Origin of the sequence: Sphingobacterium sp. FBM7-1, assembly GCF_020687765.1 — a bacterium.
Taxonomy (GTDB): Bacteria; Bacteroidota; Bacteroidia; order Sphingobacteriales; family Sphingobacteriaceae; genus Sphingobacterium.
In genome coordinates this window covers 115,344-173,014 of record NZ_JAJEWJ010000008.1, presented here as the reverse complement: position 1 = coordinate 173,014, position 57,671 = coordinate 115,344, and the positions used below count along the sequence as shown (strand labels likewise).

43 protein-coding genes and 3 tRNA genes (2 of these 46 cut by a window edge) are annotated in these 57,671 nt (G+C 44.3%); 13 read left to right on the top strand and 33 right to left on the bottom strand.

All coding sequences use genetic code 11. The features are described from left to right. The 8 genes from LKO28_RS13445 to LKO28_RS13410 all read right to left on the bottom strand — a co-directional run. A protein-coding gene (locus tag LKO28_RS13445) for a glycoside hydrolase family 2 TIM barrel-domain containing protein (protein WP_227695478.1) crosses the window boundary here: on the bottom strand, nt 1–2,452 show its 5' portion. 29 nt of this gene lie to the left of the window's left edge; 2,452 of the gene's 2,481 nt are visible here — the first part of the coding sequence; it begins with the start codon at nt 2,450–2,452; its stop codon lies off the left edge, out of view. 28 nt (nt 2,453–2,480) lie between these two features. Beyond that, nucleotides 2,481–4,073, bottom strand: a complete 1,593-nt coding sequence (locus LKO28_RS13440; protein WP_227695477.1) for a glycoside hydrolase family 43 protein — start codon at nt 4,071–4,073, stop codon at nt 2,481–2,483. Nucleotides 4,074–4,126: 53 nt separating this feature from the next. Next, the gene (locus LKO28_RS13435; RefSeq protein ID WP_227695476.1) at nt 4,127–5,845 is read right to left on the bottom strand and encodes a cellulase family glycosylhydrolase; all 1,719 of its coding nucleotides are present in this window, start codon (nt 5,843–5,845) and stop codon (nt 4,127–4,129) included. A gap of 4 nt (nt 5,846–5,849) precedes the next feature. Further along, nucleotides 5,850–7,757 (bottom strand): hypothetical protein, encoded by a 1,908-nt coding sequence (locus tag LKO28_RS13430; RefSeq protein ID WP_227695475.1) that lies wholly within the window; start codon nt 7,755–7,757, stop codon nt 5,850–5,852. A 19-nt stretch (nt 7,758–7,776) separates the two neighbouring features. Next, a complete protein-coding gene (locus LKO28_RS13425) occupies nt 7,777–9,405 on the bottom strand; it encodes a RagB/SusD family nutrient uptake outer membrane protein (RefSeq protein ID WP_227695474.1) in 1,629 nt (542 codons plus the stop codon). Between the two features lie 18 nt (nt 9,406–9,423). Then, a complete protein-coding gene (locus LKO28_RS13420) occupies nt 9,424–12,564 on the bottom strand; it encodes a SusC/RagA family TonB-linked outer membrane protein (RefSeq protein ID WP_227695472.1) in 3,141 nt (1,046 codons plus the stop codon). A gap of 34 nt (nt 12,565–12,598) precedes the next feature. After that, nucleotides 12,599–15,463: a TIM-barrel domain-containing protein gene (locus LKO28_RS13415; protein ID WP_227695471.1), complete on the bottom strand. Its 2,865-nt coding sequence runs from the start codon at nt 15,461–15,463 to the stop codon at nt 12,599–12,601. A gap of 166 nt (nt 15,464–15,629) precedes the next feature. Then, nucleotides 15,630–19,676, bottom strand: coding sequence for a hybrid sensor histidine kinase/response regulator transcription factor (locus LKO28_RS13410; RefSeq protein ID WP_227695470.1), 4,047 nt, complete (start codon nt 19,674–19,676; stop codon nt 15,630–15,632). Nucleotides 19,677–19,973: 297 nt separating this feature from the next. Between LKO28_RS13410 and LKO28_RS13405 the strand changes: the two genes are divergently transcribed. Further along, nucleotides 19,974–20,957, top strand: coding sequence for an aldo/keto reductase (locus LKO28_RS13405; RefSeq protein WP_227695469.1), 984 nt, complete (start codon nt 19,974–19,976; stop codon nt 20,955–20,957). Between the two features lie 83 nt (nt 20,958–21,040). Here the strand turns inward: LKO28_RS13405 and fabD are convergent, their stop codons facing one another. Genes fabD through LKO28_RS13385 form a run of 4 tightly spaced genes read right to left on the bottom strand, consistent with a single transcriptional unit; the run spans nt 21,041 to nt 26,800 of the window. Then, complete coding sequence (gene fabD, locus LKO28_RS13400; protein ID WP_227695468.1) at nt 21,041–21,931, bottom strand: ACP S-malonyltransferase; 891 nt, start codon at nt 21,929–21,931, stop codon at nt 21,041–21,043. Nucleotides 21,932–21,970: 39 nt separating this feature from the next. Then, the gene (locus LKO28_RS13395; RefSeq protein WP_227695467.1) at nt 21,971–23,200 is read right to left on the bottom strand and encodes a M16 family metallopeptidase; all 1,230 of its coding nucleotides are present in this window, start codon (nt 23,198–23,200) and stop codon (nt 21,971–21,973) included. Between the two features lie 44 nt (nt 23,201–23,244). Continuing rightward, entirely contained in the window at nt 23,245–26,064 is a 2,820-nt protein-coding gene (locus tag LKO28_RS13390; RefSeq protein WP_227695466.1) for an outer membrane beta-barrel protein, read from the bottom strand. A 13-nt stretch (nt 26,065–26,077) separates the two neighbouring features. Continuing rightward, nucleotides 26,078–26,800, bottom strand: coding sequence for a hypothetical protein (locus LKO28_RS13385; RefSeq protein WP_227695464.1), 723 nt, complete (start codon nt 26,798–26,800; stop codon nt 26,078–26,080). A 135-nt stretch (nt 26,801–26,935) separates the two neighbouring features. Between LKO28_RS13385 and LKO28_RS13380 the strand changes: the two genes are divergently transcribed. Next, a complete protein-coding gene (locus LKO28_RS13380) occupies nt 26,936–27,532 on the top strand; it encodes a ribonuclease HII (protein WP_227695462.1) in 597 nt (198 codons plus the stop codon). Between the two features lie 7 nt (nt 27,533–27,539). Here the strand turns inward: LKO28_RS13380 and LKO28_RS13375 are convergent, their stop codons facing one another. Further along, a complete protein-coding gene (locus LKO28_RS13375; protein ID WP_227695460.1) occupies nt 27,540–29,675 on the bottom strand; it encodes a carboxy terminal-processing peptidase in 2,136 nt (711 codons plus the stop codon). Nucleotides 29,676–30,021: 346 nt separating this feature from the next. On the opposite strand from LKO28_RS13375, the gene LKO28_RS13370 reads away from it, so the two are divergent. After that, a complete protein-coding gene (locus tag LKO28_RS13370; protein ID WP_227695459.1) occupies nt 30,022–31,113 on the top strand; it encodes a tetratricopeptide repeat protein in 1,092 nt (363 codons plus the stop codon). Nucleotides 31,114–31,206: 93 nt separating this feature from the next. Here LKO28_RS13370 and LKO28_RS13365 read toward each other — a convergent pair. The 11 genes from LKO28_RS13365 to LKO28_RS13315 all read right to left on the bottom strand — a co-directional run bounded on the left by LKO28_RS13365 (nt 31,207) and on the right by LKO28_RS13315 (nt 41,969). Then, nucleotides 31,207–31,281, bottom strand: a tRNA-Val gene (locus LKO28_RS13365). A 15-nt stretch (nt 31,282–31,296) separates the two neighbouring features. Continuing rightward, nucleotides 31,297–31,371 (bottom strand) — tRNA-Val (locus LKO28_RS13360). Nucleotides 31,372–31,463: 92 nt separating this feature from the next. After that, nucleotides 31,464–32,174, bottom strand: a complete 711-nt coding sequence (locus LKO28_RS13355; RefSeq protein ID WP_227695458.1) for a hypothetical protein — start codon at nt 32,172–32,174, stop codon at nt 31,464–31,466. Between the two features lie 98 nt (nt 32,175–32,272). Beyond that, nucleotides 32,273–32,896 carry a hypothetical protein gene (locus LKO28_RS13350; RefSeq protein ID WP_227695457.1) on the bottom strand — a complete coding sequence of 208 codons (624 nt, stop codon included), beginning with the start codon at nt 32,894–32,896 and terminating at the stop codon, nt 32,273–32,275. Nucleotides 32,897–33,431: 535 nt separating this feature from the next. Beyond that, nucleotides 33,432–34,418, bottom strand: a complete 987-nt coding sequence (locus LKO28_RS13345; RefSeq protein ID WP_227695456.1) for a helix-turn-helix transcriptional regulator — start codon at nt 34,416–34,418, stop codon at nt 33,432–33,434. Nucleotides 34,419–34,477: 59 nt separating this feature from the next. Then, nucleotides 34,478–36,478: a putative porin gene (locus tag LKO28_RS13340; protein ID WP_227695455.1), complete on the bottom strand. Its 2,001-nt coding sequence runs from the start codon at nt 36,476–36,478 to the stop codon at nt 34,478–34,480. A gap of 113 nt (nt 36,479–36,591) precedes the next feature. Beyond that, a tRNA-Val gene (locus LKO28_RS13335) sits at nt 36,592–36,666 on the bottom strand. Between the two features lie 54 nt (nt 36,667–36,720). Continuing rightward, nucleotides 36,721–38,190: a sodium:solute symporter gene (locus tag LKO28_RS13330; RefSeq protein WP_227695454.1), complete on the bottom strand. Its 1,470-nt coding sequence runs from the start codon at nt 38,188–38,190 to the stop codon at nt 36,721–36,723. An 8-nt stretch (nt 38,191–38,198) separates the two neighbouring features. Further along, complete coding sequence (murQ, locus tag LKO28_RS13325) at nt 38,199–39,020, bottom strand: N-acetylmuramic acid 6-phosphate etherase (RefSeq protein WP_227695452.1); 822 nt, start codon at nt 39,018–39,020, stop codon at nt 38,199–38,201. Between the two features lie 26 nt (nt 39,021–39,046). Further along, nucleotides 39,047–40,279, bottom strand: a complete 1,233-nt coding sequence (locus LKO28_RS13320) for an exo-beta-N-acetylmuramidase NamZ domain-containing protein (RefSeq protein WP_227695450.1) — start codon at nt 40,277–40,279, stop codon at nt 39,047–39,049. 19 nt (nt 40,280–40,298) lie between these two features. Beyond that, nucleotides 40,299–41,969 (bottom strand): glycoside hydrolase family 10 protein, encoded by a 1,671-nt coding sequence (locus LKO28_RS13315; protein ID WP_227695449.1) that lies wholly within the window; start codon nt 41,967–41,969, stop codon nt 40,299–40,301. A gap of 292 nt (nt 41,970–42,261) precedes the next feature. Here LKO28_RS13315 and LKO28_RS13310 point away from each other — a divergent pair, with 292 nt between their 5' ends. From LKO28_RS13310 to LKO28_RS13290, 5 genes are all read left to right on the top strand, one after another. Continuing rightward, nucleotides 42,262–42,648, top strand: a complete 387-nt coding sequence (locus tag LKO28_RS13310) for a RidA family protein (RefSeq protein WP_227695447.1) — start codon at nt 42,262–42,264, stop codon at nt 42,646–42,648. 93 nt (nt 42,649–42,741) lie between these two features. Further along, a complete protein-coding gene (recG, locus tag LKO28_RS13305) occupies nt 42,742–44,847 on the top strand; it encodes an ATP-dependent DNA helicase RecG (RefSeq protein ID WP_227695445.1) in 2,106 nt (701 codons plus the stop codon). Between the two features lie 67 nt (nt 44,848–44,914). Next, the gene (gene hflX, locus LKO28_RS13300; RefSeq protein WP_227695443.1) at nt 44,915–46,105 is read left to right on the top strand and encodes a GTPase HflX; all 1,191 of its coding nucleotides are present in this window, start codon (nt 44,915–44,917) and stop codon (nt 46,103–46,105) included. A gap of 2 nt (nt 46,106–46,107) precedes the next feature. After that, a complete protein-coding gene (gene lipB, locus LKO28_RS13295; RefSeq protein ID WP_227695442.1) occupies nt 46,108–46,803 on the top strand; it encodes a lipoyl(octanoyl) transferase LipB in 696 nt (231 codons plus the stop codon). Nucleotides 46,804–46,833: 30 nt separating this feature from the next. Continuing rightward, nucleotides 46,834–47,253 (top strand): 6-pyruvoyl trahydropterin synthase family protein, encoded by a 420-nt coding sequence (locus LKO28_RS13290; protein ID WP_227695440.1) that lies wholly within the window; start codon nt 46,834–46,836, stop codon nt 47,251–47,253. Between the two features lie 41 nt (nt 47,254–47,294). On the opposite strand, the gene trmB is transcribed toward LKO28_RS13290, so the two are convergent. Next, complete coding sequence (trmB, locus tag LKO28_RS13285) at nt 47,295–47,942, bottom strand: tRNA (guanosine(46)-N7)-methyltransferase TrmB (protein WP_227695438.1); 648 nt, start codon at nt 47,940–47,942, stop codon at nt 47,295–47,297. Nucleotides 47,943–47,946: 4 nt separating this feature from the next. Next, the gene (locus tag LKO28_RS13280) at nt 47,947–48,102 is read right to left on the bottom strand and encodes a hypothetical protein (protein WP_227695436.1); all 156 of its coding nucleotides are present in this window, start codon (nt 48,100–48,102) and stop codon (nt 47,947–47,949) included. A 16-nt stretch (nt 48,103–48,118) separates the two neighbouring features. Between LKO28_RS13280 and LKO28_RS13275 the strand changes: the two genes are divergently transcribed. Next, entirely contained in the window at nt 48,119–49,045 is a 927-nt protein-coding gene (locus LKO28_RS13275; protein WP_227695434.1) for a GDP-L-fucose synthase family protein, read from the top strand. A 3-nt stretch (nt 49,046–49,048) separates the two neighbouring features. On the opposite strand, the gene LKO28_RS13270 is transcribed toward LKO28_RS13275, so the two are convergent. From LKO28_RS13270 to LKO28_RS13260, 3 genes are read right to left on the bottom strand one after another with little or no spacing between them, the layout of a single operon-like run. Beyond that, the gene (locus tag LKO28_RS13270) at nt 49,049–49,576 is read right to left on the bottom strand and encodes a hypothetical protein (RefSeq protein WP_227695432.1); all 528 of its coding nucleotides are present in this window, start codon (nt 49,574–49,576) and stop codon (nt 49,049–49,051) included. After that, nucleotides 49,551–49,970 (bottom strand): hypothetical protein, encoded by a 420-nt coding sequence (locus tag LKO28_RS13265; RefSeq protein ID WP_227695431.1) that lies wholly within the window; start codon nt 49,968–49,970, stop codon nt 49,551–49,553. The genes LKO28_RS13270 and LKO28_RS13265 overlap by 26 nt, the downstream gene beginning before the upstream one ends. Before the next feature lie 27 nt (nt 49,971–49,997). Next, nucleotides 49,998–50,267, bottom strand: a complete 270-nt coding sequence (locus LKO28_RS13260; protein WP_227695429.1) for a YtxH domain-containing protein — start codon at nt 50,265–50,267, stop codon at nt 49,998–50,000. Nucleotides 50,268–50,496: 229 nt separating this feature from the next. Between LKO28_RS13260 and LKO28_RS13255 the strand changes: the two genes are divergently transcribed. Beyond that, complete coding sequence (locus LKO28_RS13255; protein ID WP_227695428.1) at nt 50,497–52,035, top strand: YifB family Mg chelatase-like AAA ATPase; 1,539 nt, start codon at nt 50,497–50,499, stop codon at nt 52,033–52,035. Nucleotides 52,036–52,042: 7 nt separating this feature from the next. Here the strand turns inward: LKO28_RS13255 and LKO28_RS13250 are convergent, their stop codons facing one another. The 4 genes from LKO28_RS13250 to rsfS are packed head-to-tail and all read right to left on the bottom strand — an operon-like array spanning nt 52,043 to nt 55,866. Beyond that, the gene (locus tag LKO28_RS13250) at nt 52,043–52,669 is read right to left on the bottom strand and encodes a rhomboid family intramembrane serine protease (RefSeq protein ID WP_227695426.1); all 627 of its coding nucleotides are present in this window, start codon (nt 52,667–52,669) and stop codon (nt 52,043–52,045) included. A 14-nt stretch (nt 52,670–52,683) separates the two neighbouring features. Continuing rightward, entirely contained in the window at nt 52,684–53,331 is a 648-nt protein-coding gene (locus tag LKO28_RS13245) for a lactate utilization protein C (RefSeq protein ID WP_227695424.1), read from the bottom strand. A gap of 56 nt (nt 53,332–53,387) precedes the next feature. Further along, nucleotides 53,388–55,448 carry an ATP-dependent zinc metalloprotease FtsH gene (gene ftsH / locus LKO28_RS13240; protein ID WP_227695423.1) on the bottom strand — a complete coding sequence of 687 codons (2,061 nt, stop codon included), beginning with the start codon at nt 55,446–55,448 and terminating at the stop codon, nt 53,388–53,390. Nucleotides 55,449–55,491: 43 nt separating this feature from the next. After that, nucleotides 55,492–55,866: a ribosome silencing factor gene (gene rsfS, locus LKO28_RS13235; protein WP_227695422.1), complete on the bottom strand. Its 375-nt coding sequence runs from the start codon at nt 55,864–55,866 to the stop codon at nt 55,492–55,494. A 28-nt stretch (nt 55,867–55,894) separates the two neighbouring features. Here rsfS and LKO28_RS13230 point away from each other — a divergent pair, with 28 nt between their 5' ends. The 3 genes from LKO28_RS13230 to LKO28_RS13220 all read left to right on the top strand — a co-directional run. Further along, nucleotides 55,895–56,689 (top strand): biotin--[acetyl-CoA-carboxylase] ligase, encoded by a 795-nt coding sequence (locus tag LKO28_RS13230; RefSeq protein ID WP_227695421.1) that lies wholly within the window; start codon nt 55,895–55,897, stop codon nt 56,687–56,689. A gap of 128 nt (nt 56,690–56,817) precedes the next feature. Continuing rightward, the gene (locus LKO28_RS13225) at nt 56,818–57,267 is read left to right on the top strand and encodes a protein-disulfide reductase DsbD domain-containing protein (protein WP_227695420.1); all 450 of its coding nucleotides are present in this window, start codon (nt 56,818–56,820) and stop codon (nt 57,265–57,267) included. A gap of 77 nt (nt 57,268–57,344) precedes the next feature. After that, on the top strand, nt 57,345–57,671 hold the start of the coding sequence (locus tag LKO28_RS13220; protein ID WP_227695419.1) for a protein-disulfide reductase DsbD family protein. The gene runs 1,398 nt beyond the window's last position; the window shows 327 of its 1,725 coding nt (coding positions 1–327); it begins with the start codon at nt 57,345–57,347; its stop codon lies off the right edge, out of view.

Here is a 57,671-nt window from a genome sequence, read left to right as displayed (position 1 = left end):
TCTTCAGTCCATCGGAGTGAGCCGAGACAGTTACCTCTCCATTAGCTATATACCCTTTAACTACAATGAGTAACTTTCCATTGTATGCTTTTCGTGTCAAGGATTGAAAAGATGTTAAATCTGTCGGATTACCATTATCCGTAGCTACAACAGTTCCTCCACCTTGTATTTCCACATTGATCCACGCATTGAAATCAGGCAGCTCATTTCCGTCCGTATCCACCGCTACAACTTCAAGAAAGGCCAACTCTTCGCGTGCTGTGTTTAAGGTATCTTGTTTACTTTTTATGACAAGACTTACAGCTTCTCCCGTTGTCTGACGAGTCTTACGTCTCACTTCTAGCCCATCTTGATAAGCAAGAACTGTAAGGCTTCCGGCCTCATAGGGTACCGCCCAACTGACGTGGAGCTTATCTTTTTCTTTTGCTTTCCGGCCTTTCGACACATCGTTTACAAACAGCTCCACTTCATCCGCTTGGTTATAATAAACAACCACATCTATCGTATCGCCATCTTGCCAGTTCCAGTGAGGCAATATGTGCAGTACCGGGGTTTCGCTCCATGCACTCTGATAAAGATAATAAACGTCTTTCGGAAACCCGGCCAGATCAACTATACCAAAGTAAGAGCTTCGTGCCGGCCAAGTATAGGGTGTAGGTTCTCCCAGATAGTCAAACCCTGTCCACACATACATACCCGAAACGTGCGGGTAAGTCTCGAGCAACCGTAAACTCTCCTCATGTGAGGATCCCCATGGCGTATGCACATGATCGTATGAGGAGATGCTTTTATCTACGTTTCCCCCATCAAACGGAATGTCCCAATGTAACGGCCACATTCGTACAGAATCCACCGGCACGGCATCGTACTGTCCGCGACTAGCCAATGCGGAAGTTCCTTCCGTGACGATAAATTTACCGGTCGGATGGTCTTCAGGAAAGCTCGCCCATTTTTGATGGTTATAATTATAGCCAACAATATCAACAGCCGGACTCATTAACACGGGATTGTCTTTGGACATTTCATTATTCGCGATGGTGGTAGGTCGAGTGCCATCCAAGCTGTCCACAATAGCCGCCAATCGCGCAGGTATCGCTGCACCCAATTCCGGATCATGCCATTGCTCTTGCGCTTCGTTGCCCAGACACCAAATAAACAACGATGGATGATTCCGATCACGCTTAATATGATCCGCAAAGTCACGCTTATACCATTCGTCCCAATACAGGTGATAATCAAACGTATTTTTAGGGTGTTTCCATACATCAAACGTTTCGTTCATTACGATAAATCCCATTTCGTCACATAGATCAAGAAATTCAGATGCCACTGGATTATGCGAAGTCCGGATACCATTTACACCCATATCCTTCATCATTTGCAATTGTCTCCTCGCAGCAGATCGATTGAACGCCATCCCCAATGCGCCAAGATCGCTGTGCAGGCAAACGCCTCTGATCTTCAACGGCTGCCCGTTTAAAAAGAATCCCTGTGCAGCATCAAAATGAAAAGATCGTATGCCAAATACAGTAGTATACCGGTCTAATTCCTGCTTTCCCTCCCATATGATAGTCACTGCGCGATAAAGATGAGGGGTATCCGGAGACCAGAGCAGGGGGTGCGTTATCGTTAAGTTTTGCTCCACGAATTGGTTTCCCTCCCCGTCAATACGTAACCTTCCTATCTGCCCTTGTGAGACTACCTTACCTTGAGGATCGTACACTTGTGTTTCTACCGTGATCCCATTTTGTCGGTGCGCGGAATGATTAACAATCTCCAATTGTGTCTTAATCTGCGCCTGCCGCTCGTTAATGACAGGCGTTATGATAAAGGTACCGTTATAAGCGATCGCTACATCAGATGTGAAGAACAGCTTGACATCTCTATAGATCCCCGAGCCTGCATAAAATCTCGAATTAGGCTGTTTGCTGTTATTTACCTTGACGGTAATGATATTCGGATCTCCTTTCTTATTTATATGGTCCGTCAAGTCATAAACGATGGGTACATAACCATTCGGTCTATGTCCTAGATAAGTATTATTGATCCAAACTTCACTATTTTCGTATATCGCCCCAAACTCGATATAAACACGTTTCGAACTTTCTTCTTCGGAAAGCGTAAACGATTTCTTATACCAGCCCACACCCCCTGATAAATATCCTGTGCCGCTACTTCCAGCACTTAAACTATCGAAAGGTAACTCAATACTCCAGTCATGCGGTAAGTCCAATTGGCGCCAGTCCTGATAATCAACACGACTGTCCCGGTAATCAGAGACGGAATCCAGACGAAAAAACCAACCCATATTGAAATCAACAATCTTTCGGCTCTGGCCTAGCGCTGTCCCTATCCCCATTATTCCCGTCATCACCAACACAAATGCACAAGTCGTAATTTCCTTAGGCCATAGTCTTGTACGTACGATTCTAAACCCTTTATATGTATACATTTAATCTTTTTATAAACCGCGGGCATAATTATATGCCTACGGTGTAATCAAACCAATCAAAAAATGCTTTAGCACGAGTCGGCTTACCATTGGACGAGCTGTACAACCCAATCATGATACCCGTAAATCCACCAGCTACCTCCGTACTGAGGTATCGAGTGTCTAGAGAACCTAACGATTCCCAGTTTGTATCTCCTGGAATTTGATAGTGAAAGGAATACGAAAGCGGTGTCCCCTCTATCCGTAAAACTATTTTATTATCATGAACCATTTTTTCAGCCGCAATGTATCGCAACGAACCCACCGATACACGTAGTTGAACAACATAATGCTTCTTTTCCCTTTTCAACAACAACTCGTAATGGTGTGTGTTATTCTGGATTAAAGTCACACCAGCTTCCTCATCATCAGTTTGCGATACCAGTTCCAACGATGTCGAAGCACTAAACTCATGTTCGGTCTGTCTACGACAGATCATAGATACTTGTGCGGCTTCATCTAATGTATTGGACGAGGCAGTTATCCGAAAAAATCCAGGACGTTCATGAAGTGAGTAATTTTCACGAATAGGATTTCGCAAAAATTGCCATTCAAATCCGAGCATGTCAGAGTCAAAATCCGTGCGGGTCGTAGGTTCGGCAAACGGCTGAAGCGGCAAAGTGGGCACTTTCATATCCAGATACACAATACCATTACCATTGACCTGCGGCCATCCCCCTTCCGGCCAATCCACTGGGGCCAAAAAAGTCTCTCTCCCCAAAATATGATAATACGTATACATCTGTGTCACACGGAATCCCAAAAACACAGTCCACCAAGATCCATCAGTAGCTTGTACAAAATCGGCATGTCCTATCCCTTGAATAGGGTTTCCCTGTCCCATACGATTGGCATGTGTCAAAATGGGATTCAGCGGACAATTTTCATACGGACCGAAGAGATTTTTGCTCCGTCCGATAGTTGCGCTATGCATATATTCAGTCCCTCCCTCTCCAATTAACAAGTAATAGTAGCCATCCTTTTTATAAACATGTGGAGCTTCTGGGAATCGTCCGCCCGTGCCTCCCCACACCAGTCTCTCAGGAGAGAGCTTTTGGCCTGTTTTGAGATCGATCTCGGTAATCCGTATTCCTTCATCGCCCTGTGTGACAAAATACGTTTTACCATCATCGTCCCAAAAAATATCGGGATCTATACTTTTAATATCGACCCAAATGGGATCACTCCATGGTCCAGTAGGATTCTCTGCCGTACAATAGAAATTGCCCCGATCGGACACATTGGTACATATCACATAGAAGAGACCATCATAATAGCGCAGCGAGGGAGCATATAACCCTCCCGATGCTGTCGCCGTCTGTAAAGAAAGTTGGGAATCCCGTGTAAGGCAATGCCCAACATGCCGCCAATTGACCAAGTCTTTGCTGTGATATATAGGCAATCCTGGAAAATATTCGAAGGAAGAAGTTACCAGGTAGTAATCCTCGCCGACCCGGCATATACTGGGATCTGGGTTAAATCCTCTGATAATTGGATTTTGGAAACCACTTTGCGCCGATATATGCGTGATTATCAACGAAAAGATTACCATTAATATATTTGGGATAATGCTTTTTGTCATAATAGAAATCCTAATTTAAAATAATCGTACGATCTAGTGTTGCCGCGCGAGAGTTAGTTAATACCCTCCATAATCGCATCCAATGCGTCCTGATGCACGACCTGTCCGTTACTCCTATTAAATAATCCTGAACCACCATCTCCGGTATGGCCATTGTCCCAATAGAAAGGTATCAATTCGTTTGTTCTGGCCGATCTGGTCACGTACTTCAGATAATTGGCTCGTGCTTTTTTATGATTGGCTAAAGCAGTTTGATTAGACAGGTTCGCCCTATATGTCGGGCTATACTCTCCAAGGATAACAGGTATGCCTTGATCTACAAAATGAGCTTTCACCATTGCAAACTGCGCATCTACCCAATCCTCTTGCCCCCAATTGGCCACATTGGGAGAACCCGCAAACTCCGACCCCCAAAGGTATTTGTCACTACTACGATCCAACGCAAATTCATAGGGATCATAAAAATGCACTTCTGCCATCAAACGGTTTGTTCTGACATCGGTCGGCATATCCAGATAGTCAATGGCAAAGTTGATATTTGTATTATAAGATTGTACAATCAGATTTCTATACGCATTGCGCCCCCCGGTAGAACGCACCGCATCTACAAAGGTCTGATTAAAGGATTGCTGGACCTCAATGTGTTCTGCCGTAGGTGTATTGTAATCGGCATGTACCTCATTCGTACCTGCAAATAAAAGATGCTCATCGTATTCCCTAAAGTATACTGCGATCTGTTCCCAAAGCGCTTTTTGTTTCTCCCCGACTTCTTCCTGATGACTATATAATGGATGTTCCTCTAACCATCCGCCGTCCCAATGTATATTAATAATGGCATACATATCGTTATCCACACAGTAGTCCACAACTTCTTTCACTCGTTCAAGCCACGAATCTTTTATACGGTAAGTAGTCTGGTCTTCAATGTAGCCGCTCCAAGCACAAGGTATCCGCACAGCATTGAAACCCGCTGCTTTCACCGCATCAATCAAACCTTTGGTCGTCTTTGGATTTCCCCACATGGTTTCGCTGGCGGAGGTAGGACTTGCCGCAGCTTCCAATGCATTCCCCAGATTCCACCCCACACGGAGCGTCGCAGCTAAAGCAATTGCATTCAGAGACACGCCAGTAGATACCGGAGCAACCGTTAACGGATTTGCCTTCTGTTGGACAATGACAAGTAAGGTTTCATCACCCTGTCTGAGTGTAATGGTTCCTGTGCGCTCAAAGATATTTCCATTTTCCTTTATCGAAATAACCTCCTGATAAGAAGTTCCTGAAACTATAGGATCCGACTTTCTAGACATCCATTCTCCTTCAAAATCAACAACATAGGCCACATTGCTCTCCAGCGTAAGTACCAATTCCTGCGCACCCTTTTCCACCAAGTATTGGTCTTGACTAATCGAAAACAATACAGATGCCGTCTGAACAACAACTATCTGTCTTGTCAAGTTATCCGCGGTGACCGTAATAATAGCTTGACGATCAGCCGTCTGGGGATTTACCGTCGCAGTTGCCTCTATTTTATGTGTGCCCGCGCCCCCTGTAGAAGGCGTTAGCCTCAACCAACTCTCCGAAGAGGATACCGACCAGTTTACATTAGCCTTCACATGGAATGCTTTGGTACCTCCCGCATTTGCTAGGGATATATTTTCCGTCGAAACCGTCAGTTCTGGTGTAACGGATTCGTGTTCCTTCGAACAAGAAGGTATAAAGGATATTATTATTCCCCATACAACCACGAAGTAACGCATTTTCCTCATGTTCATCTTTTTACGGTTTCAAGATCATATGGTTCATGGTTATTTCTCCAGGTTTAGAGACGAATCCCAAATACATCCCCTTCGTACTTATGTTATTCAAGTTGGCTCCATCAAACGAACCGAAGAGCCAAGGTCCTTTTCCATCTCCGTTATCCGTATATACAAAGCTAAAGGTGAAAGGGGCTTCAGAATAAGTGATTGTACGTGTATCAGGATCAATAGTAACCACTATACCGTTCTTCGCAACGCCGTTATCCACGGCGTTCGCCTTCAGCACATCGCCATCCAAATAATAGGAGATCGACGAGGCCATACAGGCATCGTATATGGATTGTGTCCAAAGCCAATCTTGTGTCGAAAAATCATTTGGGAAGAGATTGCTCGTCCATCCGCCAGACCAAGATGCGGTGACCCAATCGGCAAAATAGTTCACGTTTGGCGTAAAAGTTTTCCCTACCAACGCACTTTTCCAAGGAGCCATCGGATCGGCTGTCGTACCGCCAGCTACCGGCTCGAACTTGTATACTTGATATTCTGGCTTATCTGCATCTCTTTTCCCCAACCAAAGTCCGGATATCGTACCAGCAGCATCACGTTCAACATCAATAATACGCAACATATGGTCATCGTTGGTTGAGAGCATTATCGAGCCTGATATGGCGAATGAAATCATTTTGTCAAACACGATATTATTATGCTCATCGGTACTATAGGATCCTGTAATTCGGGTGTTGGAACCATCCGTAAACACATAATTACCGGCGTTCGCTCCAGTCTTATCCAGTGTCAGCGAAATATTTCGAATCAAGGTCGCATCGTACGAAGCCCAATCCGTCGACAGATAGCCCGAAGGATCAGACCAATTGTTTAAAAATTCTCCGGCAAGTGTTGTCCAATTGTAAGGCGTATTCAATGATAACGCCCATTTTTTACTCGTTGTAGTCGATGTTGTTAGATCATCGTTGGCATTGCCCTCGTAAGGCGGTTCCGGATCCGGTTGATCTCCTGGCACCCAATTATCTTTATAGTCTTTGGAAATAAAATTATAGACTAATAAGGCAGGGCCTTCTCCAGACAAAGCTTCATCACGCAAGACAGCAAGCTGCATGTAGTCCTCCGTTAAGGACATAATTTTAATATTCCCCCAATCAACCACTTGGCCATCACGTCCGGCATCATGTAATGGTGCAGCATCGAGCATCCGCATGGTATGGTTATCCGTATCAATCATGAACATCCCATCTTCCACGCCGCGTCCTGAAATCATTTTGTGATCTACACTTACTTTAGCCCCGTCTTTAAGCGAGAACGTCATGGAGCCGTAATCTCCGGCATCCATCAACCAAGTATTACCTTTATAATCAGGCTTCCAATTCCAGGAATCCCCCTCTACCGTCTTCCCTTCCGTAACAGTCTCCCAACTATCATCCGTACCGTAAAAATAAAGTGGCCCTAAGAAATATCTACTTAGTTCTTCTGCATCCAGATCAAGATACCATGTTTTTTCTTGGCCCACCCCTCCAGACAAGAGCGTCCACAATTCATGGTCAACGAAGCCTGCATAGAAATCATCGATGGTGAATGTCGCCGGTTCTCCGAATACCATACCACCTCTAGTTTGCACCCCAAACTTGACTTGGTAAGTACCTTCAAAGGGGATTTTCAATGTCACTTTATGCGCTTGACTACGCCCTTGCGGATGATCCCATAAGGGTGTATAACGACTGTCCATCAGACTCGTTAAGTAAACAATATTAGGATTTTGTGGGTCGTGCTCTATTTTGAACGCAATCCCTTCTACAAGATCTCCGGGATTAACATCCAAAGCTCCCAAATCAAAATCATCAGGCGTACAAGACGCTATCCATACGCTAGCCCAAGCAATGAGCATCGTACATAACTTTATTACGCGGTTCATAATTTTATCATTTATAAGTTTAGTTCCAACCATCATTTTGTGTCAAAACACCATTTGATAAGGTAATCTGATTGTTCGGTATCTGCATCAATCCTTTTGTACTGATAATCTGCTGTGCGTTGATGACCACTTGGTCCGGAGCCGAACCACTCAACACATTTTGTGTCTGTGCGATCGTTGCTGCGGCACTCTCCACGCCCTGACGCAATAGATCCCAATAGCGAATCCCCTCAAAAGCAAACTCCAACCTTCTTTCCTGCAATATATTGGTTTGGTTTACCGGCAAAGCCACGAAATTACTACCATAAGCACGTTGTCTGACCAGGTTGAAGTAATTCTGCGCCTGCGATGAGCCTAATTCCGCTGCCATCAGCAAGACATCGGCATAGCGGATCACAAAGTAGTCTTGGTCTTGGGAAATCTGAAAATCATTGTCTCCCCCTGTATTCGACGAACCATCAGGTAACGAAGTAGGCGTATATTTTTTGTTTGCGTAACCCGTGTATTCTCGCTGGTCGTTAATATCAAATCCGGCAATACCTTCTCCTTCAATATCGATGATCGATGCCACCTTACGCGCGTCATTGTCGGAAAAAGCATTCACCAGTCTCGGGTTGACCGTACACGCTCCCCAGCCCTGTCCGTAGGGCGAAAAATTTGTATTCCGCAATCCAAGCATTACCAGCCACCTGTTTCCATCGATGTTTCCATTGTAATTTTGGGTGTTATTGAATTTTTTAGCGAAGACAACCTCTATATTTCCCTTTCCGGCGTATTGCGAGCGATCTAGCGTATTGTCGTTAGAAACAGGGATATAACTGGAAGCGGGCCATAGGTTTTTGAACTCCTCAACCAACGCAAATTCATTGCTGGAAATCACCTCCTCTAAACCTGCCAAGACTTCAGCTTTCGTAACAGCCAAATCATCTACGCCGTAATAACCGGTGTAAAATAAGTACACACGGGCAAGCAACGCTTTGGCAGCATGCGCTGTCACCCGTCCATCGTTGTTGGCGGCGTTTGATTTCGGATAAGCGTCCGCAGGAATATTATCCGCTGCAAACTTAAGGTCTTCCACAATCAGTTGATAAGTTTCTTTAGCTTCCACCTGTGGTACATTCTCGCTAGTTGGACTTGTCAACAAAGGAACACGGCCAAATAACCTAACCAGATCGAAATACATGATAGCTCGCAAAAACCGGGTCTCTCCCTCTATCCGAAGTTGCGTATTCTGCTGATCACCAAAGTCCGTCTCTTCCATTTTAGTCAATAGCGTATTGCACCTAAAAATACCCGCGTAGTAGTCCGTCCAGGTACCGTCGAATAGGTTGTTATCCGAAGGCGACTGTGCCTTATCAAATCTATCAAGCACCTGATAGCCCCTTCCATCGGTATGTCCGGTTCCGCCGAAACAATTGTCGGACAGGATCTCCGACGCCACTGTAAAAGAGAGATTGCCATTCGAGGAGGTCCGTTGGTAGCCATCGTAGCAACCAATCAATGCCATCTCTGCATCATCAATGGTCTTATAGAAATTGTTTTCCAGTACATCGGTCATCGGTTCGACATCCAGAAAACTAGCGGAGCATCCGCTAAGAAACAAACCCGTCGATAAGATCGATGTATATAGTATTTTTGACGTTTTCATCTTCAATAATTAAATAGGTTAGAATTTAATATTCGCTCCAAAAAGAACAACTTTAGGTCTAGGATAATACCCCAAGTCAATGCCCGATACCCATCCATCGGTACCGTAACCGATCTCCGGGTCCATGCCGTCATATTTCGTAAATGTCAACAGGTTTTGCCCCTGCACATACAACCGAATCTGACTTGCATATTTCCAGGTCACCAATTTCGAGAAATCATAACCCAAAGTAATATTGGCTATCCGTAAAAAATCACCATCCTGCAAGTATAAGTCCGAGAATTGCCAATTGATATTTGTTTCCGTCACGCGTGGTATTCTATCGGAAGTTCCCTCTCCCGTCCACCTACTCAACACCCGGGTCGTATAATTAGCCTGCTTATTGGTATGGTTACGGTACGATTGCACGATTTTATTTCCGGCTACGCCATACGCATCTACGGAGAGATCAAAATTTTTATAATTAGCCCCTACGTTAAAACCAAAGGTAAAATCAGGCATACCCACACCGAGGTCGATTTTATCCACAGCGTTGATCACACCATCTTTGTTCTGATCCACATATTTCACATCGCCCGGCCTTACACCCGGTTGCAATATCCCATTCCCTTGATCCCGCCAGGCGGCGATATCTGCGTCACTCTGAAATAAGCCCGCTGTCTGGTAACCCCAAAAATAACCAATCGCATGACCGTTTTGTGCCCGGTAAAACTCTTCAGAATTGTCATATAACATATTGATCTGACCATGGATAATACCATCTTCCGTCGGGATCAAACCAACTTTATTTTTATTATAAGCACCGTTGACACCCGCCCGGTAAGCCACCTCTCCCACCTGATCTTTCCATGATAAACCTAATTCTACCCCCGTGTTTTTCACACTTCCGCCATTAATAAAGGGGGCACCGGCACCCGCTGTCGCCAAGATAGGCGGTCGCACCAACCAGTCTTTCGTATTCTTAACATAAAAATCAGCAACCACGTCTAGTCGATTCGCTAAAAAACGCGCATCGATCCCTACGTTAGTCTGTTCCGAAGTTTCCCACGTTAATAACGGATTCGAAAGCCGGCTCGGATAAGCACCCGGCACATTAAAATTTCCCGTACCGAACACATAATGCGCAGCAGGATTATCCGATGTCCAACCGGTAGACGTATTTATCGGTGAAGCAAACTGAAAATCAGCAATATCCTGATTACCTACCTGTCCCCACGAAGCCCTCAATTTCAGAAAATTGATGCCACTTGCTTCCTTCATAAAATCCTCGGACGAAATAATCCATCCTGCCGAAACCGACGGAAAATAGCCCCAACGATTACCTTGGGAAAATTTCGAAGACCCATCAGCCCGTAATGTAGCATTCAATAGATATTTTTCCTGAAAATCATATGCCACCCGGCCAAAATAAGAAACCCGTCTGTATTGATTGTTTGGACCACCGTTTACAAAACGAGTTTCGACAATATTACCGTCGTCATCAAGGTGTGCTTGCCCCGTTGTATTATCTAAGTAAGCATGTGCAAAATCATTAAATTGGGACAACAGATTCCAGTTTGACCCTGATAACGAAGTACCTTGGTACCGCAACGACTCCATTCCCGCCATGGCTGTAAAACGATGATCATCTGCTACTGTAAAATCATAGGTTGCGGTATTTGTCCAAGTAAGCGTATGTCCTTTACCCATACTTTGGTTTACCGTCGTATGATCTGTGTTATAAGCATAAGCAGACAGCTGATATAGCGGCGTAAAACTACGATATTCCGAAGCATGGTAGTTGAACCCGCCTACAGATCTGATCTTTAAACCAGCGATCGGCTCGATCTCGGCATACACATCGGCCAATACCCGTTGTGCGTCGTTTGCGTTATTAGAATTGATCATCATCGATCCGTAAGGATTCCCGTCACCCGTAAACCAAGGGGAATTTGAAGTATCATTGTATGGACTGCCGAACCGATTATTACTCGAATAAACAGGCGATAACGGCGAGGTTATATACGCTCCACGCAAGGTGTTATTATACTGATTACCTACATTAATACCATTATTTTTGATGTAATTAAAGTTCAGGTGTTGTCCAATGGTGACGATCTTATCCAAAAACTTATGCTCTGAATTAATCCGAAAGCCATAACGTTCATAATTAGAAACATTCTTTCCACCACCAATTCCCTCTTGGTTGATATAATTAAGTGACATCGCATAAACTGAGTTTTCCGATCCCCCTGTCAGTCCCAAATTATAGTTCTGCATCTGGGCATTATCCGAAAACATTTGGCGTAACCAGTCGGTATCGGCCAGCCCTTCCATGCTATCAAAGTCGATCAAAGAAGCTCCTGCATTGAGCGCCTGCTCGTTCATGATAATTTTATACTGTTGGGCGTTCAACATGGGGGTAATGCGTCCCACGTTCTGTACACCCGAAAAAGCATCGATAGCCAGCTGACTCCGTCCCGCGGTTCCCATCTTCGTCGTCACCAGCACCACCCCATTGGCAGCCTGAGAACCGTATATAGCCGCTGATGCAGCATCTTTAAGCACATCGATGGATACGATATCAGCGGGATTTAGGATGGTGATATCTCCACCTGGTATCCCATCGATCACATACAATGGCCCAGAGTTCCCGATGGTTCCCAGCCCCCTTACGACCACCTTCATGTCGGCTCCCGGCTGTCCAGACGTCGACGATATGGAGACTCCAGGAGCCTGTCCCTGCAAGGCCTGCAATGGACTGATCTGATTACGTTTTTCTAGATCAGCGCCTTCTACCCGTAAATTAGCCCCCGTGGTTAATTTCTTTTTTTGCGCACCATAACCAATCACCACTACTTCCTCCAGATCCGCATGCTCTTGGCTTAATTCAATACGTAGGTTATCATAGCCTGTAACGTCTACGTTCGCTGTTTTGTATCCTACGTACGATACCGCTAAACGCGTGGGAACAGCCGTTGGAAGTGCAAAATTACCCTCGCCATCCGTCTGCGTGGAGCGTTGCTGACCGATAACATGCACGCTGGCACCCGATATGGCCTCGCCCGTAACGGTCGAGACCACTTTTCCTCGTATCGATTGAGCCCAAGCGTAACCGCTTATAAAAAGCGCTACGAGCAGCATAACCGATCTGTGATACAACTGTCGTTTTCTTCTCATTGTTTTTTAAGTTTATGATATTGGTAAATACTTATTACTTTAATTTTATAGAAGTTTCTTTTCCGTTATAGCTTACGGTCTTCTTTTTTCCAAGGCTAGCATCAATGCCTTTCGCATTTTGTTTAGAGACCAGCACAACGTGAAAAATTCTTTTCTTCGGCATACCGTCAAACGCGCCTACCGTTTTCCCTATTGATAACCTCCCGTCTACATGGTCGTATCGTATCGCGATGGTGCTATAGTTTCCGTTTTCATAATTGTAGTTGTCTCCCTCGTCCTCATACAATTCGAAAAACGCATCCGCACCATCGTAAACATATAACGTTAATTCATCTTGCGGCCGCTCGTTCGTATATTGCAAGTCCCGCCCTATCGGAAGGATAGAACCCGAACGCACAAATACCGGCATACGTCCATAAGGAGCATCAGCTTCGATAGTCTGTCCACCTGCATAAAACTTACCCTGATATAAATCATACCAATCCGCATTTTCCGGTAGATAAACAGCACGTTGCGTAACGCCTGCTTGCGTAACCGGATTGACGAGCAAGGCGGAACCCCACAGGTATTGGTCGTTAATAGCATAAGTCTTTTCATCTTCTGGAAAATCCATGGCAAGTCCACGGATCATCGTATAATCGTCAAAGTAAGTTTTCGCCGCTAAGCTATAATTATAGGACAACATCCTGTAGCGCAAGCGAATATAGTATAGCATGCTTTCGTAGGCTGGATGACCTTCCTCCGCAATATGAAACGGTTCTCGAAACGGAAACTGACCATGTGCACGAAACATCGGAAGAAAAGCCCCATATTGATACCACCTTGTATTCATTTCCCGCCATTCCTCCAAATCCTTTGGCTCCGGTTTATGAAAGCGCTTCTCCACCAAAAAACCACCGGCGTCCATCGTCCAATACGGCGTGCCCGACATCGAAAAATTGATACCTGCGCTGATCTGATCGCGCATATCATGCCAGCGAGATGCAATATCACCGCTCCACGCCGCCGCACTATAACGCTGCTGCCCGGCAAAATACGAACGAGTCAATATAAACACCCTATTTTTAGGATCTGTTTGGCGCTGCCCCTCATATATCCCCTTTGCATTCATCAGGGGAAAAGCATTATAATAACGCACCGACGAACCCATGGCGGGCTGGAACACTGCTTTTCGTTCCTCTAAATTGATATTCGAATGCACATCCGGCTCGCTGGCATCCATCCACCAGGCGTCAATCCCTTTTTTGTACAGCTTGTCATTCATAAGATCCCAAAAGCCTTGCCGAGCATCCTGTTGAAAAGGATCATAAAATGTAGAGGTATACCCTTTACCGATCCAATCTTTTCGGCCATCGTAAATATTACGAAGATATAACCAACCTTGATCCCGGAATGGCTGATAAACAGACGATTCTTCATTTATTTTTGGCCACACCGAAATCATAACCCGAAAGTTTTTATCGTGTAAGCCTTTGATCATCCCATCGGGATCCGGAAAACGGGTCTTGTCAAAATCATGGCTACCCCAGTCGTGCTCCGCCCAATACGACCAATCTTGCACGATATTATCGATCGGAATACGACGCTTCCGAAATTCTTGAGCCACCTCCTCGATCTCTTGCTGTGTTTTATAACGCTCCCGGCTTTGCCAAAAACCGAAACTCCATAAAGGCATAATCGGTGCTTTGCCCGACAGCGCACGATAACCCGATATGACCTCATCCATATCTTTGCCATGGATAAAATAATAGTCTATTGCATCGCCCGCCTCCGAAGCAAAAGAAAAAGTATGCGTCAATTCCTCTGGTAAGGGGCTTTGCCAATTTAGCGTAAAGTACGATTCGCCACCATCCGGAAGCCATTCCATACGGATGTCATACGGCTCACCCGATTTCATTTCCTTAGCGATCTCGAAAGTTCCCGCATTCCATGACTCTCGCCATCTATCTTCCTGCAGCTCTCCATCTATCCACACTTTCATATAGCCCGAATACTTAAAATGCAGCCGGTGCAAGCCCGTATAAGGAGAGGTTATTTGTCCTTCATACAGCACTTTTGCGTTGGCCAACGTGATATCTTTCGGTAGTTTATGCTGATCAGTCAGATACGAATAATCTATAATAGATTCCGGTCTGCTCAACCATACGCTATCCGGATGGTCCCGATGTGCGTAAGTAGCGGTCAACCAACCATCCACTCCTTCTTTGGAAGTGAGTCTAAAAGCATTTAATGGATGTAACGGACGTATATCTCCGGCAGTCGTAATAGCATAATTGTGCCATAAGAGTCCGTAATTCTTGGTGGAGATTAAAAACGGCACACCGATCTCCGTATTATATTGGAGCAAAGTAACACGTCTACCATGATTGTAGTTCATTACGGCATTTTGGTGTTGTCCTAAACCATATAATCCTTCATTTTTCTCGATTTCAAACCCCTGTTCCAGTGCATAAAAAGAATCTCCATTGTATGAAGCAGGCCGGAAACTGTTGCTTCCTCTTTTTCGTTCTCCCAGTATAGTCTGTCCATTTTTGTCCTTAAAAACAATCTGTCCAGTACGTAAGCAAGTCGCCACCACTAGGTTCGCCGTACGCAGATACAGCGTATCCTTCTCTGTTTCAACAGATAGCGAATGGATCAGACGATGCAGGGAGTCCACGACAATAAAGCTTTCACGTGTAGGAAAAGGAACATTGATCGGTAATGCCGTTACACGGACAATATCGTCACGGATCGCATCCAGATAAATATCCTGATCCACAGAGGTTGGTAATCCCGCGAAGCTAATCTTTACGCCATGATCTGTCTTTTGGTAAGTCGCTCGATCTGCAGGTTGTCCAATTGCCTGTATAACGGTGAACAAGAGACTACATAAAATAGTAAGGTGAAGTTTACACATTATCATTAAAGGTTTACGAAATTTAGAGAAAGCCTATGCGGCATTTCCAGTTTATAATTATTACTTCCACAGCAAACATAGGTGGTATTTTGCTGCACCGGAGGGTCATTTTGTTAACTTTTATGGGTTAAAATGTTAACAAAACCTTCCTTATACATCCTTCTGATCACTTCCGATAGGCAGAAGGAACTTCACCGTAAAAATTTTTAAAGTATTTGCTAAATTGTTTTGGTGTTCCGAAACCTACTTCGTAAGAAATTTCACTGACGGTCATCTGCGTATTTTTGAGCAAATCCAGCGCTTTATTTAATCGAATGTTACGGATGAACTCAGTGGGTGTGAATCCGGTCATCGACAATATTTTCTTATAAAGCCCTACGCGGGTCATATTCATCTGCGAGGCCAGTACTTCTACCGAGAAACGCTCACATTGCAAATGTGCTTCTATAATTTGCGTCATCTTCAACACGAAGCGCTCATCCTCATCAACGACCTCCGCTTTGGCCACTTTTACATCAACCTGCCGTTTGTAGTGCTTCTCCATTACTTCTTGTTGGTCGACAAATCCCTTTATTTTAGATAGAAAAACATCGAAGTTAAACGGCTTACTGATAAAGTCTGTTGCACCATGCTGTAATGCCTCAATCTCTTTCTCCTCCGTACCGACGGCGGTAATCAAGACAAACGGGATATGTCTCGTTCGTCCATTCGAGCGTATCTCCTTACAAAAATCTATTCCCGATTTTCCGGGCAAGTGAAGATCTGATACAATAATATCCGGACTGTAGGGATACATGGACTTCCATGCTTCTTCCACTGTATTGTAAACATCAACTTGAAAATAATCGCCGAGATTGTCTTGTAAATAAAACGCGAAATCAGCGTGATCTTCTACCACCATCGCTTTTAACAGATGGCCGCTTTTCATACCACTGTCAAGGTCTTTCCGCATCCTGGCTTCATTGCTTTCCCCTATTTCTTTGCGCACCGGCCCTATAGTATCCGGCAAGACCAATCGAGGTAGCCAAACCTTCACAGTTGTTCCCTCCCCTTCCTCACTCGTAAACAATATGCGACCAGCCATCAAATGCACAAATTCTTTTACGATTGCCAAACCCAGGCCACTTCCCTTTTCACTTATATCCCTTCTATCTTGAACTTGGAAATAGCGTTCAAACACACGATTCTGCACCGCTTTTGGCACACCGACGCCCGTGTCGGCGACCTCCAATCGTATTTCCTCCGTTTGCGATTCTACGCAACAGTTCAGATAAATATGTCCACCTGCATCGGTAAACTTAAAGGCATTCGATAAAAGGTTTAATACCACACGTTCCAGCTTGTCAAAGTCCACGTAAGCTTCCAAAGGTGTAAGAGGCACATTCACCACATACTGAATATGCTTATGTTGCGCGATACTTTCAAATTGCTCCCCTATACGTCGGATAAACGCGGCGACATCACCGTATGTTTTCTTCACTGTATGTTCGTTATTCTCTATACTATTGAAGTCCAATAGCTGGTTAACCAAGTTTAATAGCGATGATGCATTGCGTTCGATGATATCTAAGTATTTTGCTTTTCCGGCATTTTTTTCCGTAACCTTCAACTTTTGTACCGGCGAGATAATCAGACTGATTGGCGTTCTGAATTCATGACTCACATTGGTAAAAAAACGAGTCCGCAATGCTTCCATTTCTTTTGCATGCCTCGCTTTTTCCTCCGCCTGCATCAAATTGAATCGCGTCCGCGCTCTCATTTTCTCCATTTTCCTAAAAAACAGCAGTATGCCCACCACCATCAGTATGTATATAAAATAAGCCCAATTGGTACGCCACCAAGGTGCCAGCATCGTTATTTCTACCAACGACGCAGGTGAAGCGTAAGCGCCATTATGATCCAATCCTCGGATCAACAAGGTGTAATTACCTGCTCCAAGATTGGCGAGTGTAATTTCCATGTTCTCGATATCAAGCCAGTCATTGCCCAATCCCTTGAGCATATACTGTATTTTTGATTCGTCCCGTCCAATAAAGTCGAGATCTGCCAATAAAAGCGTGAAAGTATGTAGCTGATGAGGTACGCGAATAGCCTGCTTACCGTCTACTGCATACAGCCAATCCTTAACAAGCTTCTGTACGTTGCTTGATGACATTCCCCCTCCCAATATGTGAAAATCAACGATAGAAGGCGGATGCCAATTTGTACGGCGGATAGGCTGAGGCGTATATATATTAAAGCCCTCAGAACCACCAAAAAGTAATCTACCGTCCTTCAGCTTCAAGATGGCCCGTTCGTTGAAATTGGAGGATTGCAGGCCATCAGATCGGTCATAACCTTGTATGGTATAATTATCCGATTCCCGAATATACTGAATGCGGGATATTCCTGTTGGAGCTGTCGCCCATATATCACCGAAATCGTCCATAGCCAATCCGACGATAACATTGTCAATCAATCCTTGAGCAGTAGACAGATAAGTGATCTTGGTTTCAGATATAATATTAATTCCCGTCTGCGTCGCTACCCAAATATTACCCATGCGATCTTCTAGTAAATCCGAAACAACATTATTAGTCAATGTTCTATTTTCCGATCCTTCATCATACACGATTACGACACCCTCCGGCGATAATTTAGCCAAGCCATTAGACGTTCCCATCCAGATATTTCCGCGTCGGTCTTCGATAAACTTAGCATTACATGACGAGCTAAAATCAGTGGAGAAGACGGATTTGAAACGTTGGAAACGTCCCGTAGTTTTATCCAATAAATCAATACCTCCCGACAACAATCCTACCCAAAAACGTGCTTTGGAATCCTGAAAAACACTCCACACGCAATTATCATTTATCGTTGTCGAACTCTCCGAAGCATGCAAAAAGCGTATAAACTTTCCGTCTTTAAATTTATTAAGCCCCCCGTGGTAGGTGCCCACCCATAGGTTTTCCTCCTCATCTATGTGTAAACTAACAACTACGTTACTTCCCAGCGAATGATTATCCTGATTATCATGCTTATAGGATCGGAAAGTGTGATCTTTCGGATCAAACCGCAACAATCCGCCACCATTTGTTCCGATCCAGATTATACCCTTTTTATCTTCGACAAAACAATTGATATCATTGAAGGGTAAACTCTCCGGATAACCTGCCTGATTTTGATACAAACTGAAATAATTTAAATCGGGATGATAGTAACTAACCCCTCCCTTGTATGTCCCTACCCACATGATACCGTCATTATCCTTGTACATCGCTGTTGTACTATTGTAGGGAAGTGACGACATATTTGCTCGATCATGGACGAGATATTCAACTTTTTCGGTGTGGAGGTCGAATACGTTGATGCCTCCATGATCCGTCGCAAGCCAAACGGTATGACCCAACTGTTGTATACTGCTGATCGTATTATTATTGGTGGGATAGGTTCCTCCTAACTGTCTGAAAACCGCAGCTTTTGAACTTAACGTTTTATAATACAGCGCGCCGAAAGGAAAATTTTTAGCGCACACCCAAACACCAGAAAAATCGTCTATAAATAGCTGAAAGTTAGGATTTTCTACCAAACGCTCAAATATAAATGTGATATATTGTTGAGGCTGCAAATTTTGGCTATCCAGAGACACCACTTCGCCGTGATCCGATACTAACAACAATACGTGGCGAACGGCGTCTAAACGAATATCCGTAATCTTACCCGACAAATCAACTTCACAACGTGTAGCTTCCTGCTTTATTCCGCTATCTCGTGAACAATACAAATCGCCGTTTTCATACAGCACATAAGAAGTCCTTTCCGCCATGATTATCTTACGAACATCGCCAGCTACAAACCCTTTACCAACCAGTATACTATCGACGTTCCAGCTAAAAGAATCGCTGGTATGTTCATATATACAGTTCCCCTTATTCGTTCTTACCCAAAGTTTTTGATCAAAGCCCATAAACAAATCAATAATCGCGTTATTGATCAAGGAAGACACATCGTTCGGTTTATTGGAGTAGGATTTAAAACGATATCCATCGTAACGGCTTAGTCCTGTATTGGTGCCAAACCATAAAAAACCAGCTTCATCTTTTAGGATGGTGTTAATATGATTGCTCACCAGGCCTTCGTCTACAGTCAGGTGTTTAAAGTTAACCGTCTCCTGTCCATAACAATAAAAGCACAGGCACAGCGAAACATAAAAAAGTGTTATTCTGCTTATCATTGGTATGCTTCGATAACTTTAGAACGCTAAAGATAGTCAATCCGTGCTACGAAACAAGCGGAGCTCGTACAAATTTCCCTTAATTAAAAGCACCTATTTCTTGACAAAGAGCTCAAATTCTTCGCGGGATACCTTAGATTTATTTTTCATTTATGTACGATAGTTATATATTGTATTTACGGAATATCCTAGAAAACCGGCTATATTCGAACGTGACTAAAAGACATTACATTATTCTATGATAGCTCTGAACAACATTGCAGGAAAATAGAATTGACATTTAATATAGAAAAAGAAATGAATTATAGAATTTTTAAAGGTGACCAGATTGCGGCAATAGGATTGGGAACTTGGCAGTTAGGGAGCGCCGATTGGGGAAAAATAGACGAAGCCAATGCATTGGACATCCTGAACACTTATGTAGAAGCAGGTGGGAATTTTATCGATACAGCCGACGTTTATGGCATGGGAACCAGCGAACGCCTGATTGGAAAATTCCTAAAACAGACCGACAAGAAGGTTTATGTCGCAACGAAATTGGGCAGGCGGGACGATGCGCCAAACGGATGGCCTCAAAACTTCACTTATGACGCTATACGACGGCATGTAGAGGATTCGTTGACACATCTTGGACTGGACCAACTATATCTGGAGCAGCTACACTGTATTCCGACTGCAGTTCTTCGTAAAGGAGAGGTTTTTGACCACCTCCGCCGTATACAAGAAGAAGGTCTTATCCAGCATTTCGGCGTGAGTGTCGAGACGGTTGAAGAAGCGCTTATCTGTCTCGAGCATCGGGACGTCGCTTCTTTACAGATTATATTCAATCTGTTCCGTCAGCATCTAGCAGATGAATTTTTTGACAAAGCCAGCACGCAAGGTACAGCGCTTATCGCCCGGGTACCCTTAGCGAGCGGTCTCCTTAGTGGGAAATTCAATCGTTCGACAATTTTTAACGATAAGGATCACCGCCATTATAACGCCAACGGAGATGCTTTTAATGTAGGTGAAACTTTCAGTGGTATTGCATTTGAAAAGGGCATCGAATTATTGGAGGAAATCAAAAGCATCCTTCCTAAAGGGAACTTGGCACAACAAAGTATTAAGTGGATATTGCAACATCCCGCAATCACGACCGTCATTCCCGGAGCAAGCAAAGTGGAGCAGGTACAGTCCAATATTGCAGCCGCAAAACAACCAGACCTAGATGACGACACCCTCCAAAATCTTAAAAGACTCTATACCAATCGGATTCGTCAAGAAATCCGGGGAAAGTATTAATATGCAATCGTCGCTCTAAAGCGTCATTATTTCAAACAAAAAGCCACTTATTGTGGCTTTTTTATTTTATTCTAGCAGTTTACCTATTCATTGATCGATGCCGCAGAAGTTTGCACGGAACGATCTACCTTTTTCACTAATCCTTGCAGCACATTTCCCGGACCGACTTCTACGAAAGCTTCTATCCCATCCGCTAACATTTGTTGTACCGTTTGTGTCCAGCGAACAGCCCCGGTTAACTGTGCGATTAAATTTGCTTTAATCTGCGTCGGATCCGTGTACGGCTTCGCATCCACATTTTGCACGATCGGACAAACCGGTGCGTTGATCACGGTTTCTTCGATAGCAGCCTGCAATTCTACCTTCGCAGGTTCCATCAGCGGCGAGTGGAATGCGCCCCCGACGTTTAATTTCAAGGCCCGCTTAGCCCCCGCTTCAGTCAATAGAACACACGCTTTATCCACGCCTTCGATTGTTCCCGATATTACCAATTGGCCCGGGCAATTGTAATTTGCGGCCACCACGACATCTTCTACCTGCGCACATATTTTCTCTACGGTCTCATCATCCAATCCCAAAATGGCCGCCATGGTTGAGGGCTGTGCTTCACAAGCGCGCTGCATCGCATTCGCGCGCTTCGCGACCAATCGTAGCCCGTCCTCAAAAGATAGAGCTCCCGCAGCTACCAATGCCGAGAACTCGCCAAGCGAATGGCCAGCTACCATTGTCGGTTGAAAGCTATCTCCTAAAGCTTTCGCCAAAATCACCGAATGCAAGAAAATCGCTGGCTGCGTTACTTTCGTCTGTTTCAAATCCTCGTCCGTCCCCGAAAACATGATATCGGTGATACGGAACCCTAAAATGTCATTTGCCTGTTCAAAAAGAGCCTTAGCCTCTTCATTTAAATTGTATAAGTCTTGCCCCATTCCGACGAACTGAGCACCCTGACCGGGAAAAATATATGCTGTTTTCATATTACAAAGTAAACAATTTTTTAAATACGGGGTCTTGCTTTACATTTCGGGCACAAAGGCCAATGAGATCAATTTCTGCTCATCAAACACATCCTGTGCAATGTGCAATAGGTCCTGTACAGATACGGCATCTAGCTTTTCAAACACTTCGTTCAACGTAATGACGCGGTCGTAGTCCATCAAGTTTTTTGCTTCCGCAATAATCATACTCATCCTATTTTCTTCCGCTAACGCAATTTGTCCCTTGAACTTATTTTTTGCCTTTCGCAGCTGATTTTCGGAGACACCCTTTGTTTTCAATTTATCCAGCTCCCGAAACACGATCTTTTTGGCACGTTTTATTTTTTCGTCATCCGTTCCAAGATAAATCGTGAATAAACCCGTATCGGTAAAAAGCGTATAGTTAGATTCAATGGTATAGGCAATCCCATACTTTTCCCGTACTGCCAAATTCAGAATGGAGGTCATTCCATAGCCACCCAACATGTTATTAAGCAGGAGAAGCCCGGCTTTTCTATCGTCATGAATACTGTACGCCGGTGCACCCAACATAAAATGTACTTGATTGATAGGCTTCTTCAGTTCAATGTGTTCGGATTCGATTACAAAAGACTCCTGACGAGTACGGGCCGGCTTATTTTCCAGAATAGGTTCGAAATAGCGTTTTAACATCCGCTCCACGGCTTTCAGCTCGTAATCTCCTGTTATGCCGATAACGATCTCATCCGTCCGGTAATTCTTCTGGATAAATTGGTGAACGTCCGCTTGTGTAAAACTCAACAGATCCTGCTCCAAACCCAGAATATTATGGCCTAATCCAGAACGTTTAAAAATCAGGTCTTCATAATCATCCATAATAGATTCTTCCGGATTATCCCTATACGAGGCCATTTCGTCGATGATCACGCCTTTTTCTTTCTCCATCTCATCCGTCGGGAACGTAGAATGGAAGATAATATCTTCAAATAAATCGAGTGCCCGATGGAGGTGTGGCTGTAGGATAGATGCGTGTATACAGGTGTATTCTTTCGTAGTATACGCATTTAAATCACCCCCGACAGCCTCCAAGTGATGGAGGATCTGTTGGGTAGATCGTCTTTCCGTTTGTTTAAACAATAAATGCTCAATAAAGTGAGCTACACCATATTTACCCGCTTCTTCATCGCGAGAGCCAGCATTTACGACCAAACAGGTATGCGTAATGGGAGAAATCTGACGGTGAAATACCGCCCGGATACCGTTATCCAAGCGGATAATTTCATATTCCATATGTATCAAAGTCAAACCTCAAAAGTAGCAATAAAAAAGGACATTTACATCCGTGGCCGACGCATGCCCCCCGGCCCGCTATCTTCTTGGAAAGGGTTCATTCCCGAAAACTTCTGAAATCTAAAGGTAAACGTCAACATAAAATACCGTCCTAAGCGATTCGTACGCGAGTCCGTCAATATATCGCCCACCGTTCTATTGATATTAATCTGCTGATCTAATAAATCAAACGCCTGTAAACGTATCGTACCCCGTTGTCCTTTCAACATGCGTTGCTCAATATACGTATTAATGATGAACGGGTTTTCGGTCGCGCGGTACCCTTTATTAAACGTCTTGGACACATCAGCTCCAAAAATGGTTGTCGGTGTGATATTTACCGAACCGATCAACGTTGGCGAAAAAGATGAAACATTCCCTTGCGAATACTGAGGCAGCGATGATTTCGTGATGTTATAGGAATACCGTGCACCGGGGCTAATTTCTAACTTTTCCGACGGGGTATAGCGAAAAAACAAACCTTGCATCAAGACCGTGTTATTCGTGATGTTTTTATCCCCGGCTATCGCTTCCGGATCCTCCGCAATGTACGCCACATTCTTATTATAGTTGACACTACCCATATACATAATGTTATAGGTCTTGTCTTTTAGGGATCGCCCTAGGTGGTAAAATGAATTCACTGAGTAAACAGGCTCGGATTCATTTAAATACCGGACCTCCTGATAAATACCATCTCCCTCAACGGGATACCGCTTATTAAAAGACACGATTTTGTCCGTCGTTAAATTAGCACTGACCGTCGCAAAGAACGTTTTCCCTTTTTGGAAATCACCACTGCGGAAACGGATACGGCCACTGTGTTGGAATTCCGGATCTAGATTAGGATTCCCGATCGTCGTACTCGTACGGTTTGTACTGACTTCAAAGGGTAGTATTTGCGACACACCCGGCTCCGAAGCACGTGCCGAATAATTGAAGGTAATATTCGATTGCCTTGAAAATCTATATTCAAACCGAGCGATCGGAATGATATTAAAATTTTTCCGATCGATAACCGCAGATTCTGACGAACTGTAGGCATTCCCACTCAACACCGTAGGTTGAACTGCCGCGCCTATACTATACTTAATTTTATCCTTGTCATAAGAATAATTTGCCCCCACGCGATGCGAATTAAAGGCATAATCGTAATCATACGCATAGTTCAATACCGCCGCATTGTCTAAGGTATTATCAATCGGGTTGCCATTTCGATCGAATCCACTTTGTCGATCAAAGTTATCATATTTATTCACATTGAAATCGTAGGTCAACTCCACCCGGCTATTTTCGCCAAGAGGTTCCGTATAAGAAACCGATGTTCCCGCATTCCAGCTTTTGTTCTGTGCTTCCCGTATCGTCTGTTCATAGATTTCACCAATCGTTTGATCCTGATTATTCGGATCATAAATCAATCGATCCAAAATCTGGTTATAATCGTTTTCCGAAACGGCATTGTCGTAATTAAAATTGACGAAAAAGTTCCTACCCTTATCGTTCAAGCGTCTATTATACAATCCGCTTATGCCGTAACGTGGCGCATTACTACCGTTCAATTGGGTCTGCGCTTGCGTATAATCTAGCACATTATTTAAATAAAACATGGAATTATCCAGATTATCCGCATTGTTCTTATTGAATCCCAACTGCGGCGTTAATTTCAAGTAATCTCTTTCGGAGATGTTCCACTCCACATTAGCTTCCATACGATGATTCGTACGGATCCTATTGTTATCTTGATCGCTATCCACGCCCATATTCTGTCCAATGTATTCGGTGAATGATTGCGTTTGCGTACTGTTGTCATCACGGCCAAAGGAATACGAACCATATACTTTGAATCGATCACTGAAATCATGCCGGACATTCAAACCAATGGATCCCACCTGGGTGATCCCATCGCCGCCACCACCCATGCCGCCGCCACGACCACCACCACCGCCACTGCGCCGACGCGCGCCGCCCCCCATGGTGTTAAAATCAAATAAACTGGCATTCATATTATTTAAGTTTCCCAATACAGAAACTTGTGTCTTATCCGTCAACCCCATCCACATACCCGTGGTTTGAAATCGCTCTTCCGTTCCGTAGCCGACGCGCAGCGTAGCCGTTTGTCCTTTATTATATTCGGGGTCTATTTGAATATTTAAAACTTTCTCCGAATCTCCGGTTCGATTTCCCGTGAGGTTCGCCATGTCTCCATAATCATCGATCACTTGCATTTTCTCGATGATGTTGGCGGGGAGATTTTGCGTAGCCGTTTTCACATCACCCCCAAAAAAATCTTTTCCATTAATACGAACACGGGTGACCTGTTCGCCTTGAGCAGTTACATTCCCGTCCTTATCGACTTCTACCCCTTGTAGTCTTTTCAAAGCATCTTCTGCTAGCGCACCTTCCCGGAGTTTCAGATCCTTGGTGGAATATTCAACCGTATCACCTTTTACTTGTACGGTGATCACCCCATCAATAACGACTTCCTCCAACATATTCGCTATTCCTTGCAATTGAAACGACGGGATCGTCATTTTATCCTGCCCCGGTGAAAAACTGAATTCCCGCGCAAAAGGCTCAAAGCCTAAGCTGCTTACTTTGATGGTAAAGGTTTCCGATTTGACGTTGTTAAATATAAATATCCCCGCCGGCGAAGCACTCGTTCCTAACGTATCTTTATTCCCCTCCAACTGCACAGAAGCTCCGGCCACTACCCGGGATTCATCGTCCCGTAACATCCCCTGCACCGTTTTACCTGTTTGTGCCACAGCATGGAGCGCGGATAACCAGACCGCCAGACCACAAATTATTGTCGAAAAAGCTCTCATTTTTTTATGTATACTAATCTAATGTTGTTTCTAAAAGTACCGTTAGTGTTCGTTTATCTTTGGATCGCGAAGCCTGACGCCCACGATCGGATCCATACCTACCGCGCGACCCGCCCGAGACCACTTTCTTCGTGGAAATTAAAGGCGTGAACCCATCATATACGCCTAGCTTCAGTGTCGCTACCGGCGCTATATAATCCAATAACGATTTGGGCACGACCGCTTCATAAAATAATTTTTCACTGTCCATACGGGCTATCGCCTGTATACCGTATCCATTTTCTAAGGCCAATAGACCGTTAGGCACCGTCGGGAATCCGTACACCAAGTACCCCCTCGATCGGCTAATGAATGCCGTTTTAACATCCAGGTCAGCGGCATGCTCCTCGCTCCTCATCGCACGCTTCACCTCATTATCGGGATAAGGAAATAGAAATTGAATATCATCTCGGTTTCTTTGATTAGACTGTATAGTCAACAACACACCGTTTCTAGCAGCCATATGTTGCACCAAGGGGTCATCCACCCGAACCGCGATGTACAGGTGATCGGCATCCTGCGCCAACTGATAAAACCAATTGCTTTCTTGGGCCACGTTGTGCATAACATCCCATTCTCCTAAATCGGCATCGATTGTTATATCCGATAAAAACGGAATCACTACCTTTTGCTTTTTCTGTGCAAAAGAAGGGCTTAAAGCCCAAACCAATAATAAACCAAGAAAAATTCTTTTCATTGTTAGTTATGCTTGCTATGTGAATGCATTTTTATAGACTCAGACATCAGCGGAAAGTAAAAAAGAAGAAATGCATTTTTATCGAATATCACATACATGTTACATACCGTCCCGAAATGTTTGTATTTTAGCAGGATGTTATTATCCACTTTTCAACAAGATTTGATAGAGGCAGGCTGTGATGAGGCGGGAAGAGGGTGCTTAGCCGGACCTGTTTTTGCTGCAGCGGTTATTTTTCCACCCGATTACTGCAACACACTGCTCAACGACTCTAAACAGCTTTCCGAAAAGAAAAGAATGGCTTTACGTCCTGTGATCGAAAATGAAGCATTAGATTTCGCCGTAGCCAGCGTCTCTGCAGAAGAAATCGACCGCATCAATATTTTAAATGCCTCCTATTTAGCGATGCATCGAGCCTTAGATCAACTTAAAACAAAAGCGGCATATATCATCGTAGATGGTAACCGGTTTAAGGCTTATCAGAACACCCCTCATCAATGCATTGTAAAAGGGGATGGCAAATATTTATCCATTGCGGCCGCATCCATTTTGGCAAAGACCTATCGGGATGAATACATGCAACAGCTAGCCTGTAAATTCCCGCATTACGATTGGTTATCCAACAAGGGTTACCCAACCATTAAGCACCGGAACGCTATCCTAGAATATGGTATTAGTCCGCATCATAGAAAATCGTTCCGGGTAACGGACCCGCTGCCGAAGTTACTTTAAAAGGGTTTTATTTCTTAGCCAATTTACGCTGTTCAAGTCTAATATAATCTGCGATCACCGATAGACTCTCGTCCAAAACGAAATCGAAATCCGTTTTCGGCTGCGGCTGGCCTTCCTTCCATAAAGGCAATCCGCGCAGTTCCAACCCTTTGTTGATACGTGCTCTATTTTTAGCTTTAGACTTCTCGCGCTCTAGTTTTAGCTTGTCTTGGTTTAAGCTTATTTCTTGGATAGAGTCCAATTTCTTGAATTCTTCAATATCTTCTAACAGATAGGCGTACTCCGGAGATTTTTCCATCCGCGATGTATGCATTTCCCTTAGCTCGTCCTTTAATGCGGTCAGATCGGCCACCGCCGAAAAATTGGATGACTTAATTTGATCCCAGGGCAAAGCGGAAGGTTCCGAACTTTCACCAAATTTCTCTGCGGTATATTGCGTCGGGAAAGTAATATCAGGCAGCACCCCTTTATGTTGCGTACTGCTGCCAGTAACCCGGTAAAACTTACCCATCGTAATGTTAATCTGGCCAAACTCCGGAGCACCAGTCGGCGTATCTGGATCCTTGTCCAATCCCTTAGCTTTTAGCAATAATTTATTGGTTGCACTGATAAAACGGGACATATCGATCGCGGATTGCACCGTACCTTTCCCATACGACTGCGTTCCCAATACCACTCCCCTGCCGTAATCTTGAATCGCACCAGCGAAAATCTCCGATGCTGAGGCTGAAAAACGATTGATCATCACGCCAAACGGGCCCTCCCAAGCTACACCAGCATCTTTATCACTTTCTACATCGACCCGATTACGTACATCGCGCACTTGCACCACCGGTCCTTTGTCAATAAACAATCCGGTCAATTCAATCGCTTCTTGTAAAGAGCCCCCTCCATTGTTTCGCAGATCCAATACCACCGCATCTACATTTTCTTGGCGGAGGGTATCTAAAATCAGCCTAACATCCCTCGTCGTGCTTTTATAATTCGGATCACCCCGACGATACGCTTCAAACTCAATATAGAATTTCGGTAATTTGATAAGCCCCACTTTGTAGGTTTTACCATCGTCACCCTTGATTTGCTTAATTTCTTTCTGAGCAGATTCTTCTTCAATAACAATCTTATCTCTTTTTAATGCCACCACTTTAGGCTGTGCGGTAAGCTCCTGCCCCGCAGGAATAACTTTTAAGCGCACGACCGTATTTTTAGGACCTTTAATTTTGGCTACCGCTGCATCCAAACGCCACCCGATGATATCCTCAAACTCACTATCACCCTGCGCCACGCCAATAATGCGATCATCTACTTCTAAGCTCTTATCTTTAAAGGCGGGTCCACCCGCAATAATTTCTTTGATGGTCACCATTTCGTTCTCCATGGATAGCCGCGCACCGATCCCCTCAAAAGTATTGGACATGCTTTCGTTAAACGCTTGTGCAAACGACGGATTATAGTACGTGGTGTGCGGATCCACCGCATCGGTCAACGCCGTCATAACAAGCTGGAATGCATCATTTGAATTCGTTTGTTTTGCCTGACTGATCAAGTTTTTGTACCGCTTGCGTAAGGTTTCTTTGTGTTTTTCTACATCCACCGAATCTTTATCTGTACTGGTAAGCCGTAAGTTCAATAAATCATACTTCACCCGCTTACGCCATTGATCTTTCCATTCCGTTTCGTTCTGGAAATAAGGAAGTTTCTCCCGATAAGCCACGTAGTTTTCATCCAGATCAAAATCGTGTGGCGCTTCCACCTGGGTCAGGGCGTATTCCATCGCCTCCAAATAACGCTGTGAATAGCTGTTGAAAATATAGAACGGCGCCGATAAGTCACCCTTTCTAAAGTCTTGACTGATGGTACTTTCGAACTGTTTGAAATCATCCACATCCGCCTGCAAGAGATAATTGCGCCCTTGATCCATCGACTTCAATAGGTTCGCAAAAACAATCCGCGACAACGAATCCGTCATCGGTACCTTTTTATAGCTATAGTTTTCCAGCAAGTTAGCCACTTCAGCGGCAATAACCTCATGCTGTGCCGACGGCTTTAACTGTAATGCCTCTTCGTCCAAACTCACCCTAGGCTTTGATCCACAAGCTATAACAGAAATTAAAGCGAGACCAAATACAATATTCTTAAACATATAAGCTACTTTTTTTAAATACATTCGTTATATTCCTTTTCAGTATCCAAAACCTGCAATAAGATTTTGTTTGCCATAAAAATACTGAAAACAAAGCACAAAATGATGCGCTCCTTCAAATTAACAACAACATTTACATAGGTGCAACATACACCTGTCTAATAACTGAACAAACGGCCGGATATTGTATAATAATGTTGTTACTTCTTTTTTTGGCAAAAAAAGTTTGAATCGCGCCGTAGCCTAAACCGCCAAAGTCACTATTTGTGATTCTCCCAATTAGACCCTAACTTTGTCATCACGAAAAGAATACGGTATGCAACTCAGTAAAAAGAGCATTTTCTATATGACAGCAGGGCTTTTCACTTTCGGACTGAGCGCAACCTGTCTTCATGCCCAGGAAACCGATATCGTCTTGGATCCGGCAGGATATATTAACAAGTACGACACAACTTTCCATGGGATAGGCCCCCACGTATACGTGCTTCCAGCGCCGCGAACCCGCGAAGAATTATTGACAGATTCCTATAAAGAGAAAATATTTTTTCAGGACAGCATCGACAAAGCACTCGATTTACAAGAACTTATTGCAAGCTTTAAAACAACGCGTGCTGAACGCAATATGCAGTACCTACTCTCCCCGATGCCGACTTCCGCGCTCGCTTGGAACGAGCTCATTGAACGGGAAGTAGCGCGGGGCAGTTACCACACGGCCTATGGGCTGCTGCATACCTACGCCTCCTTATCCTTAAAAGAAGGGACGATCGCACAAACTTTAGACTTATTGCAAAGTGCGCTACAGCACGCCCAGAAAACACCTAACACCTCCGATGTGGCGATCATTCAATATAATTTAGCCAACATCTATTTGTACGACCGGAACATTCAACAGGCGGGCTATTTTCAAGAAGCCTATTACAATACCGCTGTCCAGCAGAAAAGCATTATCGACCAGGCGAATTCCCTGCTGCGAATAGCGCTCATACAAGCACACGATCAAGATTTCCGTTCCGCAGAGAACAACATCATCCGCAAAGCCGTTCCGTTACTGAACCGCGCGAAAGCTTACGAACACAAAATCGTGGCCTGGCAAACACTAGCTCGGATTTATCAATTACAAAATAAACATACCGAAGCGCAATGGTTTCTGATCCAAGCGCGTGATCTAGCCAGGAGCAAAAACTTTAGCCGGGAGCTTGCGGAAATCGAGTACATGCTAGCCTCCTCGAAGTTGGTTCAGAAAAACTATACGGTCGCCAAAAAAGAGTTTCTACAGGCAAACGAGCTCGCGAAGTCGGAAGACAACAAGTTACTCCAACTCGCCATTGCTGATAAGCTGGGGCAATTATATATGGCGGAGCGTGATTTCAACAATGCGGAAGCCACCTTACACAGCTATCAGGATTTGCGTACAGAGCTTTTTGGAAATAGGTTGTAGTTGAGGATAAAATATGAAAAATTTAATGAAGTTGCGCTTATTTCCGCAGGCATAAAAAAAAGCCGCTTTCGATAAAAGCAGCTTTTCGTATTGTGGGAGATACTGGGTTCGAACCAGTGACCCCCTGCTTGTAAGGCAGGTGCTCTGAACCAGCTGAGCTAATCTCCCGAGGTTCTTTTTAAGTGGAGAATACTGGGTTCGAACCAGTGACCCCCTGCTTGTAAGGCAGGTGCTCTGAACCAGCTGAGCTAATTCTCCTTTCCTTTCGCTTATTGCGTGTGCAAATATAGTGGTTAAATCTGATTTGCAAAATTATTTTTTCAATTTTTTAGCCACGAAAAAGCAATGTACTAACTGCCAAGGCCTCCCGTTTTTTTGGGTACGGCAGACAGCGCAATCGCCGCGCGTTTATAGATCGGCTCGACCAGTTCAACCAGCCCTTGGTAGGAGGCGAAAACCTCTTCAGCAAAATCTAAATTGCGGCGGTACATCTCATACAGCTCCCCATAAAGTTCCAAAAACTCCTGCTCATCATCGTCCAAAGAAACGATATTGATCGAGAGTTCCTCGTAGCGCGGGTACACCTCGTCGAATATACCAAAATACCGACCATGCACCGGCCAATGCTCCAGGTGTTCATCGGTGGGATCAATCCGGTCTATTTCATCATTATACCGCTGCGTCATTTCATCTATTTGCGCATACAAAGCCTGCACCACGAGATTGTGCTTTTCCAGGTCCGCAAATACACCGCTCACCTCCCCGGTAAATTCAGTGTCCTTTTCCAACGGCTTCTTGTCGTCAGACAAACCCAAGCTGTCTTCCACAGACGCCAGACTTTGATCGAGGCGAAGAGCTTCCCGCGTGCTTTCGAGCGTTTGTTGCTGCACGGTCACAAGGCCTTTCGCCAAATATTCCAGGCGCTGCTTTAAATCCCAAACCACATCATGCGCTTCGTAGTAACGTGCTAAAGCTTCTTTTTCATAGTCGGGCTGCTCCTTGGAATCGTCAAATTCCAGAATAATATCTTTTAGGGGATGGGGCCGAACGATCGTCTTCATATATTTCGTGTATTGCTATTTAAAAAAATGGCTATCCCACTCCGAAGAAGGCATCATATTCCGTGATGCAGGGATAGCCAAAATTACAGGATTAACGGTTAAAAAACGTATGTACTCACCACATCACTATACGTGATCTGTGGATTCCGCCCAATATAAGCGACCCGAAATTCATACTTCTGTACCGATTCCAACCCGGTGATGGTCAGTTTGGACTTGGAACTTATCAGCCTTGTCCAGTCAGCGTCGCTGTCTTTCTTCCGATATTCAAACTGATAGGCGAGATTACCCTTCCAGTAGGCCGTCTTCAGCGTGGTTACCCCAGGTATCCGTGCATTGACCTCTACCGATAGGAATTTTGGCTGTGGTGCCGGTTTGGGTCCAATGATACCCTTTGCAGACGGGTTAAAACCTGCCGCTAAAATGACCGCTGCATCGCCGTTTGCCTTACGCTCTACATAGAGCGACAGATGATAAACCATCTTCTTCAAGGCCGCAAAAGCCTGGTTTTTGAGCACGACAAAACGCTTGTCCCGATAGGCTGCATCGGCCTGTGTCTGCTTGACTTTAGCCAGTGCCTGTTCCAGATCGGCAATACTCGGATCTGCGTCCGTAAACAAATCTGCATTTTCTGCTAATTTAACAATGATGTTTTCAACGAATTTAACAAACTGTGCTTCTCCGTTACTGGTTCCCCCAGTTTTTAATGTTACTTTAGTCATGATAGTTTTTTTGTGTTAAAAATTAAACCTTTTGTTGATCAACGATACAAACATAACATGGAGGGCCGCGAAACAGGGGGTCAAATTGCGACATTTCCTTCGCGTTTTCTTGAAAATTTTGTCGCAATTTGACCCCCTACCCTACTAAAAACGTAAATTTTATACGTTTAGGGCTTGTAAACGCACTTTTTCTCCAACCAAAAAATTTACCTTTTTCACCAACAAACACTTGTAAATCCCTAAAAACCGCATCATATTCCAAAAACAGAAACGTCATGCACCAACAAAACTTCTTACTTCCCCACAAAAATTTGCTTCTTCCCCAGCAAATAATTCCTTTGTACTACAAACAAGATTATAATCTTGGAATATCCAGGTAATGCACCAACAAAACTTCTTACTTCCTCACAAAAATTTGCTTCTTCCCCAACAAATAATTCCTTTGTACTACAAACAAGATTATAATCTTGGAATATCCAGGTAATGCACCAACAAAACAACGATTCTCCCTACCAGAACATCCTCATGCGTTCAGCTATTCCTCTTCATCATTACCTTTCCGATATACTTCCATTTCTTTTTGAAAGGAACTCGGTGTTTGGAAAAAATATTTTTTAAACTCCCGGCTAAAGTATTTCCGGTTGGGGTAGGCCAATAGGTTAGCAATCTGGTCCACCGTCAAGTCGCCTTCGTAGAGCAGGTCTCGAGAGTGGTTGAGTTTCATCCGCTGGATGTATTCCGCTATCTTAAACGGTCTCCCCTCAAACGCGCGCTCCAACGTACGTGCGTTCACCCCTAACCCTTTAACGACCATCTCTTTATTAACGGAATCCAGCAAGTTATCATTAATATAGGCCAATGCTTTATGGTAAAGCCCCAGCCTGCTTCGTTCGTTTTGGTCTGCCTGACGATCTAATTGCCGGCAGTATTCTTCCAGTAACCGACACACGTCCAGAAAAAGTTCGCTTTTCCCGCGAAAAGGGAGATATTCCGGCCGGCTGATCCGATTCCAGGCATCGCGCAAGCTATGGTTGATGCTGATATCCGGCTCCCAATAAGCATTTGTTTGAAAAGATTCTATTTCATAGACTAAGCTGGCTAACATCGGGAATTCTTTGAGCAAATCGGCAATTGTTTCTGTTTTATAGCCAATAAGTACCAACCATTGCTTGCCTTCGTTCAGTAGGAGGGGAATTTTGGACGTCGCGGACGAAAAAGAGATGCAACGGTTATCACTCAACGGCAAGCTGTGGGGCAAATAAAGCTGCGTGCTGTTCATAAACTGGTACAATTGCCAAAAACTTAGCTCGTCCGTAACGGGATCAACACGTACCCCGGCCGGATCGCTGACACCTTTGATCTCCAAAAGTACACAAGCATCCAGCTCTATACAAATCGCTTCTAGGTTATTCCCAATACGATAATGGTGGTCTAGGGGCAAAAAGGACAGGTAGCCGCCTTCGATTGTTCGTGCTGAGCGGTATACATCCTGCCGGAAATTAAAGAATTTAGATTGGAGCATGAAAAAGTTAGCGTTTGTTTTGCTATTAAAGTTATAGAAAACTTGCTACTCTTCCAATTTTAATCATAGAACTTCCAAGATACGCCAAACCGCAAGTTGGCGTCCTGCATGGGATAACGGCGCACGGTATAATACCCTTTCGGGTACACAAACTGATTGACGAAGTTATACGAGATAAATAAATTCACCCGATCGATATTACCGGTAAACCATAAATCCACAATGGGGTAGGTCGAATATTCTATCCCTACGTTATCGTTGTAAAACTGCCCCACATTGATAGCATAGGAAGGCGAACGGAAGGGCGTATTAAAGCGCACATCGGTTCCTAACCGAAAATCCATGACATTGTATAGTTTGTTAGCATAGTAGAAACTATGCCAGGTATATAACTCGGGAATGGCCAATATATTGGGCGCGTCCGTTTTTTGGTATACGCCCATATTGTCAAAATGGAAACGGCCTAAACGGAAGTTTTGGCTGACGGAAACTTTCAGCAAGTTCATATTGCCCGATTGTTCCGGCGTGATCTGCCTTAGAAACAACTCATCATTCCCCGGATTATCGACCTCCCGAAAATAAAGATACTTATCCATCAAAAAATACTCCGCTTTACCCGAAAACCCAATTTTACTATTGGTATAGGCGAAAGAAAGGTTTTGTGTCTTCGTTTTTTCCCAGCTGTGGTCCCATTGATGATACGTATAGTTCATTAGATTAAACACCATCTCGGGCGACTTATTTTGCGAATAGGCTCCCAGGCGCACACGGCCGGCTTGCTCACTCAACAAGATATCGGCAGTAGCCTCGTACAGAAAATCACCAGCATGACGACCCACCGCAATTTGGTTGACATCTGCCCGCAATTGAATCCGGTCGCTAAACTGATAACTTAACGCACCTTTTAACATGCTATTCTGGAAAAACGTGTTGGTAAGACTGTCTTTATACCAGATGAGGTCATTCTCGAATCCCAGTTCAAGTTTCGCTTCATTTTTAAACACGCCCTTATTCCGCAAATAAAAGCTATAGGTAAATTCGTTCGTGATGTTCGTGATCGTCGTGGTATCTTCTACCAGCCCAAAATCGCCGTAGGGGAAGGCCCCTTCCAAATCTTCTTCATTTTTGAAAAAAGTAAACCGTCGTTGGCGAATGGAGGAGTTATGCGCAACCGTATTAGTAGGGCGCACCTCCATTTCGGGGGTTCCCACATTCAAGGTATCTAACCGCCCCAGATAATACGACTGTCTTAAGAAGATGCTATTATCCTTCCATTTGTGATGCGGGCGATCGGCCTGCCGCCCGTGTAACCGAACCGGATAGCCCATGTTAGACATACTGGAGGTATCCTGAAAGACATCCTGCATGTAGACGTTTCGATCCACAACCGATCCGTTTTCCGGCGAATTTAGGTTATTGAAGATGGCGTTCACCAACATGTTGTAGCGCAAGCTCTTCGATTCGTACCAGCTAAATACCGCAGCCTTTCGGTCATTATAGGCTTGATTCATATAATAGCCATCCGTGTTGGTGGCGTAATATTCTGCGCCTATATTCCATTGTGGGTTAATATTCTGTGCCAGCCGGGCCCGAAAAACCTGATCATTGAAAAAGAAACCGACAGCGTACAGCTCCGAATAGCGTGCTCTGGCCCGAAAATATTGAATGGAATCTGATTGGAGTAAATACCTTTCTAGGGCATGGAATCCCGGTTGGAAACCGATACGTTTGTTTGGGTTGAACAGCAAATCGCGCGACGCCAAACCATACGATCCTAGATTGATCGTCGGATTCCACGGTAAGTTTTGTTTATTGTAATACTGAAAATTAACGTGGGTCGTGTCAATCTGTGTGGTACGGGTGCTCTGCTTGAGCATATCCAAGGTGATATAGCGCACATATTTTGCGGTAAAGACGACCGAGTCTTGTCGATTATCCTCTTTGGCCCGCGCCGAGTCCAACGCGCTACTAAATTCCTCATCTACCTGAGCTGCAGCAAAGTGCATCCCTCCAAGGAGAAAAACAAACAAGAGTAGGTGTTGCTTTAAATACCTGTTCATCAATACCAGTTCGTTCTAAATGATATGCCAAACTTAGATAAAATGTGCTGCATTCACGAATCCCTAAGAGAAAATAAAAGCAAAAAAAAGAGACTATTAAAGTCTCTTTTTTGTGGGAAATACTGGGTTCGAACCAGTGACCCCTACCTTGTCGAGGTAGTGCTCTAAACCAGCTGAGCTAATTTCCCGTTGGCTGTGCTGTTGTGCGCACAAAGATAAGGAATGTCCGCAAAAATAAAAATTTATCTGTATTTACCCGGCGAAGTTACCCACATCAGTAAAAACGTGGTTAGGCCGTTGTATACGATCAACTCAAAACCAATACGATAATCCGTATGCGGAACGATATAATAGGTGTTTAACAGATACCATATAACGGGTGACAGCAGACAGATATAAGGCACCAGGTTATCGTTCACGTTTCTTCGCGTCAATATGCCGAAAGCAAACAGACCTAGAAGCGGCCCATAGGTGTAGCTAGCGGCGGTGAAAATAGCCGTAACGACCGAATCATCATTTAATACCCGAAACACCAGGATAACCACCAACATCAGGACGCTAAACGCAAAATGTACGATGTTCCGTTTACGCACCAACGCCTTTGCATTGGGATCTTCCGCCTTGTTAAAACCTAGAAAATCCACGCAATACGATGTTGTCAAGGCCGTGAGCGCGGAGTCCGTCGTGGCAAAGGTTGCCGCTGTTAATCCCATCATAAAGATAACGCCTGCAGCCAGCGACAGGTGATTCAGCGCAATCTCGGGATAAAGGTAGTCGGCAGTGGGGAGCGCACTGATATCGATGCCTTTTTCCGCCACATAGATATATAGCAAAGCCCCAACCGCTAGAAAAAACAAGTTGATCACGACGAAAATGCCGGTAAAGGTCAACATATTTTTCTGTGCTTCGCCGATCGTTTTCATGCTGAGGTTTTTCTGCATAAGATCTTGATCGAGGCCGGTCATCGCAATCGTCACAAAAGCTCCGCCGATCAGGTGTTTCCAGAAATGATTTCGATCACCCAACAGATCCTCCCACACGACAACCTGCGAATAGGTGCTGTCTTTCACCCGTTCAAACGCTTCCATAACGGAAATACCGAGTCCATCGGCCATAAAATAGATCGAGAGGACAACGGCCAGTACTAGGCAAAAGGTCTGGAACATATCGGTAATGATAATGGTTTTCAACCCGCCTTTATTCGTATACAACCATATTAAAAGCAAACAGCCTCCTACGGTTATGCCGAAGGGTACATTCCAGGCGTCGAAAATGAATTTTTGTAGGATAATCGCCACCAAATATAGCCGAAACGCAGAACCTATCGTGCGCGAGACCAAGAAAATCATCGCCCCGGTCTGGTAACTCTTATGCCCCAAGCGGCTCTCCAGATAGGTGTAAATGGACGTCAGGTTCAAACGGTAATAAAGGGGCAACAACACATAAGCAATCACCAAAAAGCCCAGGGCGTTGCCCACAACAAACTGAAAGTAACTAAAGTTTGAGATGCCCACGGCACCCGGAACAGAGATAAAGGTTACGCCGGAAAGGGCTACGCCGATCATTCCAAAGGCCACCATATACCATTTGGAATTTTTGTTTGCCACAAAGAAAGTGGCATTATCCGCTGTTTGACGCGAGGTAAAATAAGAGACGCTCGCGAGTATACCGAAATATACGAATAAAAATAGCAACAAGATAAGGGGTGACATAACAGGAGCTAAATTTTAGGTTTCTGGGATGCGTAACTTTCAATGGCCTGCCGTACATTGCCAAAGCGGGCTAGCAAAGCAGAGGCCGCTTCCGGATCTAATCCGGTTTCTTCCATGATCATCCGAACGCCCCGGTCGACCAGCTTTTTGTTGGACAGCTGCATATCCACCATTTTATTGCCTTTCACTCGTCCGAGCTGAATCATAACCGCGGTACTCAGCATATTGAGCACCAGCTTTTGGGCGGTGCCCGACTTCATCCGCGTAGAACCGGTCACAAATTCCGGCCCAACGACAACCTCTACCGGATATTGGGCTTCCTCGGCAATGGGCGAATGTTCATTGCATACAATGCATCCGGTTATTAAACCTTCCGCATTGGCCCGGCGTAACCCGCCAATGACATAGGGTGTGGATCCGGAGGCCGCAATACCCACGACAACATCCTGCTTATTGATTTGATGTTTTTCCATATCGATCCAGGCCTGCTCGAGGTCGTCCTCCGCAAATTCTACCGCCTTACGGATAGCCGAATCACCGCCGGCAATTAAGCCGATGACCTGATCAAACGGCACGCCGAAAGTCGGCGGACACTCGGAAGCATCTACTACGCCGAGGCGACCACTGGTGCCCGCTCCTATATAAAACAAACGTCCGCCTGCTTTCATCTTTTCGACGGTGATCGCTACCAAACGCTCGAGTTGCGGGATAGCTTTGGCCACTGCCAAAGGGACGGTACGGTCTTCGTTATTGATGTTCGTCAATAATTCATGGACCGACATGTGATCCAAGTCTTGGTAATTCGATGCTTGTTCGGTGATTCTGGTCATGGTCATTCAATTTTTTCTTTCGTTATTTACTCAAAATCGGCGTATAGCAGGTATTTTTTTCGCATGCTTTTATAAGTGGCTAAATCGGCTGCCCAGCTATCGCGAATTTCGCTTTCTGTTTTTCCGGCTATGATTTGTTTCCGTAGCACATCGGTTCCGGCAAGTTTATCAAAAAATTCCGGTCGGCTGAAGAACTTATTTTTATCGGGCATTTTATGATAAAAATCAAGCAGATAGGCTAACGTAAATGTTGCCCCGTCGGCATCGATCTGCCGTAAATCCCTCCCATAGCACAACTGGCCCTGCTGCTCTACGTGTGCCGCCATCCCCGGTCGTGTACCCGGTGTAAAGGTAAAGTCGCCGAACACGGGATCGGGATAGCCTACCACCTGAAAGGGCCAATCGGTGCCCCGACCGATACTGATATCGGTCCCTTCAAATAAACAAAGGGATAGGTATAATCTTACCGCGGTATAGTTGGGTAAACTGGGGGATGGCACGACAGGCAGTTCATAAATTTTGCTGTGATCCCAGTTTTTTACCGGAATCACGGTTAAATCGCAAGGTTTACCGCTTTCCAACCAGCCTTCTCCATTGATCATTTTTGCCAACTCCCCGACGGTTAGTCCATGGATCATGGCGATTTTATGGTAACTTACGTCTGCTTTAAATTTATCGTCTTTCCGTACGGGGCCATCCACTTGATCGCCGTTGGGATTGGGTCTATCCAACACGATTAGCTTTTTACCTTGATTTGCACACAGCTGCATCACACGGTGCATAGACGCGATATAGGTATAAAAGCGGGCACCTACATCTTGTAAATCAAAAAGCATGACGTCGACCGATCCGACAATGGCATCTGCTTCCTTATTTTCGCCATAGAGGGTATATAATGGCAACCCCGTTTTGCGGTCTACGGCATTATCTACTTTTTCACCGCGTTCGATATCCCCTCGAAACCCATGCTCTGGTGCAAAGGCAAATTTTAAATCTACTCCTTCCGCCAGCAACACATCGACCAAATGCGCCTTATCGGCTCCGACGATGGATGTTTGATTCCCCATCAGCCCTACTTTTTTCCCTTTTAATAATGGTAAGTACGCTGCCAGCTGATCGGCACCGGGAATGATCTTCTGCTCGTCCTGGGTTTTCGGGGCTGCCGTCTTGGTCTCCGTCCGCCCCCGCTGCGCGCCTTCGCCTCCACAAGCAGAAAAACAAGAGCTGATGAACAGCAATAAAGGGACAAGTGTTTTCATACGCCGGTGTTTAGGATGTTTATTTTACTTTTTTAGCTATATAATCACTTTCGTTGCTTAACCGGTCGATTGCTTTTACCGCAACCGTACGTAAGGGCTTTCCATTTTTTTCTTTCGGAAAACTTCTTTCGGTTTGCAGACCCGCAACGATTTCATATTCCCAGATATCCCCATATTGTGCGTAAACAACCCATTGAAAAACCTCGTCAGGTTGCTTATGGAGCCATTTAGCAAATACGCTACTACTCTCTTCGGTTAACAATAAACTGGGTGTTAGCAAAGGATTTGCCGGCAACCATGGTGTTCTCGGAATCAAGGCTTGTTGGTTGTAGGGCCCGCTGCGCAGGGCTTGTAACATGCTGGGGCTCTTTGTTAACCCCGCAATGCTCCAATGGATAGCGCCCACACTATTCGGGATCAGTTTTCGGGTTTCCTCGATCTGCCTGGCAATTTCTTGAGGCCTATTGGGGGCTCTTACCTCGACCGTATTTAAGCCGGGCCACAGGTGTCGCTTATGCGTGTTCTCCGATTCCCACCAGCGCAACAGCGCGGTAAAACTTTGGCGGGGCGGATCAATAGGCCAATAGAGCTGTGGTGCGAAATAATCGATCCAGCCCTCATTCAGCCATAGCTTCGCATCCGCGTATAGTTCGTCGTACTGGGAGGAGCCGGTGATCCCCGAAGGATAACCGGGCTTCCATATGCCAAACGGACTTAAACCAAATTTTACGAAACTCTTTTCGGCTTTTATTTCTTTATAAACACGTGCGATGAAACGGTTTACATTATCCCGGCGCCAGTCAGCTCTGGATAATGTGCCGCCCGATTTACGATAAGCATTCCACGAGGCATCGTCGGGGAAATCCGCTCCGCCGTTATAGCTGGCATAGGGATAAAAATAATCGTCAAAATGAACACCGTCTATGTTGTATCGCTTAACGATATCCAACACCACGCGTGCTGCATGATCTTGCGTGTGGGGATTCGCCGGGTCAAACCAATACATGCCATTTTTCAGCCGGACAACCATATTGGGAGCCTTACGCACCATGGATTCACTGGTTACTGCGCCACCCGTAGAGTGGTGCGCTCGGTAGGGGTTCAGCCATACGTGCAACTCTAATCCGCGCTTGTGTGCTTCTTCTACCCAAAAAGTTAAGGGATCATAATAAGGGTTGGGGCGTTTGCCGATTTGTCCGGTCAGGAAATACGACCAGGGTTCGTGCGGACTGTCATACAAGGCATCGGCTGAAGGCCTGACCTGAAATATCACGGCATTAAAATTATTTTCTTTTAGCAAATCCAAGAGCTGTATAGCCTCTCGCTTTTGAGCTTCGGTTGCGTAATTGCCTTTCGTCGGCCAGTTGATATTCGCTACGGTTGCAATCCAGGCTCCTCTGAATTCGCGATCAACCTGAGGCAATTCGACGCGTAATGGGACTTCTATCACAGGCTTCTTTTCCACTACTACGGGCTTTTCTGCCGACGCGGGCTTTTCTGCCTGCGGCACGGCAGTTGTTTTTTCGCTTGGTTGCGCATCAGCTTTCTCGGTTCCCGCGGTTACGATCGTTACCGCTGGCGACTTCAGTTCCTTTTGAGCAGATTTGTTTTTGCGCGAAGCACAAGAAAACAATACGACAGATAAAACAAGGGTTATTAGTGCTAAATTTTGTAAGCAGGGATATCTCATAGAATACAAAACTAATGTTTTTATATATACGGACCCCTGCTCTTTGATTGAAAATGCTTGTTAAAAATGTTAAATCCACCTTTTGAGCAGAGCATGGATCACTACGCCCCTTTTTGATTTTTTAGATTTTCCATCGTAAATTAGCCCCATGGGACTAAAAGAAACGAAACCGCAACTTTCTAAATCATCACGATTTAACAGAAGAGCTATGCGCATCATGAATATCGTAGCGATTTCCGTGTTTATTTTGGCCATCATCTATAGAATATTTTTTTCAAAGTAACTGAGCATCATGTCAAACAAACAAGTATGGAATACCGGAAATGCTCCGGCAGCTATTGGACCCTATAACCAAGCCATTCAAGCGGGGAATACATTATATGTTTCGGGACAAATCCCGTTGGTTCCTGAAACGATGGAATTGATCAATACGGGTGTAGCAGATGAAACCCATCAGGTTTTAAAAAATGTGCAAGCGATCTTAACACATGCAGGATATACGCTCAACGATGTCGTAAAAGCGAGTATTTTCATCGCCAACATGGATGATTTCGCGACCATCAACGAGGTATATGCACAATATTTCACCGAGAATCAACCTGCACGTGAAACGGTAGCCGTCAAGACACTTCCTAAAAATGTCAATGTAGAGATTTCGGTTATTGCTTGGAAAGCTTAAAGGGTAGTGGTTACTTTTTAAGGTTCAATAGTTGGGAGAACCTCAACCACCAGACCGAATAAATATTTATTTGTAAATTAGCCGTTCGGAAGGATGGCTAATTTATCTGTAATAACGCCCATAGAATATTTAAAAGGTGTGGGGCCGCAAAAAGCGGATGTGCTCAAAAAAGAGCTAAAGATTTTTACTATTGGCGATTTACTAGCCCATTACCCCTTTCGGTACATCGATCGTACGCAGTTTCACAAAATCCGTCAGTTGCATCCCGATATGATCGGCGCCCAAGTTTTGGGACGCCTTATTTCTCTGCAAGAAGTTGGTGAGAAAAGAACTAGAAGACTGGTCGGACAGTTCCGAGACGATACTGGGAGTATCGAACTCGTGTGGTTTCAAAGCATCACTTGGCTTAAAAAAAGCTTGAAGGTAGGATCGGCCTACATCATCTATGGCAAACCCTCCGAATTTAACGGCCAAATTTCTATCACGCACCCCGAGATGGAATTGTTTAATGCGCAGGAAAAGAAAATAGGCAACCTCACGATGCAACCGGTATATTCCTCCACCGAAAAGCTTAAAAAATTTAATCTCGACACCCGGGGTTTACAGCGATTGCAACAGGCGGCGCTGGAAACGGTTTTCAGTACGTTGCAGGAACCTCTTCCGTCTTATCTATTGGAAAAACATCAATTGATGAATTATGCGCAAGCTATGCTTTCGATCCATTTCCCCCAAAACACTCCAGACCTAAATGCCGCTATCCGGCGGCTGAAATTTGAAGAACTGTTTTATATTCAACTTCGTTTACTGCGCAATAAACTGCTAAATACCCAGAAATATAAAGGGCATCGCTTCGACAAAGTCGGCAATAAATTTCATACTTTTTTTAACGATCGACTTCCTTTTCCCTTAACGAACGCACAAAAAAGGGTTATTAAGGAAATACGCCAAGATACAAATACCGGTGCGCAAATGAACCGCCTGGTACAAGGAGATGTAGGATCTGGTAAAACGGTCGTGGCACTGATGGCTATGCTGATCGCTATCGACAACGGATACCAAGCTTGTATGATGGCTCCGACGGAGATTCTGGCCCAACAACATTTCGCTGGCATTCGGTCGTTACTGGGCGATAATCTTTGCAGCATAAAGTTGTTAACAGGCTCGACACCGGCCAAAGAAAGAAGGTTGATCCATGAACAATTGGAAGATGGATCGTTGGATATCCTCATCGGGACACATGCGCTTATTGAGGACAAGGTCAAATTTAAAAATATTGGCTTTGTCGTGATCGATGAACAACATCGTTTCGGTGTAGAACAGCGTGCTAAATTATGGCGTAAGAATCGTATTCCGCCGCATATGCTAGTGATGACGGCGACTCCTATTCCCCGAACGCTCGCAATGACGTTATATGGCGATCTCGACGTTTCGGTGATCGATGAACTCCCGGCTGGCCGCAAACCGATCAAGACGGTGCATTTCTACGAAAACCAGCGTTTGCGTGTATTTGGTTTTATGCGGGAGGAAATCACGAAAGGGAGACAGGTTTATGTGGTATATCCCTTGATCAAGGAAAGTGAAAAAATGGATCTGCTCTACCTGGAAGCAGGTTTGGAAAACCTGCAGCGGGAGTTCCCCTTACCCCGGTACAAAATCAGTATCGTACATGGTAAAATGCCCGTCAAGGATAAAGATTTTGAGATGCAGCGCTTTGTTAAAGGGGAAACACAGATTATGGTCGCCACGACTGTCATTGAGGTGGGGGTCAATGTACCAAACGCCTCGGTGATGATCATCGAAAATGCCGAGCGTTTTGGTCTATCGCAGCTGCATCAACTCCGTGGGCGCGTAGGACGTGGGGCGGAGCAATCTTTCTGTATCTTGTTGACAACGCACAAGCTGAGCAAAGAAGGGAAGACCCGACTGGAAACCATGGTACGCACTTCGGATGGCTTTGAAATTGCTGAGGTTGACCTCCAACTTCGTGGTCCCGGCGATATATCTGGTACGCAACAGTCCGGCGTTTTGGAAATGAAGATTGCCAACCTGGCTTCAGACCAGGCGATTCTGGTGGAGGCACGCAATAGCGTGATGGAAATCCTCCAAGAAGACCCCTCCCTTTCGACAGAAAAAAATATACCCTTGGCAAACTATTTATCACAACGTTCGCCCGGTATTTCCTGGGATAAGATTTCTTAACAACAAAAACCATTATCTTTGTAAGCTTGTTCTATGCAATACAAGCGATTGGAGAAGTAAATATTACATGGCAAAAACAAAGATATACGACACAGCAATTAAACAGGAAACGGCATTACTCGTTTCAGTAATAACCCCGCACATTTCAGAGCAGAATGCAAAGGATTACCTACAAGAACTGGAGTTTCTCGTGCAAACTGCCGGAGGCGAAGTGAAAGGGGTTTTTACACAAAAATTAGCGAAGCCCGAACATGCCACTTTTGTAGGGTCTGGTAAGTTGGAAGAAATACGGCAGTACGCGGATGCGGAGGAAATTGACATGATCGTGTTTGACGACGAGCTCACCCCATCTCAACTCCGAAACGTGGAACGCGAACTTAAACGTAAAATCTTAGATCGTTCCAATCTCATTCTGGACATCTTCGCCAAGCATGCACAGACCGCACAGGCGAAAACGCAGGTAGAACTGGCGCAGTTACAATACTTGTTACCACGGCTTACGCGGATGTGGACCCACCTTGAACGGCAACGTGGGGGTATCGGTATGCGGGGCCCGGGAGAGTCACAGATTGAAACCGACAGACGGATTATCCTTAATAAAATATCCCTCTTGAAAGAGCGTTTGAGCGTTATTGACAAGCAGAATGAAACCCAGCGTAAAAATCGAGGAGAACTTATACGCGTGGCTCTGGTAGGTTATACCAACGTCGGAAAATCTACCATATTGAACATGATATCCAAATCGGATGTGCTAATAGAAAATAAGCTATTTGCCACGTTGGATACTACGGTACGCAAGGTGGTCATCGACAATCTGCCTTTTCTGCTTTCCGACACTGTAGGTTTTATCCGCAAACTTCCACACCATTTAGTGGAATCCTTTAAATCTACATTGGACGAGGTGCGTGAAGCGGATGTACTTATACACGTGGTAGACATCTCTCATCCGAACTTTGAGGAACATATTGCAGCGGTAAATGAAACCCTTAAAGATATCGATGCACTCGACAAACCGATCATTACCGTTTTCAACAAGATAGATGCTTATAAAGCGCCCGTTGAGGTGGATGAGAATGGCGAAGAGAATAAAGTTACGCTGGAAGATTTCAGAAATTCATGGATGGGAAAAAATGCCGATCCGGCCATTTTTCTATCTGCCACGGAGAAGATGAACGTAGAAGAATTTAAACAAAAGCTGTACGAGATTATCTCTAAGTTACATACTGCACGCTATCCTTATAATAATTTGTTATATTAAGCATGAACAAGCAGGTGAAATTTGTGGACTGGGGTTTGGTGGATTATCAAGAGGCTTGGGATCGGCAGGAAACGCTCTTCACAAGAACGGTAGCTGTTAAAAACGAAAACCGCTTAAACAATACGACTCATCCTACGCCTAACCATCTTATTTTTACGGAACATCCCCATGTATACACTTTAGGAAAAAGTGGTCATGCTGAGTATCTATTGCTGGACGACGAAGGATTAAAGGAAAAAAATGCCTCCTTCTATAAAATTAACCGGGGAGGCGATATTACGTATCATGGACCGGGACAAATTGTAGGCTACCCGATTTTGGATCTGGACAACTTTTTTACCGACATTCATTTGTATCTGCGTACCCTCGAAGAGGCCATTATCCGTACCTGTAGCGACTATGGGATACAAGCTGGCCGTTACGAGGGGTTTACCGGTGTTTGGCTAGATGCAGATACTAGTAAGGCCCGTAAAATTTGTGCGTTGGGCGTAAGGGCTTCCCGCTGGGTAACGATGCACGGGTTTGCATTCAACGTGAATGCAGATCTCTCCTACTTCGGAAACATTATCCCCTGTGGTATAGATGACAAAGATGTCACGTCGCTGGAACGCGAGCTGGGATACCGACTGGATATGCAGGAGGTAAAAAACAAATTAAAGGCGCATATAGCAGATTTATTCCAGATGGAGCTGTTATAATATATCAAGCATTTTATTTAGGTTTGTGATATGATAGTTGCTGAAAGATACCATGATATTTCCTGCGGACACCGCGTAGTGGGGCATGAGGGTAAATGCCGTTTTTTACACGGCCACAACTACCGCATACATTTCACTGTAGCCGCTGACCAATTAGACGAAATTGGCCGAGTAGTGGACTTCTCTGTTATTAAAACGCAACTCTGTGCCTGGCTGGAGGAGCATTTTGACCACAAGTTTTTGATCTGGGCGGATGACGATTTACTACTTCCGCTTCAGGAAATTACGGGCGATAGCTTAGTCATCGTGCCATTCAATCCCACAGCCGAAAACATCGCGCGATACCTTGTAGAACATATCGGCCCACAACAATTACAGGATTATCCGGTCAGGCTAATCGCGTGTAAGGTTGAAGAAACCGCCAAATGTTCGGCTACTTACAGTTTGTAGATTCCTATTTTTTTGACTTTCCTTGCTGCATACGGCAGGGTTTAAAACCGCCACTGCACATAGTTTATATTTTTATTGTCTGCTAAATACTTACGTTCATAATACGTTTTGATGGACAACACGTCGTCAACCAGGTCCGAATGATATAGATCCGTGGTTTCTTTTATCTTGGTGAGGTTTAACGCGGCAATCTGCTCGATGGTATAGGCATAGAAACCGTCGTTATCGGTTTTCAGATGCATCCGTCCGCCATCTTTTAATAAAAACTTATATTTCTCCAAAAAACGTGGATTCGTCAACCGCTTCTTTTCCCGACTCTCCTGCGGCTGAGGATCCGGAAACGTAATCCAAATCTCTGCTACTTCATTTTCTGCGAAATGCTCCAGTATCGTCTCGATCTGAATCCGTAAAAAGCCTACGTTCTGGATTCCTTCCGCTAAGGCCGTTTTCGCCCCTCTCCAAATACGGTTGCCTTTGTAATCGACGCCGATAAAATTGATGTGGGGAAACATTTTTGCCAAGTTAACCGTATATTCTCCTTTGCCACAGGCAAGTTCTAATACGACGGGATTATTATTTCCGAAAAATTTTGATGCCCACTCACCTCTATATGCTTTCCCGGCCTCCAATTGCACTACATTCTCAAAAGTAGCCACCTCGGCAAATTTGCGTAACTTATCCTTACCCATGCTTTTAACAATTTGAGGCAAAAATAACCTTAATTATTGCTTTTCCCTCAAAAAAAGTAACAAAACCGAGCTGCTGGAATTCAGAAACACCACGTACAGAAAGACTACCGCGCACCAGCAAAGAATTTTGTTGATAAAAGAAAATCTTATAAGTTTGCATCGATCAATCGTTTAACGTGGAAAAAGAAGCTAAAATATATATTGCGGGACATCGTGGAATGGTGGGCTCAGCTATTGTACGGGCCTTGAAAAATGACGGCTACCACCACTTAGTCACACGGACGTCAACGGCCCTCGATTTGCGGGATCAATCGGCCGTGAAAGATTTTTTCGCTGAAGAGCGGCCCGAATACGTATTTCTGGCAGCGGCAAAAGTGGGTGGCATTATAGCAAATAACACCTATCGTGCTGATTTTCTCTATGAAAACCTGATGATCCAAACCAATGTGATACACCAAGCCTATGTGCAAAATGTTAAAAAGCTACTTTTTCTCGGATCCAGTTGCATTTATCCAAAGCTTGCGCCACAACCGCTTCAGGAAGATTATTTACTGACGGGAACCCTAGAACCAACGAACGAACCGTATGCTATCGCGAAGATCGCAGGTATAAAAATGTGCGAAGCCTATCGCGCTCAGTATGGCTGCAATTTCATCTCGGCTATGCCGACTAACCTCTATGGGATCAATGATAATTATCATCCGGAGCATTCTCACGTGCTACCTGCATTGATCAGGCGCTTCCATGAAGCTAAGGTGGCAGGCATACATGAGGTCCTCATTTGGGGAACGGGCACACCGCTGCGCGAGTTTTTATATGCGGACGATCTTGGGGAGGCCTGTGTTTTTCTGATGCAACATTATAACGAAGATCAATTTATCAATGTCGGTGTGGGCGAAGATATCAGTATCCACGATTTGGCTTATCTGGTGCGCGAAATTATAGGGTACGAGGGTAAGCTTCGCTTCGATACGAATAAGCCAGATGGGACTCCGCGGAAACTTATGGATGTAACAAAATTACATGCACTGGGGTGGCAGCATAAAACTTCCCTACGAGATGGGATAGCATTAGCTTATCAGGATTTTCTAAAAGGATCTTAAAAGCTATACACGATCGTTAAATCGTTCGTCTTCCAGGATGGCGTTTTGCTGTTGCACGACCGCTATTTTCTCTATGGCCTCTTCGTCTTCAATCCGCTGCTTTTTTTTTCTCTTCTTAGGTTGTATAAACGACGTAATTTTATTGACAAACCCGCTGATCTTATCTTGATTAACCTGCCCGATCGCCGTCTCTGAAGCCAACAAAACCATGGCCTTTTTAAACCAATTTGCTTTCCGCAGAACGGTTGAGTTGAGCACAATCGGTGCTCCAATTTGAAGCACTCTCGTCAGCCAATCGGCGTCTTTGCGTTGAACGGCTTTAGCTACGCCCGATGTTAAATCTTTAAACATATCTACTCCTGGGACGTGTGAGGTCAATCGACTAACAAAACGAAACGGAGCAGCGACCTTTACCTTGAGCAATTCATATTGATCTGATAAATAGGCTTCTTGTTCCTTCCGTCTGATATTAAGCCGGCCGATTTCTGCCTTTAGATCTTGTAAATTATTTATTTTCTGCGAATTCATCATTTCCCGTTGATTTGATTGTTTCTTCCGTAATTTCGTCGTCCTCATCGCCTTGCCACTTACTAGCGACTTTACGGATCGTCAGGTTCATAAATATTTTTTCTAAGCCCGGTTCAAAGGCGCGGATCAATAAAACGAGTATAAAGAATATCACACCCGTTAAAAAGAAGCCCAATGCATAACTTTCCAATACCTCTCCGAGGTAAAAGCCGAGGGCAAGGGAGCAGAAAAAAACAATGAATAAAGTGAATACAATTTTGACGACATCCAGCACCAAAGATCCCATTAACCGGGATCCTTTAGCCAGCCCTTTTAGCTTCAACAGTTCTAGTTGGGTATCTACGTATTCTTTACCTTTTTGAAAGGTACCGCTAAGCGAAAATTTTTCCTCTTCCATCAAATGTTTTTTTAAGCTATTAACATATTAGGCGTGTTCTACAATTTCGTCATCTACGATGGTTTCCATTTCAGAAACTTTTGATTTCACAAGCCCGACAAGTTTATCTTTAAGTTCACTAAGCTGTCCAAACTGCTCTTCGGCACGTTCTTTTATAGCATCTCCTAGATCTGACAGCGATTCATTTATCTTATCTCTGGTCTCGGCTCCTTTATCGGGAGCAAATAATAACCCCGCTACTGCTCCGGCAGCAAAACCTACTAATAACGCTGTGACTATTTTACTGTTCTCATTCATATTTCTTTGTTCTTTAAATAATCTCCCATCCAGGGGATGGAAAAATTGATTAAGCTATATATTTAACAAATATTCCTTGTATTCGTTTTAAAAATACGAAAGTATTTTGGCCTTCGAAACCACCACACAAAAAGAAAAATAAAAAAAGTGCTAAGTCATACGTTTTCAACCGTTTTTGTTTTTCTTCCACTTTTTATTTACTTTTAAGCAACCATTTAACACAAGAAATATGCTCGTCAAAACTTTTAGTAGTGCCGTATATGGTATAAATGCGACCACCGTCAGTGTAGAAACACTGATATGCCCCGGCATTCATTATCACATTGTAGGATTGCCGGATAGTGCAATTAAAGAAAGTTTGCATCGGATTGAGAGTGCAATAAGCAGCTCCAAGCATCGCATGCCCCGACAAAAGATCGTGATCAATTTAGCGCCTGCAGCTATCCGAAAAGAAGGTGCTGCATACGATTTGTCGATGGCTATTGGTATTCTAGCCGCATCGGAACAGTTACCGGAAACCTGCCTGCGCGATTATGTGATTTTGGGTGAATTATCACTCGACGGCCGTATTCAACCGGTCAAAGGTGTTTTACCCGTAGCCTTGCAGGCAAAAGAAGATGGGTTTAAAGGTATTATTTTACCAACGGCTAACGGACGAGAGGCCGCAGCTGTTCAAGATTTGGAGGTTTTAACAGCCGACACCCTACATGAGGTTATTCTTTTCTTTAATGGGCAGCAACAGTTGCCTCGCGTAATCATCAATATAGAAGATGAATTTTTACATCATATCAATAACTATGAGCTTGATTTTGCAGATGTGAAGGGTCAGGAAAATATCAAGCGCGCGCTGGAGATTGCCGCCGCGGGTGGGCACAATGCTATCCTCATCGGTCCGCCCGGCGCCGGGAAAACAATGCTTGCTAAACGTCTCCCGACGATTCTTCCGCCGCTCCGCTTAAGTGAATCGCTCGAGACGACGAAAATCCATTCCGTTGCCGGTCAGCTACGGGCACGCTCCTCGCTCATGACTAACCGCCCCTTCCGAGCTCCACATCATACCACGTCGGACGTTGCCTTGGTGGGGGGTGGTTCTTCACCACAACCCGGTGAAATTTCGCTGGCCCACCACGGAGTTTTATTTCTAGACGAATTACCGGAATTTAAGCGCTCTGTTTTAGAGGTTATGCGACAACCCTTAGAATCTCGAAACATCACGGTTTCCCGCGCTAAATTCTCCGTGGATTACCCGGCTAGTTTTATGCTCATTGCAGCCATGAATCCCTGTCCTTGCGGTTACTATAACCACCCAGAAAAAGAATGTATCTGTGGAAGCGCTGTTGTACACCGCTATTTGAGTAAGATTTCAGGCCCGTTGTTAGATCGAATAGATTTACATGTCGAGGTAACACCTGTTGCGTTTAACGAACTGTCTAGCGCACAGTACACCGAAAAGAGCGAAGCTATCCGCGCGAGGGTTATACAGGCACGTGAAATTCAGGCAAAGCGCTTTATGAATTTCCCCACTATCCATAATAATGCGCAAATGAATACGCCTACGGTACATCAGGTATGTCAAATCACCGATTCAGGCAGACAACTTTTAAAAACAGCTATGGAACGTCTTGGACTTTCGGCTCGGGCGTATGATCGGATTTTGAAAGTATCGCGTACCATAGCCGATCTGGACGGCGCTACCCAAATAGATAATCAGCACTTGGCGGAAGCCATCCAATTCAGAAGTTTAGACCGGGAAAGTTGGGCAGGATAACGTATAATTAGAACTGGCTGATAAGGTGACCAATAGACCAGGGATAAAGCAAAATCGTTAACCCTAAACCTGCAAGTGCGCCGAATAAGTGCGCGTCATGGTTAATACCATCTCGCGCTTGTTTGGATGCCCATATGCAATACCCGAGAAAGAGAAAGGCAAATAAGTAAGCTGGTATAGGAATGACCATAAAAAGTCCGAGCATGGCTTTTGGCTGAAACATGATAAAACTAAATAGTACCGCACAAATAGCTCCCGACGCTCCCAAACTATAATATCTAGGATCATTTTTCTGACGAATGATCGTGGGGATATCGCTTAAAATCAAGCTGACGAGGTAAAGTCCCGCAAAGAGCACATGTCCCACAGCTCCGCTAAATTGCACGAACATCGCTTCCAATGCAAAGCCAAAGTAATAGAAGGTCATCATATTGAAAATAAGATGCATCCAATCTTTGTGAATTAGGCCACTCGTAAATACCATATACCATTTCGACTTGTCTCTATGCAATGTATAGGGATGAAGCATTAATTTTGCATACCACTGGGGATTGGAAAACACATATAGGCTCAATCCTATTGTCAGAGCAAAGATAACGGAGGAGACAGGAGTCGCGTAAAGATAGTATAGCATAAAAAGTGTGTCTGTTAAAATCTGTCTTCGATTAAAAAGACATATAGTTCTTTCGGGCCGTGCGCACCTAATACAAGCATTTTCTCAATGTCTGCTGTTCGACTAGGTCCAGTAATCGTTGTAATCATAGACGGGAGTTGATCGCCATACTTTTCTTTCAGCCGGGTCAATCCGTGCTTAATGTCCATCACTAATTGAGAAGCTCTCGCCACCACAATATGTATGGGTGGATAGGCACTTAATCGACGGCCGGCGGGGTCACTATTGGATAATAAAACACTCCCATTCCGAGCAAGAAGTGCTTCGCAGCTTGTAATACCGGCATCTGCTACATCAAGCTGCTGATCCGTCGTATAAATAGGAAAACCATACTGCCCCAGTAGCTTTTGTATATGCGGTTCCCAAGCTAAAATTCTTTTTATTTGTAGCTTCTCCGCTAGCAATATTAAGTTCTCGATGAGTGAAATCTCTCCGTCACAATACACAAAATTACCTCCGACGCGTGTTAATTCCCTTGCAAAAGTAACGTCTAAAGATTCCTCTTCATCTTTATAAAGGGGAGAATCCTCAAAATCGATATGTGGATTCTCTCGCTTTTGTAACAACGCCTGACGAATCTTTTTCAGCATGCGTTCTTTAGCCGTGGTATTTCGAATATTCATGTTCTAGTATCCCTTACGAATGAAGTATAAATACTTCATGCCTGCCTCACATCATGCTAGCTATCCTTCTGAGACTGCGTATCGTTATTTTTACTATCCTGTGGTAATTCTAACGGCAAATCAGTTTGGGGAACCCCGCCTCCATCAGCTCCTCCATTCACAAACTCATCATAGGTGGTCCGGTTTTCAAACGGACGCTTTCCTAAAATTTGTTCTAAATCACTTTGAAACAATATTTCTTTCTCCAACAATTTCTCCGCAATGGCTACTAGGCCTGCTTGTTTCTCCAATAACAGTTGTTTGGTTCTATCATATACCGCAGTGATCAGACTTCGTACTTCTTGATCGATCAATTCTGCCGTCTGATCAGAATAAGGCTTTTGAAACTGCGCCTCTCCAGAGCCATCCCGAAAAGACACATTACCTACCTTATCATTCATTCCATATACGGCGATCATCGCATAAGCAAGTTTTGTAATCCTTTCCAAGTCATTTTGTGCCCCGGTACTGATGCGGCCAAAAGTAATATCCTCTGCTACACGTCCTCCCATCGTCATACACATGCTGTCCAGCAATTGCTCGGTCGTATACAAAAACTGTTCTTTTGGCAAATATTGCGCATATCCCAATGCGGCTACTCCTCGCGGAACGATGGAGACCTTAACCAAAGGATCCGCAAACTCTAGGAACCATCCTGCAATGGCATGCCCGGCTTCGTGATAGGCTACAATTTTCTTTTCTTCTGGTGAAATAATTTTGTTTTTCTTCTCCAACCCACCAATGACCCTGTCTATGGCATCTTGGAAATCATGCATATTGATGGAAGTCTTGTTTTTGCGCGCTGCAATTAATGCCGCTTCATTACAGACGTTGGCAATTTCCGCACCTGCAAAACCTGGAGTTTGTGCCGAAAGCTTTTTCGCGTCTACTTCTTCGGCCAGCTTTAACGGTTTTAAATGCACATTAAAGATCTGCTCACGCCCGATTAAATCCGGTTTATCAATGGAAATTTGTCTATCAAATCGTCCTGGTCGCAACAACGCTTGGTCTAATACATCTAACCGGTTGGTAGCGGCCAAAAGAATAACACCCAAATTAGTACCGAAACCGTCCATCTCGACCAATAATTGGTTGAGTGTATTTTCCCGCTCGTCATTCCCACCCATTACCGAGTTTTTGCCGCGCGCCCGGCCAATAGCATCAATTTCATCAATAAAGATAATACAAGGTGCCTTTTCTTTAGCTTGTTTGAAAAGATCACGTACCCGCGATGCACCAACACCGACAAACATCTCTACGAAATCCGATCCAGACAAAGAGAAGAACGGAACCTGAGCTTCTCCAGCAACCGCTTTCGCCAATAAAGTCTTACCCGTTCCCGGAGGGCCGACCAATAAGGCCCCTTTTGGAATTTTTCCTCCTAGATCGGTATATTTTTTCGGGTTTTTCAGAAAATCCACGATTTCCATAACCTCTGTTTTGGCTTCTTCCAAACCGGCAACATCATTGAATGTAATGTTTATCTGGCTTTCTTTATCAAAAAGTTGCGCTTTAGATTTTCCGATATTAAAAATCGCACCACCGCCAGCACCAGCGCCACCACCCATACGCCTCATCAGCAACATCCATATAGCAACAATAATGAGTAACGGAAGCATAAACGAAATAAACCAGCCCGCCCATGGGTTGGATCTATTTTCGTAATGCGGCTCGATACGGGGCTGATCCTCCGGCAATCCCGCTTGGGAATTTTTTAATTTTTCGTTGAGAATAACATCGGAAGGCTCCGTAAACGTATATTGCGGTCCCAAGTCAGGAGACAATAGGAGGGAGTTCGGCGCGGGCGCGACCTCTTTGTAACGCTCATCGGTAAGGCGATCTTTTTTGATGTATACCTCTACCTCTACTAAATCATTGCTCTTAAAGGCAACAAGTTTTTCGACATCGCCAGGCAATAATATTTCCTTCTCAAATTTTGAATAGGTAATCTCTTTCGTGCTATCGCTACTAAAAAAGTACTGAAGACCAAAGAATCCGAGAATAATTAATATCCATAACCACATCATATTGAATTTTGGCGGAATTGGCGTTACTTTTTTATTTGGAATTTTCTTCATTACAATCTATTATATCTATTTCTTCTACTCTTACTCGTTATACTTACGCACTTTGATAGCTTTCTACCTGAGCGTCACCCCACAAGTCCTCTATGCCATAATGGCTTCTTTTTTCGGTTCTAAAAATATGTACAACGACATCTACAAAGTCTAACAAGATCCATTCGCCGTTGTTTTGACCTTCTTTTCGCCAAGGTTCCTGACCAAAGGCCTTATAAACCTCTGCTTCTACACTACTGGCTATCGCGTTAATCTGTGCCGCAGAGTCCGCATGACAGATCACGAAATAATCCGATAAGGTCGCATTAATATTTCGCAAGTCCATCCGTACGATATCATTCCCCTTCTTCTCTTGCATACCATGTACGATAACTTCCGCCAACCTACCCGATATATCCTTTTTCGTTTCTTTACTCATTAAAAAATATTAGTTTTGAACGATATTTATGTTTTTAAATATTTTTCCTTTGCAAAATAATACATTTTCCCGACTTTACCTTAGACAAAATTTAATTGTACTCGACGAGGTAACATCAACCAATGATTATTTAAAACAACTTGTGTCAAATATTAAGCCACTTCCGGAGGCAACTGCCATTATGGCAAACCGCCAGGTCCGCGGAAGAGGACAACGGGGTAACGTTTGGATCGATGAACCCCACGCAACGTTAGCCTTAAGCCTAGTTTTATATCCGCCAGAGTTATCTGTCCGGCATGCGTTCAACCTCAACATGTTCGTATGCCTAGCTATCCATAATTGGATTTTAGAATTACTTCCACAGGTTCAAATTAAATGGCCTAATGATATTTATGTTGGTGACAAAAAACTGGGCGGCGTATTGATTGAAAACCAATTATCTGGGAGCCTTATCCGCTCTACGGTGATTGGTATCGGCATCAACATAAAACAACAGTCATTCCCGGTGACTATAAGGGATAAAGCTACCTCCCTTTACTTGGAAAGACCAAGCATCGCTAAGCAATCCCTTGAACACTACGCATTATCGCTCGTTTCCACAATAATGGCATATTATGAACATATCGACTTAAGAGACACCAGCCATTTATTGGATCGCTACAACCGAACGCTCTTCAGAAGAGGGATTCCTGCATCATTTGAGATAGGGGAAGCAACAGTTGTCGGGACGATACAGGGCGTAGAAAGTAATGGCAAATTGAATATTATCATCGATAACCAAGAGTGTTTGTTCGACCTAAAAGAAATCAGCTTTAAATTATAACAGCATCGTTTGGGTATATATTCCTATACGATTCTTATTTTTGTAAATATGTTACTCATAGCGGGATTAAACTTCGCAACGGATAAATAGTCTAACTAGGAAGCGTCCAGCCATAAAATTTTAATAAAATGAAAAAGATAGGTTTATTTATTACAATCATGTTATTCACCGTAGCCGGTGCAGTTGCCCAGATATACAACCCTGTAAAATGGAGCGTTGCGTCTAAAAAGTTGACTGGCAACGAGGCTGTTATTTTTATTAAAGCCACGATCGATAACGGTTGGCATATATATGGGCTGCATGTTCCAGAAGGTGGCCCCATTGCTACATCGTTTGTATTTAACCCATCGAAAGATTACAATTTGCACGGCAAAGTAGCGGCTCCTGCCCCACAGTCCAAATTTGAAAAAGCTTTCGACATGCAGGTTCCGTATTATGCAAAGGAGGTGATCTTCCAACAAAAGATAAAACTAAATAAGGGACAGACGAGTGTAAAGGGATTTGTAGAGTTTATGGCTTGCGATGCGGAAAGATGTTTACCTCCCGAGGAGTATGCTTTCAACGTCACAATTAAGTAGTATTTACGAATATAAAAAATGATAAGGCGGTAAAGTTTACCGCTTTTTTTTATTTTAGCAAATTATCTAAACAAGCTATGCAGTCATTATTTAAGCATTTGGTGCTCATACAAGTTTTACTATTTTCCGGTTTATATAGTCCTTCGTATGCACAGCAAGATAGTTTAATCTCGTTTGAAGGCCTTGAGTTTACAAACGGCTCGATTGACGAAACCGGAGATACGCTTGTAGAAGTCCCCGAGGATCTCATTTTCGACGATGGAACAGGAACGGAGGGAGAAGAAAGTGAAGCGACAGACGCACCGATTCAACATGTAGATGCAAGTGGAGCTGAAAAGCAGTCACTCTGGGGCATCTTTATTGCAGGAATACTCGGAGGTTTCGCGGCTTTCATTATGCCCTGT

Bases quoted from the DNA above. Each gene is read 5' to 3' on its own strand.
- LKO28_RS13440 (WP_227695477.1), bottom strand. From the start codon at position 4,073: ATGACAAAAAGCATTATCCCAAATATATTAATGGTAATCTTTTCGTTG.
- LKO28_RS13435 (WP_227695476.1), bottom strand. From the start codon at position 5,845: ATGAACATGAGGAAAATGCGTTACTTCGTGGTTGTATGGGGAATAATA.
- LKO28_RS13430 (WP_227695475.1), bottom strand. From the start codon at position 7,757: ATGAACCGCGTAATAAAGTTATGTACGATGCTCATTGCTTGGGCTAGC.
- LKO28_RS13425 (WP_227695474.1), bottom strand. From the start codon at position 9,405: ATGAAAACGTCAAAAATACTATATACATCGATCTTATCGACGGGTTTG.
- LKO28_RS13420 (WP_227695472.1), bottom strand. From the start codon at position 12,564: ATGAGAAGAAAACGACAGTTGTATCACAGATCGGTTATGCTGCTCGTA.
- LKO28_RS13415 (WP_227695471.1), bottom strand. From the start codon at position 15,463: ATGTGTAAACTTCACCTTACTATTTTATGTAGTCTCTTGTTCACCGTT.
- LKO28_RS13410 (WP_227695470.1), bottom strand. From the start codon at position 19,676: ATGATAAGCAGAATAACACTTTTTTATGTTTCGCTGTGCCTGTGCTTT.
- LKO28_RS13405 (WP_227695469.1), top strand. From the start codon at position 19,974: ATGAATTATAGAATTTTTAAAGGTGACCAGATTGCGGCAATAGGATTG.
- fabD (WP_227695468.1), bottom strand. From the start codon at position 21,931: ATGAAAACAGCATATATTTTTCCCGGTCAGGGTGCTCAGTTCGTCGGA.
- LKO28_RS13395 (WP_227695467.1), bottom strand. From the start codon at position 23,200: ATGGAATATGAAATTATCCGCTTGGATAACGGTATCCGGGCGGTATTT.
- LKO28_RS13390 (WP_227695466.1), bottom strand. From the start codon at position 26,064: ATGAGAGCTTTTTCGACAATAATTTGTGGTCTGGCGGTCTGGTTATCC.
- LKO28_RS13385 (WP_227695464.1), bottom strand. From the start codon at position 26,800: ATGAAAAGAATTTTTCTTGGTTTATTATTGGTTTGGGCTTTAAGCCCT.
- LKO28_RS13380 (WP_227695462.1), top strand. From the start codon at position 26,936: ATGTTATTATCCACTTTTCAACAAGATTTGATAGAGGCAGGCTGTGAT.
- LKO28_RS13375 (WP_227695460.1), bottom strand. From the start codon at position 29,675: ATGTTTAAGAATATTGTATTTGGTCTCGCTTTAATTTCTGTTATAGCT.
- LKO28_RS13370 (WP_227695459.1), top strand. From the start codon at position 30,022: ATGACAGCAGGGCTTTTCACTTTCGGACTGAGCGCAACCTGTCTTCAT.
- LKO28_RS13355 (WP_227695458.1), bottom strand. From the start codon at position 32,174: ATGAAGACGATCGTTCGGCCCCATCCCCTAAAAGATATTATTCTGGAA.
- LKO28_RS13350 (WP_227695457.1), bottom strand. From the start codon at position 32,896: ATGACTAAAGTAACATTAAAAACTGGGGGAACCAGTAACGGAGAAGCA.
- LKO28_RS13345 (WP_227695456.1), bottom strand. From the start codon at position 34,418: ATGCTCCAATCTAAATTCTTTAATTTCCGGCAGGATGTATACCGCTCA.
- LKO28_RS13340 (WP_227695455.1), bottom strand. From the start codon at position 36,478: ATGAACAGGTATTTAAAGCAACACCTACTCTTGTTTGTTTTTCTCCTT.
- LKO28_RS13330 (WP_227695454.1), bottom strand. From the start codon at position 38,190: ATGTCACCCCTTATCTTGTTGCTATTTTTATTCGTATATTTCGGTATA.
- murQ (WP_227695452.1), bottom strand. From the start codon at position 39,020: ATGACCAGAATCACCGAACAAGCATCGAATTACCAAGACTTGGATCAC.
- LKO28_RS13320 (WP_227695450.1), bottom strand. From the start codon at position 40,279: ATGAAAACACTTGTCCCTTTATTGCTGTTCATCAGCTCTTGTTTTTCT.
- LKO28_RS13315 (WP_227695449.1), bottom strand. From the start codon at position 41,969: ATGAGATATCCCTGCTTACAAAATTTAGCACTAATAACCCTTGTTTTA.
- LKO28_RS13310 (WP_227695447.1), top strand. From the start codon at position 42,262: ATGTCAAACAAACAAGTATGGAATACCGGAAATGCTCCGGCAGCTATT.
- recG (WP_227695445.1), top strand. From the start codon at position 42,742: ATGGCTAATTTATCTGTAATAACGCCCATAGAATATTTAAAAGGTGTG.
- hflX (WP_227695443.1), top strand. From the start codon at position 44,915: ATGGCAAAAACAAAGATATACGACACAGCAATTAAACAGGAAACGGCA.
- lipB (WP_227695442.1), top strand. From the start codon at position 46,108: ATGAACAAGCAGGTGAAATTTGTGGACTGGGGTTTGGTGGATTATCAA.
- LKO28_RS13290 (WP_227695440.1), top strand. From the start codon at position 46,834: ATGATAGTTGCTGAAAGATACCATGATATTTCCTGCGGACACCGCGTA.
- trmB (WP_227695438.1), bottom strand. From the start codon at position 47,942: ATGGGTAAGGATAAGTTACGCAAATTTGCCGAGGTGGCTACTTTTGAG.
- LKO28_RS13280 (WP_227695436.1), bottom strand. From the start codon at position 48,102: ATGCAAACTTATAAGATTTTCTTTTATCAACAAAATTCTTTGCTGGTG.
- LKO28_RS13270 (WP_227695432.1), bottom strand. From the start codon at position 49,576: ATGATGAATTCGCAGAAAATAAATAATTTACAAGATCTAAAGGCAGAA.
- LKO28_RS13265 (WP_227695431.1), bottom strand. From the start codon at position 49,970: ATGGAAGAGGAAAAATTTTCGCTTAGCGGTACCTTTCAAAAAGGTAAA.
- LKO28_RS13260 (WP_227695429.1), bottom strand. From the start codon at position 50,267: ATGAATGAGAACAGTAAAATAGTCACAGCGTTATTAGTAGGTTTTGCT.
- LKO28_RS13255 (WP_227695428.1), top strand. From the start codon at position 50,497: ATGCTCGTCAAAACTTTTAGTAGTGCCGTATATGGTATAAATGCGACC.
- LKO28_RS13250 (WP_227695426.1), bottom strand. From the start codon at position 52,669: ATGCTATACTATCTTTACGCGACTCCTGTCTCCTCCGTTATCTTTGCT.
- LKO28_RS13245 (WP_227695424.1), bottom strand. From the start codon at position 53,331: ATGAATATTCGAAATACCACGGCTAAAGAACGCATGCTGAAAAAGATT.
- ftsH (WP_227695423.1), bottom strand. From the start codon at position 55,448: ATGAAGAAAATTCCAAATAAAAAAGTAACGCCAATTCCGCCAAAATTC.
- rsfS (WP_227695422.1), bottom strand. From the start codon at position 55,866: ATGAGTAAAGAAACGAAAAAGGATATATCGGGTAGGTTGGCGGAAGTT.
- LKO28_RS13230 (WP_227695421.1), top strand. From the start codon at position 55,895: ATGTTTTTAAATATTTTTCCTTTGCAAAATAATACATTTTCCCGACTT.
- LKO28_RS13225 (WP_227695420.1), top strand. From the start codon at position 56,818: ATGAAAAAGATAGGTTTATTTATTACAATCATGTTATTCACCGTAGCC.